The organism is Ruegeria sp. CI1, assembly GCF_056536925.1.
In genome coordinates, this window is sequence record NZ_JBQFQP010000019.1 from 1 (window position 1) to 56969 (window position 56969).

The 56969-nt window shown below is 55.0% G+C and carries 53 protein-coding genes and 2 pseudogenes (1 of these 55 running past the window's edge); 28 read left to right on the top strand and 27 right to left on the bottom strand.

Annotated features, from left to right (window positions below; genetic code table 11):
* On the top strand, window positions 1-1147 hold a 1147-nt coding region (locus ACR0LZ_RS18860), incomplete at its 5' end, for a COG4223 family protein (protein WP_480751589.1).
* Window positions 1148-1157: 10 nt separating this feature from the next.
* Window positions 1158-2657: a heme biosynthesis HemY N-terminal domain-containing protein gene (locus ACR0LZ_RS18865; RefSeq protein ID WP_480751591.1), complete on the top strand. Its 1500-nt coding sequence runs from the start codon at window positions 1158-1160 to the stop codon at window positions 2655-2657.
* 70 nt (window positions 2658-2727) lie between these two features.
* Here ACR0LZ_RS18865 and ACR0LZ_RS18870 read toward each other — a convergent pair whose 3' ends face one another.
* The 7 genes from ACR0LZ_RS18870 to ACR0LZ_RS18900 all read right to left on the bottom strand — a co-directional run bounded on the left by ACR0LZ_RS18870 (window position 2728) and on the right by ACR0LZ_RS18900 (window position 7511).
* Window positions 2728-3192 carry a PTS sugar transporter subunit IIA gene (locus tag ACR0LZ_RS18870; RefSeq protein ID WP_480751592.1) on the bottom strand — a complete coding sequence of 155 codons (465 nt, stop codon included), beginning with the start codon at window positions 3190-3192 and terminating at the stop codon, window positions 2728-2730.
* Between the two features lie 61 nt (window positions 3193-3253).
* Window positions 3254-3817 carry a ribosome hibernation-promoting factor, HPF/YfiA family gene (hpf, locus tag ACR0LZ_RS18875; protein WP_480751593.1) on the bottom strand — a complete coding sequence of 188 codons (564 nt, stop codon included), beginning with the start codon at window positions 3815-3817 and terminating at the stop codon, window positions 3254-3256.
* A gap of 252 nt (window positions 3818-4069) precedes the next feature.
* Window positions 4070-4828, bottom strand: a complete 759-nt coding sequence (gene lptB / locus ACR0LZ_RS18880) for an LPS export ABC transporter ATP-binding protein (RefSeq protein WP_480751594.1) — start codon at window positions 4826-4828, stop codon at window positions 4070-4072.
* Window positions 4828-5319: an LptA/OstA family protein gene (locus tag ACR0LZ_RS18885; RefSeq protein WP_480751595.1), complete on the bottom strand. Its 492-nt coding sequence runs from the start codon at window positions 5317-5319 to the stop codon at window positions 4828-4830. Before ACR0LZ_RS18885 ends, lptB begins: the two co-directional genes overlap by 1 nt.
* 3 nt (window positions 5320-5322) lie before the next feature.
* Window positions 5323-5922 (bottom strand): LPS export ABC transporter periplasmic protein LptC, encoded by a 600-nt coding sequence (locus ACR0LZ_RS18890; protein WP_480751596.1) that lies wholly within the window; start codon window positions 5920-5922, stop codon window positions 5323-5325.
* Between the two features lie 9 nt (window positions 5923-5931).
* Window positions 5932-6900, bottom strand: a complete 969-nt coding sequence (locus tag ACR0LZ_RS18895) for a KpsF/GutQ family sugar-phosphate isomerase (protein WP_480751598.1) — start codon at window positions 6898-6900, stop codon at window positions 5932-5934.
* Window positions 6897-7511, bottom strand: coding sequence for a ribonuclease D (locus ACR0LZ_RS18900; RefSeq protein WP_480751600.1), 615 nt, complete (start codon window positions 7509-7511; stop codon window positions 6897-6899). The genes ACR0LZ_RS18895 and ACR0LZ_RS18900 overlap by 4 nt, the downstream gene beginning before the upstream one ends.
* Before the next feature lie 199 nt (window positions 7512-7710).
* Here ACR0LZ_RS18900 and ACR0LZ_RS18905 point away from each other — a divergent pair, with 199 nt between their 5' ends.
* The 6 genes and pseudogenes from ACR0LZ_RS18905 to ACR0LZ_RS18930 form a co-directional block, all read left to right on the top strand.
* Entirely contained in the window at window positions 7711-9042 is a 1332-nt protein-coding gene (locus ACR0LZ_RS18905) for an MFS transporter (RefSeq protein ID WP_480751701.1), read from the top strand.
* Between the two features lie 54 nt (window positions 9043-9096).
* Window positions 9097-9525 carry an Lrp/AsnC family transcriptional regulator gene (locus tag ACR0LZ_RS18910; protein WP_480751601.1) on the top strand — a complete coding sequence of 143 codons (429 nt, stop codon included), beginning with the start codon at window positions 9097-9099 and terminating at the stop codon, window positions 9523-9525.
* 114 nt (window positions 9526-9639) lie between these two features.
* Window positions 9640-10746 (top strand): saccharopine dehydrogenase family protein, encoded by a 1107-nt coding sequence (locus ACR0LZ_RS18915; protein WP_480751603.1) that lies wholly within the window; start codon window positions 9640-9642, stop codon window positions 10744-10746.
* A gap of 18 nt (window positions 10747-10764) precedes the next feature.
* Complete coding sequence (gene amaB, locus ACR0LZ_RS18920; protein WP_480751604.1) at window positions 10765-12264, top strand: L-piperidine-6-carboxylate dehydrogenase; 1500 nt, start codon at window positions 10765-10767, stop codon at window positions 12262-12264.
* 132 nt (window positions 12265-12396) lie between these two features.
* Window positions 12397-13113, top strand: coding sequence for a transglycosylase SLT domain-containing protein (locus ACR0LZ_RS18925; RefSeq protein WP_480751605.1), 717 nt, complete (start codon window positions 12397-12399; stop codon window positions 13111-13113).
* A gap of 7 nt (window positions 13114-13120) precedes the next feature.
* A pseudogene (locus tag ACR0LZ_RS18930) lies at window positions 13121-14464 on the top strand (FHIPEP family type III secretion protein); the annotation flags it as partial.
* Here the strand turns inward: ACR0LZ_RS18930 and ACR0LZ_RS18935 are convergent.
* The 8 genes and pseudogenes from ACR0LZ_RS18935 to ACR0LZ_RS18970 all read right to left on the bottom strand — a co-directional run.
* Window positions 14434-14952, bottom strand: a pseudogene (locus ACR0LZ_RS18935) (flagellar basal body L-ring protein FlgH); the annotation flags it as partial. The pseudogenes ACR0LZ_RS18930 and ACR0LZ_RS18935 sit on opposite strands and share 31 nt — an antisense overlap.
* Window positions 14952-15368, bottom strand: a complete 417-nt coding sequence (flgA, locus tag ACR0LZ_RS18940; protein ID WP_480751607.1) for a flagellar basal body P-ring formation chaperone FlgA — start codon at window positions 15366-15368, stop codon at window positions 14952-14954. The pseudogene ACR0LZ_RS18935 and the gene flgA, both read right to left, overlap by 1 nt.
* Entirely contained in the window at window positions 15368-16153 is a 786-nt protein-coding gene (gene flgG, locus ACR0LZ_RS18945; RefSeq protein WP_480751609.1) for a flagellar basal-body rod protein FlgG, read from the bottom strand. Before flgG ends, flgA begins: the two co-directional genes overlap by 1 nt.
* A gap of 22 nt (window positions 16154-16175) precedes the next feature.
* Window positions 16176-16886 carry a flagellar hook-basal body complex protein gene (locus ACR0LZ_RS18950; RefSeq protein WP_480751611.1) on the bottom strand — a complete coding sequence of 237 codons (711 nt, stop codon included), beginning with the start codon at window positions 16884-16886 and terminating at the stop codon, window positions 16176-16178.
* Window positions 16886-17158, bottom strand: coding sequence for a flagellar biosynthetic protein FliQ (locus ACR0LZ_RS18955; protein ID WP_480751613.1), 273 nt, complete (start codon window positions 17156-17158; stop codon window positions 16886-16888). The genes ACR0LZ_RS18950 and ACR0LZ_RS18955 overlap by 1 nt, the downstream gene beginning before the upstream one ends.
* A 3-nt stretch (window positions 17159-17161) precedes the next feature.
* The gene (fliE, locus tag ACR0LZ_RS18960) at window positions 17162-17452 is read right to left on the bottom strand and encodes a flagellar hook-basal body complex protein FliE (RefSeq protein ID WP_480751615.1); all 291 of its coding nucleotides are present in this window, start codon (window positions 17450-17452) and stop codon (window positions 17162-17164) included.
* A gap of 12 nt (window positions 17453-17464) precedes the next feature.
* The gene (gene flgC, locus ACR0LZ_RS18965; protein ID WP_480751616.1) at window positions 17465-17851 is read right to left on the bottom strand and encodes a flagellar basal body rod protein FlgC; all 387 of its coding nucleotides are present in this window, start codon (window positions 17849-17851) and stop codon (window positions 17465-17467) included.
* Window positions 17852-17865: 14 nt separating this feature from the next.
* Window positions 17866-18255, bottom strand: coding sequence for a FlgB family protein (locus ACR0LZ_RS18970; RefSeq protein WP_480751618.1), 390 nt, complete (start codon window positions 18253-18255; stop codon window positions 17866-17868).
* Window positions 18256-18342: 87 nt separating this feature from the next.
* Between ACR0LZ_RS18970 and ACR0LZ_RS18975 the strand changes: the two genes are divergently transcribed.
* The 6 genes from ACR0LZ_RS18975 to ACR0LZ_RS19000 all read left to right on the top strand — a co-directional run bounded on the left by ACR0LZ_RS18975 (window position 18343) and on the right by ACR0LZ_RS19000 (window position 25594).
* Window positions 18343-19680, top strand: a complete 1338-nt coding sequence (locus ACR0LZ_RS18975) for a FliI/YscN family ATPase (RefSeq protein WP_480751619.1) — start codon at window positions 18343-18345, stop codon at window positions 19678-19680.
* A 95-nt stretch (window positions 19681-19775) separates the two neighbouring features.
* Window positions 19776-20612, top strand: coding sequence for a flagellar motor protein MotB (locus ACR0LZ_RS18980; protein ID WP_480751621.1), 837 nt, complete (start codon window positions 19776-19778; stop codon window positions 20610-20612).
* A 102-nt stretch (window positions 20613-20714) separates the two neighbouring features.
* Complete coding sequence (locus tag ACR0LZ_RS18985) at window positions 20715-22010, top strand: flagellar hook protein FlgE (protein ID WP_480751623.1); 1296 nt, start codon at window positions 20715-20717, stop codon at window positions 22008-22010.
* A gap of 27 nt (window positions 22011-22037) precedes the next feature.
* Window positions 22038-23489: a flagellar hook-associated protein FlgK gene (gene flgK, locus ACR0LZ_RS18990; protein WP_480751624.1), complete on the top strand. Its 1452-nt coding sequence runs from the start codon at window positions 22038-22040 to the stop codon at window positions 23487-23489.
* Window positions 23490-23492: 3 nt separating this feature from the next.
* Window positions 23493-24500 carry a flagellin gene (locus ACR0LZ_RS18995; RefSeq protein WP_480751626.1) on the top strand — a complete coding sequence of 336 codons (1008 nt, stop codon included), beginning with the start codon at window positions 23493-23495 and terminating at the stop codon, window positions 24498-24500.
* A complete protein-coding gene (locus ACR0LZ_RS19000; protein WP_480751628.1) occupies window positions 24497-25594 on the top strand; it encodes a flagellar basal body P-ring protein FlgI in 1098 nt (365 codons plus the stop codon). Before ACR0LZ_RS18995 ends, ACR0LZ_RS19000 begins: the two co-directional genes overlap by 4 nt.
* 90 nt (window positions 25595-25684) lie before the next feature.
* On the opposite strand, the gene ACR0LZ_RS19005 is transcribed toward ACR0LZ_RS19000, so the two are convergent.
* Entirely contained in the window at window positions 25685-26299 is a 615-nt protein-coding gene (locus tag ACR0LZ_RS19005; RefSeq protein ID WP_480751629.1) for a helix-turn-helix domain-containing protein, read from the bottom strand.
* 169 nt (window positions 26300-26468) lie between these two features.
* Between ACR0LZ_RS19005 and lpdA the strand changes: the two genes are divergently transcribed.
* The 8 genes from lpdA to ACR0LZ_RS19045 all read left to right on the top strand — a co-directional run bounded on the left by lpdA (window position 26469) and on the right by ACR0LZ_RS19045 (window position 36228).
* Window positions 26469-27851 carry a dihydrolipoyl dehydrogenase gene (gene lpdA, locus ACR0LZ_RS19010; RefSeq protein WP_480751631.1) on the top strand — a complete coding sequence of 461 codons (1383 nt, stop codon included), beginning with the start codon at window positions 26469-26471 and terminating at the stop codon, window positions 27849-27851.
* Window positions 27852-27862: 11 nt separating this feature from the next.
* Window positions 27863-28804 (top strand): lipoyl synthase, encoded by a 942-nt coding sequence (gene lipA, locus ACR0LZ_RS19015; protein WP_480751632.1) that lies wholly within the window; start codon window positions 27863-27865, stop codon window positions 28802-28804.
* Window positions 28805-28829: 25 nt separating this feature from the next.
* Window positions 28830-30203, top strand: a complete 1374-nt coding sequence (locus ACR0LZ_RS19020) for an alanine/glycine:cation symporter family protein (protein ID WP_480751634.1) — start codon at window positions 28830-28832, stop codon at window positions 30201-30203.
* Window positions 30204-30272: 69 nt separating this feature from the next.
* Window positions 30273-30686, top strand: coding sequence for a universal stress protein (locus ACR0LZ_RS19025; protein ID WP_480751636.1), 414 nt, complete (start codon window positions 30273-30275; stop codon window positions 30684-30686).
* Window positions 30687-30715: 29 nt separating this feature from the next.
* Window positions 30716-31813: a glycine cleavage system aminomethyltransferase GcvT gene (gene gcvT / locus ACR0LZ_RS19030; protein WP_480751637.1), complete on the top strand. Its 1098-nt coding sequence runs from the start codon at window positions 30716-30718 to the stop codon at window positions 31811-31813.
* Window positions 31814-31829: 16 nt separating this feature from the next.
* Entirely contained in the window at window positions 31830-32195 is a 366-nt protein-coding gene (gcvH, locus tag ACR0LZ_RS19035; RefSeq protein WP_480751638.1) for a glycine cleavage system protein GcvH, read from the top strand.
* Window positions 32196-32267: 72 nt separating this feature from the next.
* Window positions 32268-35126, top strand: a complete 2859-nt coding sequence (gene gcvP, locus ACR0LZ_RS19040; protein ID WP_480751640.1) for an aminomethyl-transferring glycine dehydrogenase — start codon at window positions 32268-32270, stop codon at window positions 35124-35126.
* Between the two features lie 172 nt (window positions 35127-35298).
* On the top strand, window positions 35299-36228 hold the full coding sequence (locus ACR0LZ_RS19045) for a GlxA family transcriptional regulator (protein ID WP_480751641.1): 930 nt from the start codon (window positions 35299-35301) through the stop codon (window positions 36226-36228).
* Here ACR0LZ_RS19045 and ACR0LZ_RS19050 read toward each other — a convergent pair.
* The 6 genes from ACR0LZ_RS19050 to ACR0LZ_RS19075 form a co-directional block, all read right to left on the bottom strand.
* Complete coding sequence (locus tag ACR0LZ_RS19050) at window positions 36222-37850, bottom strand: bifunctional aspartate transaminase/aspartate 4-decarboxylase (RefSeq protein ID WP_480751642.1); 1629 nt, start codon at window positions 37848-37850, stop codon at window positions 36222-36224. The two genes, ACR0LZ_RS19045 and ACR0LZ_RS19050, sit on opposite strands and share 7 nt — an antisense overlap.
* Before the next feature lie 13 nt (window positions 37851-37863).
* Window positions 37864-39555 carry an aspartate-alanine antiporter gene (aspT, locus tag ACR0LZ_RS19055; RefSeq protein WP_480751644.1) on the bottom strand — a complete coding sequence of 564 codons (1692 nt, stop codon included), beginning with the start codon at window positions 39553-39555 and terminating at the stop codon, window positions 37864-37866.
* A 27-nt stretch (window positions 39556-39582) separates the two neighbouring features.
* Window positions 39583-42729: an efflux RND transporter permease subunit gene (locus ACR0LZ_RS19060; protein ID WP_480751646.1), complete on the bottom strand. Its 3147-nt coding sequence runs from the start codon at window positions 42727-42729 to the stop codon at window positions 39583-39585.
* A 4-nt stretch (window positions 42730-42733) separates the two neighbouring features.
* The gene (locus ACR0LZ_RS19065; protein WP_480751647.1) at window positions 42734-43864 is read right to left on the bottom strand and encodes an efflux RND transporter periplasmic adaptor subunit; all 1131 of its coding nucleotides are present in this window, start codon (window positions 43862-43864) and stop codon (window positions 42734-42736) included.
* Between the two features lie 174 nt (window positions 43865-44038).
* The gene (locus ACR0LZ_RS19070; RefSeq protein ID WP_480751649.1) at window positions 44039-44308 is read right to left on the bottom strand and encodes a hypothetical protein; all 270 of its coding nucleotides are present in this window, start codon (window positions 44306-44308) and stop codon (window positions 44039-44041) included.
* 740 nt (window positions 44309-45048) lie between these two features.
* The gene (locus ACR0LZ_RS19075; protein WP_480751650.1) at window positions 45049-45924 is read right to left on the bottom strand and encodes a LysR family transcriptional regulator; all 876 of its coding nucleotides are present in this window, start codon (window positions 45922-45924) and stop codon (window positions 45049-45051) included.
* Between the two features lie 102 nt (window positions 45925-46026).
* Between ACR0LZ_RS19075 and ACR0LZ_RS19080 the strand changes: the two genes are divergently transcribed.
* The 6 genes from ACR0LZ_RS19080 (at window position 46027) to ACR0LZ_RS19105 (ending at window position 53700) form a co-directional block, all read left to right on the top strand.
* On the top strand, window positions 46027-47469 hold the full coding sequence (locus ACR0LZ_RS19080) for an aldehyde dehydrogenase family protein (RefSeq protein WP_480751652.1): 1443 nt from the start codon (window positions 46027-46029) through the stop codon (window positions 47467-47469).
* Window positions 47469-48443: a membrane dipeptidase gene (locus ACR0LZ_RS19085; protein WP_480751653.1), complete on the top strand. Its 975-nt coding sequence runs from the start codon at window positions 47469-47471 to the stop codon at window positions 48441-48443. Before ACR0LZ_RS19080 ends, ACR0LZ_RS19085 begins: the two co-directional genes overlap by 1 nt.
* Before the next feature lie 4 nt (window positions 48444-48447).
* Window positions 48448-50136: a hypothetical protein gene (locus tag ACR0LZ_RS19090; protein ID WP_480751655.1), complete on the top strand. Its 1689-nt coding sequence runs from the start codon at window positions 48448-48450 to the stop codon at window positions 50134-50136.
* Window positions 50133-50762: a DUF3726 domain-containing protein gene (locus ACR0LZ_RS19095; RefSeq protein ID WP_480751657.1), complete on the top strand. Its 630-nt coding sequence runs from the start codon at window positions 50133-50135 to the stop codon at window positions 50760-50762. The genes ACR0LZ_RS19090 and ACR0LZ_RS19095 overlap by 4 nt, the downstream gene beginning before the upstream one ends.
* Window positions 50763-50774: 12 nt before the next feature.
* A complete protein-coding gene (locus ACR0LZ_RS19100; RefSeq protein WP_480751658.1) occupies window positions 50775-51785 on the top strand; it encodes an Ldh family oxidoreductase in 1011 nt (336 codons plus the stop codon).
* Between the two features lie 88 nt (window positions 51786-51873).
* Window positions 51874-53700, top strand: a complete 1827-nt coding sequence (locus ACR0LZ_RS19105; RefSeq protein ID WP_480751660.1) for a BCCT family transporter — start codon at window positions 51874-51876, stop codon at window positions 53698-53700.
* 373 nt (window positions 53701-54073) lie between these two features.
* On the opposite strand, the gene ACR0LZ_RS19110 is transcribed toward ACR0LZ_RS19105, so the two are convergent.
* The 5 genes from ACR0LZ_RS19110 to ACR0LZ_RS19130 form a co-directional block, all read right to left on the bottom strand.
* Complete coding sequence (locus ACR0LZ_RS19110; RefSeq protein WP_480751662.1) at window positions 54074-55174, bottom strand: M56 family metallopeptidase; 1101 nt, start codon at window positions 55172-55174, stop codon at window positions 54074-54076.
* A complete protein-coding gene (locus ACR0LZ_RS19115) occupies window positions 55161-55556 on the bottom strand; it encodes a BlaI/MecI/CopY family transcriptional regulator (RefSeq protein WP_480751702.1) in 396 nt (131 codons plus the stop codon). Before ACR0LZ_RS19115 ends, ACR0LZ_RS19110 begins: the two co-directional genes overlap by 14 nt.
* A gap of 69 nt (window positions 55557-55625) precedes the next feature.
* Window positions 55626-56033, bottom strand: a complete 408-nt coding sequence (locus ACR0LZ_RS19120) for a DUF2160 domain-containing protein (protein WP_480751664.1) — start codon at window positions 56031-56033, stop codon at window positions 55626-55628.
* 8 nt (window positions 56034-56041) lie between these two features.
* Window positions 56042-56839, bottom strand: a complete 798-nt coding sequence (locus tag ACR0LZ_RS19125; RefSeq protein WP_480751665.1) for a carbohydrate ABC transporter permease — start codon at window positions 56837-56839, stop codon at window positions 56042-56044.
* Window positions 56836-56969, bottom strand: the 3' end of a protein-coding gene (locus ACR0LZ_RS19130) for a carbohydrate ABC transporter permease (RefSeq protein ID WP_480751667.1). 730 nt of this gene lie beyond the right edge of the window; the window shows 134 of its 864 coding nt (coding positions 731-864); its start codon lies beyond the right edge, outside the window; it ends in the stop codon at window positions 56836-56838. The genes ACR0LZ_RS19125 and ACR0LZ_RS19130 overlap by 4 nt, the downstream gene beginning before the upstream one ends.

Genomic DNA, 56969 nt, shown 5'->3' on the forward strand with positions numbered 1-56969 from the left:
AGCCGAAGCCGAAGCCGAAGCCGAAGCCGAAGCCGAAGCCGAAGCCGAAGCCGAAGCCGAAGCCGAAGCCGAAGCCGAAGCCGAAGCCGAAGCCGAAGCCGAAGCCGAAGCCGAAGCTAAGCCTTCGACTGTTTTTGCAGAAAGAACGCAATTTCCAGAGGAAAAAAGGCAAAATGGGTTCTGGCCTACGGCGCTTGGGGGCGCGGTTGCAGCAGCTATTGGTTTTTTTGTCGGCCAAACCGGATTGTTCAGCTCGACAGAGGGCGAAATCGATCAAACCATTTCGACAATTGAGGCGAAGGTCGAGCAACACGCCCAGTTGTTCGACTCGCTTGGAAAGCAGATGGACGGCAGCGAAGCGGCTGACCTGTCGACTCTTTCCGAACAGGTGTCCGGACTGTCTGGGCAAATAGCACCGGTGGTTTCGGAATTGGACGTCTTGAAAACTCAGATTGAATCTTTGAGTTCGGTACTTTCCCCGCTCGAATCCCGCATAGCTGATCTGGAAAAACGCCCAATACAAAATGGAGATACGCGAGAGGTTCCAGATGCGTATCTGACAGAATTGGATAAGCTACGCGACTCCCTTTCAGTACAGCGGGCCGAGATCGAAAAGATGGTGAATCAGGCCAAAGCACTGGAGGTGAAAGCTTCGGCTGAGGCATTGGCGGCGGCCAACCGCGCGGCTGCATCAGGTCTACGCAGTCAGCTGGATTCTGGTGCCGCGTTTGAGATTCAAGTTTCCCAACTCAAGAACGGTGGCGTAGAGGTTCCTCAATCCTTGGTTGGCCCTGCGGCCGAAGGTGTTGCAACAATGGCAAGCTTACGGAATGGCTTTCCGTCGGCGGCTCGCAATGCATTGGCGGACATCCGTGAAACCGAAAAAGGTTCCGGGATTCTTGCATTTCTCGAACGACAGACTGGCGCCAGGTCTGTCACTCCTCGGGATGGCACTGATCCGGATGCTATCTTGTCACGCGCAGAAGCCGACTTGACAGCTGGTGACCTGGGCAAGGCATTGGAAGAGATCGGCACTCTGCCAGAGGCCGCGCAACCTGCAATGGCGGCGTGGGTTGAACGCGCGCGAACCCGCCAAGACGCCGTATCCGCCGCAGATGCGCTTGTGCAAAGCGTGAATTCGAACTGAAAGGCCCGCCATGTTTTGGTCATTGCTTAAGATACTGGTTTTTGTCGCCATCATCGGCCTTCTGGCGATGGGTGCCGCCTTTCTTATGGAGGCTAGCGGCGGTGTTCAGATCACCGTTGCGGGCACCGAATATACGTTGGGGCCGCTGCAGTCCGCTATAGGGCTTGTGATTTTGGTCGCGGCCGTTTGGCTGTTCTTCAAGCTGCTAAGCCTGTTGATCGCTACGCTGAAGTTCCTCAACGGAGATGAAACCGCCTTGTCGCGCTATTTTGACCGGGGCCGGGAACGGCGCGGTTATCAGGCCCTGTCAGAGGGACTGATGGCTTTGGCTTCAGGGGAAGGGCGTATTGCGATGTCCAAGGCCACAAAAGCAGAAAAGCTGTTGAAAAAGCCGGAACTGACAAATCTGTTAGTAGCCCAAGCCGCCGAGATGACCGGGGATACCAAAAGAGCTTCGGAAACGTACAAGAAACTGGTGACAGAGCAATCGACCCGGTTTGTCGGTGTGCGCGGGATAATGAAGCAAAAGTTGGCTGAGGGCGATGATGATACCGCGCGCAGGCTTGCGGAAAAGGCGTTGGCCCTGAAACCGCGGCACGAGGAAACGCAGGATGTGCTGCTTAAGCTTCAGACCAAGGCGCAGGACTGGGCCGGGGCGCGGTCGACCCTGACGGCAAAGCTGAAATCAGGAACGTTGCCGCGCGACGTCTACAAGAGAAGGGATGCTGTGCTGGCGCTGTCCGAAGCCAAAGGGCTGCTGGACGAGACTGCCGCTATCGAGCAACAGGAACGCGCGATCGAGGCAAATCGCTTGTCCCCCGATCTGGTGCCTGCGGCCGCGATGGCGGCGCGCGCGCACATCGCCAAAGGCAAGCCACGCAACGCGGCCAAGATCCTGAAGAAGGCGTGGGAGGTCCGGCCGCACCCGGATCTGGCCCACGCGTTTGCCGAAATCGAACCCGACGAATCTCCGACTGAACGGGTCAAGCGGTTTTCGGCACTGACTCGCATTCACCCGGATAACCCTGAGACCCGCCTGATTCTGGCGGAGCTTAACATTGTGGCCGAGGATTTTCCCGAAGCTCGCCGTGCGCTGGGCGATGTTGTGGAAAAACAAGCGGATGCACGGGCCTATACCCTGATGGCTGCGATCGAACGGGGTGAGGGAGCGTCGGACGCGATTGTGCAGGGTTGGCTCGCAAAGGCATTGAATGCGCCGCGTGGTCCTCACTGGGTTTGCGAGAACTGTCACGACATTCACGTGGAATGGAGACCTGTCTGCAAGAACTGCAACAGTTTCGATACGCTAAGCTGGCAAACGCCCGACACCCCTGAGATTGCCTCGGCGACAGGTGTACACATGCTGCCACTGATCATCGGAGCCCTGGAAGACCAGAGCGAAAAAGACGTCCATGAAGAGGAACTCGAGGAAAACACGGGCGAACAGGCCACTCCGCCCCGGATCATCGATGCTGATGTTGAATTGATGGATACCAACGGCAAAACATGAGGTGTTGTCATTTGTGAACAGCCCCGGTTTTGCAAGAGTTCTTTTTTTGGGGTGTCTCGTGTTCGCGGCTTTAGGCTGCCTGAACCGAATGAGGTTCGGTAAGGATGGTATAGAGCTTGACCGGATCAGGATTTGACCGGAGTTTCGTGCAAACCGAAGCGTCTCTGAGCGTACGCGAGACCAGCGCCAACGCTTTTAGGTGTTCAACACCGGCCTCTTCCGGCGCAAAGAGTGAAAAGGCAAGGTCGACCGGTTGTCTGTCGACTGCGCCAAAATCAATCGGCTTTTCAAGCATGACGAATACGCCTGCGACCTTTTCCAGGCCTTCCAGCCGAGCATGGGGTAGAGCAACACCATGCCCGACTCCGGTCGGCCCCAGGCTTTCCCTTTCGAGCAGAGATTCGACGACAGTCTGAGCGTCCAGCCCAAGTGCCAAAGCCGCTACGTCTCCTATTTCCTGAAACAGGCGCTTTTTGCTGGAAGCGGCTGACAGAACCCGGACCGCTTTGGGTGAAAGGATGCTCGAAAGCTCCATCGATTTTGCTCCATGGATGTGCCACCGGATATCCGATGGCACATCTCTGTTGTCTTGCCTATTACGGATCGATCCAGCCGATATTGCCGTCATCACGGCGATACACGACGTTCAGTCCGTCCTTGTTTTCGTTCCGGAACACCAAAACCGGGGCCCCCGCGAGTTCCATCTGCATTACAGCCTCGCCTACACTCAACGACGGGATCTTGGTTTCCATTTCCGCCACAATTATCGGCTGAAGCGACTCCGGTTCTTCAGAATTGCCCGAGTCGTTCGACGCGAGGATATAGGATGATGCTCCAAAAAGTTCAACCGGCTCGGCGCGGTCGCGGTGGTGATCCTTTAAGCGGCGCTTGTAGCGGCGTAGCTGCGTTTCCATTTTATCGCAGCATCCTTCGAATGCCGCATAGATTTCGGTGGCGTGCGCCTTGGCCTGCGCCGTCAGCCCAGTTGATAGGTGTACAGTTGTCTCGCACACATATTCATGCGCTGAACGGGAAAAGACGACGTTGGCGTCTGTCGGTCTTTGGGCATACTTGCCCACGACTTCGCCCAGTTCGGTCTGCACGTGGGTCTGCAATGCCTCACCGATGTCGATCTGTTTACCGCTGATTTGATAACGCATGTGATCTCCTTCACAATTCGCACCCGTTCTGACGCCACACAAGTCGGCGTGCCTGTTTTTATCGGGTGTGGGGTAAAGACATTTCCAAGGATAGTCTACCATCATACCCTTCAGCGAAGGGACATCGAGATCCAGACTGGAACCGAAGAATTGTCATGAGTCAATTGAGGCAAGAGACGCGCGGAGAGTCAATCAAAACAGACGTGTTCTTTCAAGAAATCCGCCATGCGCCCAGCGACGAACAGTCGCCGGTCAGGAAATCCGGAAGTTTTCACCCAGATAGACCCGGCGAACATTCTCGTTTTCGACCACTTCGGTGGGTGTGCCGGACATCAGAACTTGACCGTCATGCAGGATATAGGCGCGATCCACGATTTCCAGCGTTTCTCGCACGTTGTGGTCGGTTATCAAAACGCCAATTCCCCGCTTTTTCAGGTCCGAAACAAGGTGGCGGATGTCGCCGACGCTGATCGGATCCACGCCAGCAAAGGGCTCGTCAAGGAGCAAGTACTTGGGGTCTGCGGCCAGGCAGCGCGCAATCTCGACGCGGCGACGTTCACCGCCTGAAAGCGCCAAGGCGGGGGCACGTCGCAAATGCTCTATCGAGAAATCCGAAAGCAATTCCTCAAGACGCTCCTTGCGCTTATGGCTGTGCTTGACGGTGATATCCAGAACCGCGGCTATGTTGTCCTCGACACTCATGCCACGAAAGATCGACATTTCCTGAGGAAGATACCCTATCCCCATCCGGGCCCGCCGGTACATTGGCAGCGTCGTCGCATTCTGACCGTCGATGGTCACTGTACCCCCTTCGGGAAAAACCAGGCCTGCCACAGCATAGAACGTTGTAGTCTTACCTGATCCGTTCGGGCCAAGCAGGGCAACAACTTCGGACCGATCAAGCGTCATCGAGACGTTTCGGATAACTGTCTTCTTGCGATAAGATTTCCGTAGCTTGTCGATCTTCAGCCCGGAAGAACCTTCGGCAACTGTAAGGTTTGGACGATTCATCAATTGTTGCCTGTGTTCAGGATGGTTTTGACCCGGCCAACCATCTGAGCTGTTCCGGTTTTGAGGTTCACTGTCATCTTGCTGGATGTCAGCGCGTTTTCACCCTGTGTCAACAGCACGTCGCCACTCATCACGATGACTCCGGTATCGATGGAATAGTCAGCGCGCTGCGCCTGTGCTGCATCCGGACCGCTTACCAGAACCACATCACCTATAGCTTCAAGCCGCTCAATACCTGACTTTTCCTGATTGTATATCACAAGGACTTGCTGTGCGGACAGCCGCATCTCACCTTGCCTGATAAAGACATTACCCTTGAATTCCGCCGATCCGTCTTCCTGATTCACATCCAAGGTGTCTGAAGTGACTTCAACTGGCAGCGACGGGTCAGCCTTGACCGACCCGAATGCGACATTGGCCCCTTGCGCGAATACGGGAACTGCCCCAAAGATCAGAGCAAAACAAAGGGTCAGTGCACGAAAAACATTCACGGGTTATCTTTCCGGTTTTTGAGGGTCATATATCAGTTGGACCCCGTCTGTAAAAAGAATATGGAGGGGCGCTTCCTTTTTTTCAGCCCCGAAATTCATGGCGCCGGCGGTGAATTCCCCGATTGGTCCAGCGCCGGCGATTTCTGCCGGAGAGTTTCCACGGATCTCGTCCAATGATGTGTTCAGCTGTTCCGTAGAGACTCTAAGACCATCTGAAGTTGTGATAATTACGTTTCCGGAAAACGTGGCGCTGCCCTGATCTGGACGCAAAGTACCGAGTTCAGCGGTCAAAGTCAGTTCGTTTCCATTCACCAGCCGATATCGCGCGCGCAGATTTTGGGCTTCGGCAGGCTTGTCGTCAGAGCTAGGTCGAGCAGCGCTTGCCGACACAAGAATTTCTTCTCCCTTTTCAGTCACACCCGAAAAAAACGGGCGCGTGACCTGCTGACCGCTTAACCGTTCATCCATCTCGCGCCCGGAAAATGGGGTCGAAACATTGGTGTCGATACTGCGCGACAGCAGGAAAACGGTAGAAAGCAAAGCAATTGCCGCAAGCGGCAGCAGTACCTTGAAGAACTGCACCTTGCGGGAATAGCTGTCCACTTCTTTCTCCTATCCCAAACCCACGCGAAGACAGTCGTGAATATGAAGAAGACCCAGCGGTTTGGTCGGCCCCTCTTCCTCAACAACGAAGAGCGAGGTAATTTTGTGTTGATTCATAACTGCAACCGCCTCTTCGGCCATGGCTTGGGGCGCTATCGTCGTTGGGTTGGCAGTCATGACGTTTTGAGCGGTTTGGCTCAGCAATCCGTCCATGTGTCGGCGAAGATCGCCGTCGGTGATGATGCCAACCAGGTCCCCGCTGGTGTTTTGAACACCGGCCACGCCAAAAGCTTTCTGGCTGATCTCGATCAGCGCTTCGCTCATTGGGGTGTCCAGGGAAACCAATGGCAGGGCGCCTCCTGAGTGCATCAGGTCACAAACCTTGCTGAGACGGGCACCCAGCTTGCCGCCCGGATGGAAATCGCGGAAATTTTCCGGCTGGAAGTTTCGGTATTTCATAAGCGCGATGGCCAGCGCATCGCCCATGGCTAACGTCAGTGTAGTCGAGATCGAAGGCACCATGCCAAAACCGCAGGCCTCGCCCATCGACGGGATCAGCAGGTGCACATCGGCTTGTTTCATCAACGTGCTTTCGGGCTTGCTGGACAAACCGATCAATGGGATTCGGAATCGGCGTGTAAAGGCTAGCAAGTTGGCCAGTTCCGGTGCCTCGCCCGAGTTCGAGATTGCCAGAACGACATCGCCCTCGGACAGCATGCCTAGGTCGCCGTGGCTGGCTTCTGCCGGGTGCACAAAATAGGCGGGCGTTCCGGTGCTTGCGAGCGTCGCGGCGATCTTGTGGCCGATATGACCGGATTTTCCAATGCCGCTGACAATGATACGGCCGCGGGCATTGAGGATCAGTTCGACCGCCTCGACGAATTGGTCGTCAAAGCTGTCGGCCAGCACCTCTAGCGCCTTGGCTTCGTCGGTGACCACTTGTCGGGCAGTGCTCAGAAATGCGTCAGGGTTGGTCATGAGTGAGCAAATATATCCGTTTCGGGCCAACCCGCGAGATCCAGCTTGGCGCGCATGGGCAGAAAATCGAAACAGGCTTTGGCAATCTCAGATCGACCTTCGCGATGCAGGCGCTGGTTAAGTTCTTCACGCAAGCGGTGCAGGTACAGTACGTCGGAGGCTGCATATTCCAGTTGCGCGTCGGTCAGCGTTTCCGCGCCCCAATCGCTCATCTGCTGCTGTTTCGAAATATCTACGCCGATCAGTTCTTGGCATAAGTTTTTGAGGCCGTGGCGGTCAGTGTAGGTCCGGACTAGGCGGCTGGCAATCTTGGTGCAATAGACAGGTGCCGCCAACGTGCCAAAAGCGTGGTACATAGCGGCGATGTCGAAGCGGCCGAAGTGGAACAGTTTGAGAACATCGGGATCTTCCAGCATGGCGCAAAGGTTGGGTGCTTCGGTCTGACCCTTTTCAATCTGAACAATGTGGCTGTCGCCATCTCCACCGGACATCTGGATCACGCACAGCCGGTCGCGGTGTGGATTCAACCCCATGGTTTCGCAGTCGATGGCCACGATTGGGCCCAAATTCACACCATCTGGAAGATCGTTTTTGTAAAGGTGATTAGCCACGCGAAAGTCCTTTGTGCCGTACTGGACCCGAGATAGGCGGTTTGTCGAGCAAACTCAACTGGGGCAGCGCGGGAGTCTTCATGCGGAACAATCGACGCGACCAGAGAAGACACGCCAAAATCCCACCCGCGAATTGTGTTTTCGGAGCCATAATCTGGGACTAGGAATGGTGCAGAGGTTTTCTCGTCTGGAGGCAGGTGTGCTGAATATCCTGAAAAATCGAGTGTATCGTCACCTGTTTGCTGCTCAGATCGTGGCGCTGACCGGAACCGGTCTGGCCACCGTGGCGTTGGGATTGCTGGCGTATGACCTTGCCGGAAAAGCAGCTGGCCTGGTTCTGGGAACGGCGTTGACCATCAAAATGATTGCCTATGTCGTGGTTGCCCCGATTGCCGCGGCATTTGCTGAACGAGTCGATCGCCGACGCATGCTTGTGGCATTGGATCTGGTGCGCGCCGCCGTCGCGATCTGCCTGCCTTTCGTCACCGAAATCTGGCAGGTTTATGTCCTCATATTCGCTCTGCAATCCGCTTCGGCTGGATTCACACCGGCGTTTCAAGCCACTATTCCCGATGTGTTGACGGATGAGCGCGATTATACGCGCGCCCTGTCGTTGTCGCGGTTGGCGGTTGACATGGAAAGTCTGGTTAGCCCGATGCTAGCCGCCGTATTGCTGACGCTAGTGAGCTTCGACAATCTGTTCTGGGGGACAGGGATCGGCTTTGCCTCATCCGCCTTGCTGGTTGTATCGGTGGTTCTGCCGATGCCGATGCCGATGCCGAAGCCGACGGCGCGCCGCGGTATATTTGACCGGACCACGCGAGGTGTTCGGATTTATCTGAAAACCCCTAGGCTGCGGGGGTTGCTGGCTTTGAATTGGGTGGCTGCGTCGTTGAGTTCGATGGTAATCGTGAATACGGTTGTGATTGTCAGATCTGGCTTAGGAATGCCGGAAAATGCAGTCGCCCTTGCACTGGCGGGGTTTGGCGGCGGGTCTATGGTCGCAGCTCTGATTTTGCCCCGCGTTCTGGATCGCTTAGAGGACCGCGGCGTCATGCTGACGGGCGCAACCATTGCAACAGGGGCCATGGGAGTAACGTCTGTTTGGTCCATGCTATCTCCGCTAAGCCTGCCTGTTCTTTCCTTGCTTTGGGCATTTGTAGGGTTTGGGTATTCGGTGACCCTCACGCCATCAGGTCGTTTGCTCACACGCTCTGCTCATGCGGTGGACCGCCCCGCCGTCTTTGCGGCACAGTTTACTCTTTCTCATGCCTGTTGGCTGATCTTTTATCCGCTGTCAGGCTGGTTGATGACCGTTTATGGATTGAGCGTTGTCACTACGTTTTTGACTTTGGCATCTGTGGTTGGCGTGACAATGGCTTTTTCTCTTTGGCCACGCAACGGCATGGCGCCGATTCCGCATAACCATCCCGAGTTGCCACCGGATCATCCTCATCTGGCGAGCGGGACCCCGCACAGTCATGCTGTGATAATCGATGAATTTCATCCAAGATATCCTAAACAGCCTTGAGGCCAGGGATAGAGATTGTCTAACTCTGAACGACAAGACGCCGTGGGAGCCTGAATGGATCAGCTGGACCGCCGAATAATTTCTGCCCTGCAGTACAACGCGAGGGAATCGACTACCAAGATTGCGGCCAAACTGGGTGTTGCCCGAACGACCGTCCACGAGCGCATCTCTCGAATGGAAAAGAGGGGTGAGATCGCAGGATATTCCGTGGTTCTGCGCGAACCGCAGGACGAAAGCACGGTTCAGGTCGTGGTTCTGTTGGAGGTTCAGCAAAAAGAGACGTCCAGGATCATCAAACGGCTGGAGGCTTATCCTGAGGTTAAGTTGTGCCTGTCGATCAATGGTGAATTCGATCTGCTTCTGTCGGCCGAGGCTCCCAGGATCGAGGATCTGGATGTTCTGGTGGACGAGCTTGCGGAAATTCCGGGTGTCCTTCGCACCAATACAAGCGTCGTATTCGGACGGCGAATTGACCGAGGCTGACATATCGTCAGAATCTACGTCATAACGACGAAATCACGAGTCGTTTCGTCAATCCGCACTCTACAGATCGGACAGCGAATAGGTCACACTTTCTGACAAAGAAGGAGATGTGCCATGCGCTGGAATATTTGCGTAGTCGGGGCCGGAAAGATCGGCCAGATGATCGCGACGTTACTCAAAACCTCGCCCAACTACACCGTCACCGTGGCTGATCACGATCTGGTTGCCTTGTCGGTGCTGAAAAAGATGGGCGTCGCCACAAAACAGATTGATGCCAGGGACGAGGTGGGTTTGGCCGAAGGCCTCAAGGGCTTTAACGCCGTCATCTCGGCAGCGCCATTTTTCCTGACGCAAGTGATTGCCAAGGCCGCAAAAAAGGCGGGCGCGCATTATTTCGATTTGACCGAAGATGTAGCGGCCACCAACGCCGTGCGGGAACTGGCCGTGGACAGTAAAACCGCGTTCATGCCGCAATGCGGATTGGCGCCCGGATTTGTTGGAATCGCCGGGGCGGCCCTGGCAGCTGAGTTCGATAGCATCGACACTCTGCATATGCGCGTCGGAGCCTTGCCTCTCTATCCGACCAATGCGCTCAAATACAATCTGACCTGGTCTACCGATGGGCTGATCAACGAGTACTGCAATCCCTGTGATGCCATTGTGAACGGAATGCGGGTCAAGACTGCGCCGCTGGAAGACTATGAACTGCTTGGTCTTGATGGTGTCGAATACGAGTGCTTCAACACGTCCGGAGGGCTTGGAACCTTGCCGGAAACGCTTGACGGTAAGGCGCGCTCCGTTTCCTATCGTTCGATCCGGTATCCGGGGCATCGTGACATCCTCAAATTGCTTCTAAACGATCTGGGGCTGGAGCGCCGGCGGGATCTGATGAAAGAAATTTTTGAGTCCGCTCTCCCACGTACCGATCAGGATGTGGTCCTGGTCTATTGTACCGCCAAGGGCACGATAGACGGACAGCTGCGCGAAAAGTCCTACATCAACAAGTCCTACTCGCGGATGATCGATGGCCAAATCTGGAGCGCAATTCAAGTCACCACCGCCTCGGGTGTGTTGGGAGTGGTTGACCTGATGCGCACCGGTGAGTTGCTCGGTCAGGGCTTTGTCCGGCAAGAACAAGTGCTCCTTTCCGACTTCATGAATACCGAATTTGGCCGCCTCTATCGGGCGGGGGACGCAACGCAACAGAACAAGGCAGCCTGAGAAATGAAAGACATTGTCATGACCGCAGAAACCATTCTTTCGAAACTGGGGCTAAGCACCGTTGAGCTCACCGGAGGAACGCTGAAAGTGACGTCTCCGATCGACGGCAGCCTTCTGGCTGAAGTGCACGAGATGCCGGCGGCGGAGATGGGTGCCGTGATCGGCAGGGCAAAAGCTGCGTTCAAAACGTGGCGAACCGTACCTGCGCCTCGCCGGGGTGAGTTGATTCGACTTTTGGGAGAAGAGCTGCGCGCCGCCAAGGAAGACCTGGGTGCGCTGGTCAGTTGGGAAGCAGGCAAGATCACGTCCGAAGGTCTGGGTGAAGTACAGGAGATGATCGACATCTGCGATTTTGCGGTAGGATTGTCGCGCCAATTGTATGGGCTGACAATTGCCAGCGAACGCCCTGGTCACCGGATGATGGAAACCTGGCATCCGGCGGGTCCCGTTGGTGTGATTTCGGCATTTAACTTTCCCGTCGCGGTCTGGTCGTGGAACGCGGCGTTGGCGATCGTATGTGGCAATCCGGTGATCTGGAAGCCGTCCGAGAAAACGCCGCTGACCGCGTTGGCCTGCCAGAAGATTTTCGAGCGAGCGGTGGCTCGGTTCGGGGACGCCCCAGACGGATTGCTGCAAACTCTGATCGGTGGGGTCGAACTTGGAAAAATACTGGTCGAATCGGAAGACGTGCCAATCATTTCGGCGACCGGTTCTACTCGCATGGGTCGTGCTGTGGCGCCCATCGTGGCGGCCCGATTTGGCAAGTGTATTCTGGAATTGGGCGGCAACAACGCCATGATTGTCGGCCCATCGGCGGATCTAGAGATGGCGGTACGTGCGATCGTGTTCTCGGCCGTCGGGACCGCCGGGCAACGTTGCACCAGCTTACGCCGCCTGATCGTGCATGATTCGATCAAAGAAGACTTGGTGGTTCGGTTGAAAAAAGCCTATGCTGGCTTGCCCATCGGCAATCCGTTGAACGAAGGTACTCTGGTCGGCCCACTTGTCGATGAGGCCTCAGCCAAGGCGATGGCCACGGCACTTGACGCGGCCAAGGCAGAAGGGGGTACCGTGTTCGGTGGATCCCGCGTGACCAAAGGTGTTCCCGCAGGCGGCGTCTATGTGGAACCGGCGATTGTCGAGATGCCGGGTCAGACCGAAACAGTCAAAACAGAGACCTTTGCGCCGATCCTTTATGTGCTGGGGTATGAAGATTTCGCAGAGGCGCTAGAGATCCAGAACGGCGTGCCCCAGGGCTTGTCATCTTGCGTATTCACTCTGAACATGCGCGAGGCGGAGCAATTTCTGTCGGCGGCGGGCTCTGATTGCGGTATCGCCAACGTCAATATAGGTCCTTCCGGTGCCGAGATCGGTGGCGCTTTCGGTGGCGAGAAAGAAACCGGCGGCGGTCGTGAAAGTGGCTCGGATGCTTGGAAATCCTACATGCGTCGACAGACCAACACGGTGAACTATTCCGCGGAGTTGCCGCTGGCACAGGGCGTTAAATTCGACATCTGATCATCGCCTAACTCGAAACGATCCGCCCCGACAAGCCGTCGGTGCGGATTTTCTTTTTGTTCGTGATAACTGTCTGTCAACAGATAGTTGACTAACCTTCCGGGGATCTTGAGAGTTCTTGGAATCGGCAGAATGCCATATGAAATCGCTTTACGTCCGCTTACGACTTTGTTGTTTGCCTCGGTTGGGATAATCTTCGGGGCGGCGTTCGGAAAGGCGGCAACCGATGAACGATTCACCGCAATCTGCGATTTGGCGGCGCAGCGAGCCGCGATGACAGAAGGTGTCCCGCTTGATGTGCTTCGTGCCATCACGCGGGTGGAAACCGGAAGAACGCGAAATGGCCGGCGGACGCCTTGGCCTTGGACTGTGAACCTTGAAGGTAGAGGGTTCTGGTTCGATACCGAAGCTGAAGCCAAAGCGTACGTTACCAAGGCGGTCAAAACCGGTGCGCGCAGTTTCGATGTCGGTTGTTTTCAGATCAATTATCGCTGGCACGGGCACGCGTTTCGATCAGCTGAAGCCATGTTCGATCCGCAGGAAAACGCCAGATATGCAGCTCGTTTCTTGAAGGACTTGCGTGCAGAGCTTGGTTCGTGGCGCGCGGCGGCCGGGGCATATCACTCGAGAACCGAATCGCTGGCTGCGGCCTATTCCAATCGCTTTGAAGCGACCCTGGCCGCCTTGGACGCCACCCCTGAGCCGGAGCCAACAAAAGTAGATGCCGACCCATTCACCCGCATGGCCATCCCGTTGTTCGTGATCCCCGGTTCGGGTGGTGGCGCGACCGCAATGGGGTCGTTGGTGCCGGTGTCAGACAGGCAAAAGGCCTTTATCCGAATTAACTAGGTTGCAAATGCAAAAACTCGACCCCCGTTCCCTTTTTTCCCCAACTGTATTGCTGGCGCTAGCGCTCATGGCTGTTATCGTCATGATGATCTTGCCAATGCCGGCTTGGGTGTTGGACTTGGGTCTGGCCGCTTCTTTCGCGCTGGCAATCCTGATTTTCACGCTCACACTGTTCATCGAGCGGCCGTTAGATTTTTCGTCCTTTCCGACCATTCTTCTTGCTTCGCTGATGTTGCGTCTGTCGCTGAATGTATCCTCGACCAAATTGATCATCGGGCAAGGGCATACGGGGCCAAATGCTGCTGGTGACGTCATCGAGGGCTTTGCCCAATTCATCATGAGTGGCAGCATCTTTTTGGGTCTCGTCGTGTTTGGAGTTCTGTTGATCGTCAACTTTATGGTGATCACCAAAGGCGCCGCACGTATGGCTGAAGTTGGTGCCCGGTTTGCATTGGACGGGATGCCAGGAAAGCAGCTTGCCATCGACAGCGACATGTCAGCCGGTGCAATCGATCACAATCAGGCCAAGGAACGGCGCGAGACTGAACAACAGGAAACCACATTCTTCGGATCGCTCGACGGGGCATCAAAGTTCGTCAAGGGAGACGCTATTGCGGGCCTTCTGATAACACTCCTCAACCTCGTCATGGGATTGATAATGGGCGTCGCGGTACATGGTATGCCACTGTCCGCAGCTCTTGAAACCTATGCAATTTTGACAGTGGGCGATGGTCTCGTCTCGCAGATCCCGGCAGTGATCATTTCAATTGCATCCGCTCTGTTGTTGGCGCGTGGCGGTGCACAAGGGGCTACGGACAACGCCATCTTCTCGCAACTTGGCCGCCACCCCCCGGCACTGGCCACGGTTGGTGTTCTGATGGCCTTGTTCGCCCTGGTTCCGGGTCTACCTTTCGTGCCTTTCATGCTAGGGGCCGGGGTTCTAGGGTTTTTCGCCTTTTCGATTCAAAAAAAACGTCGGGCGGAAGCTGAGGACGCCAATCAAGTTGCCTCTTCGCAGCAGCAGCCCATGGCTCAAGCAATCGGCGATGTTCTGGAACTTGATGACGTACATCTTGAATTTGCACCCGATCTCGTTGCGATGGTTCTGGATCCTGGAACGGGGTTGGATGCCCGGATCGCCAATATGCGCATCCATGTCGCTACGGTTTTTGGTCTGATTCTGCCCGAAATCCGTCTAACCGATCAGAGCGAACTGCCGACCGGCACCTACGTCATTCGTGTACATGGGGTGGAACAGGCCCGTGGTGTTCTGAACCCGGATCTCGTTTTGGCGCTGGTGCAAGAGGGATCGGAGGTGTTGCCGGATGGCAAGGACGTAACCGAACCGGTAGCCGCCACTCGCAAAGTCAGTTTCTCTTTCCGTTTGATCGACCCCTTTCCCTTGGTCGAACTTTCGGAGTCGACTGACACCGCCTCGTCGAAGGAAAAGCCGTCTGGTAACTTGTCTGTCGCTCTTTGCGGCAATCCTAAAAGCTGTGGAACAGCCAAGCTTTCGGACCCGGTTCGAGACCGGTTCGTGTCGTTGGAAATCTCGGCTTTTTCGTCGATTTCAATGACCACTGTAAGAATGTCTCCCTTTTTCATGGCACGCTGATCGCCAAGCAAAGAGCTTTGCCCCCCACTCCAAAGCGAAGACCGGTCGACCGACCTTTGGGGGTGACTATGTGTCGGTAGACCTGGCCACAACATCGCCACATGTTCAGGAGTTTCATTTGAGGACGTGAAGCTGGGTGGTTTGCCAAGGTGGTCCAATCGACCACAGGCCGAGACAGCCAGAGCGGAAAACAGAATGATTGTGCAAGAAGGGTGGATGCCCATTATTTTACCTCAATTCTTCCGTCTGGTCGAACCAGACCGCTTAGCGTTGTTCGGGATGATAAATTCATGACGCGGATGACTTCGCCTGCGGCCCCGCGACCAAGCGCCCGACCGTCAGCACTGATGGAAAGAGCTCCGCGATCGAAAACGATAGTTACCAGATCGTTGCGGTCAACGATGGCTGGCGGGCCGATATCGGCAATACGGATAGGACGGCCGGGATATAGGGCCACCCGCGCCTCTTTGCCGATCGCTTCGGAGGGGCTGGTGATCATTCCATCGACTTCACCAGGCCGTGTCGCGAGATCTTCCATCTGGATGATCTGTTTGGCCCGGATCGTTCGTGTGGGAGCCACGGTGTCGGCCAAACCGATTTTGGCAAGGGAGAGCGCCAATAAAAGAATGAGGTTTCGCATCAGCGCACCTGGGTGGTCGCGCCCATCATCTGGTCGACTGCAGAGATTACCTTGGCATTCATCTCATATCCACGTTGCGCTTCGATCAGTTCTGTGACCTCTCGCACAGCGTCAACGGAACTATCCTCGAGATACCCCTGCCGCAACGTGCCTAGCCCATCCTCACCGGGCACGCCGATGACAGGTGCACCTGAGGCTTCGGTTTCTCGAAACAGGTTGCTTCCGAGCGCTTCAAGTCCTTTGGCGTTTGAGAAACTGGCAAGCGTGAACTCTCCCAGTAGCTGAGCTTCGGTAGAGTCGTCGAAATAGGCATAGACTTGTCCGGAAGGATTGATGGAAATCGAACGGGCGTCGCTTGGAATTGTGATATCTGACGATATCGCGAACCCGTCGGATGTGACAATCAAACCTTCGGCAGATCGTTTCAAACTGCCATCCCGCGTAAATGCTGATTGGCCGTTTGGCAGTGTCACCTCAAGATAGCCGTTTCCGTCGATGGCAATGTCCAGATCGCTGCCTGTCGCGGACAGTGTTCCTTGAGCCAGTTCAACCGTCACCGCGGCAGGCTTTACGCCGAGGCCAAGCTGGATGCCTGTCGGCAGAACCGTGCCATCCGCTGCATTCACGGTGCCGGCCCGTGCCATCTGCTGATAGTGAAGATCAGAAAACTCGGCCCGCCGCGCATTGTAGCCTGTGGTGTTCATATTGGCGAGGTTGTTAGAGATTGTCTCAACCCGCATTTGTTGTGCGGTCATGCCGGTGGCCGCGATTTTCAAGGCGCGCATAGAATTTTTCTCCTTGTAGGGTTCAACGCATCAGGGTTTTGATTGCGCCGCGAACGCGTTCGTCTTCGGTTTCGAGAAAACTCTGCCCTAGTTCATAGGCGCGCTGGACTTCTATCAGGCGGGTTATCTGCTCTATAGCATTGACGTTTGAACCTTCGAGAAATCCGTGGAGGATTCTTGACTCGTTAACGAGCTCCACTTCCCCTTCAACTTTGAATGTCACGCTCCCTTCGCGCGACATGGTGGCCGGACTCGTCGCCCGGTAAACTCCGATTTGTGCCAGAGGCTGTCCGTTGACACTGAGAGTTCCGTCATTTCCCACGCTGATCGAGGCTGCATCAGGAGGTATGAAAATCGGCGCGCCGTTGATATCTAAAACTCGACCACCGTTGATCGAAACAAGATCGCCCTCGGCGTTCGGAGAAAAACCTCCGGCGCGGGTCAGGCGTGTGCCCGATTGCGTCTCCACCATAAAGAATCCCTCGCCGTCGATTGCAAAGTCAAATTGCCCATCGGTTCTGGTCAGGACGCCCGGATTTGTTGCTGTGCTATGAGCCTGTGCACGAGCCATTGATGTTGACGGATAGCGACCGCCACTATGAACGTACTCCGAAAACACGAGACCCTGCTGCCGGTACCCGGTAGTGTTCGCATTTGCGATGTTGTTTGCAACAATGCGGGTTTCATTCATCAAACCGGATTGCCGGGACAGGATGACATACGATGTGTCCATCAATAACCTCCCGAGATAAGGGGAACTAGGGTAGCTTGAAAAAACGACACGAGCGTTTGGGTCATGAACCCCATCGAGACCCAGAACACTGCCACAATAGCGATAAGCTTCGGGACAAAAGTCAGCGTCATTTCCTGAATGGAGGTCAACGCCTGAAACAGGCCAACAGTGAGGCCAGTAACCAGTGCGACTGCAAGAATGGGCACGGAAGTGATGACCGCTATCCAAAGTGCCTGACGCACGATGTCGAAAAACAACCCTTCGCTTAGCATGGATTAAACCGGCATGCGCAGAATTTCCTGATAGGCTTCGACAACCTTGTTGCGAACCGTTACTGCGGTTTCGACTGCCAGTTCAGTTTGCGCCAGCGCCTGAACTAGCGAATGCGGATCAACCTGTCCCACCATGGAGGATTGGACCAGCTCTTCACTATGTTTCAAAGCGGAGGCGAAATCCAAACCCGCCTTGTGCAGGTTTTGGGCGGCACTGTCTTGAGTCAAGTCGGGTCGTGTTGCTGGGCGGGCCGAGGCGTAGTTTTGTGCTGCTGTAGAGGTGAGGATATCCATTCTGGCTGTCCTTTATTTTCGTAACAAATCCATCAGGCTAGCCGACATCTGTCGGGCCTGGTCGAATAACTTGAGGTTGGCCTCATAGCTGCGTTGAGCTTCGCGGGCGTCGGCGACTTCAATCATCAGATCGACATTCGAACCCTCATAGTGGCCGGTTTCATCCGCCATAGGGTGGCCGGGATCGAAAACGCGACTGAGGTCGCGGCGATCAAGGCGAACGCGACCTGCTTGAACGAGGCTGCCTGCATCCGAATTTACTGTCTCAAACGGAATGGTCTTGCGGCGATATCCGGGTGTGTCGGCGTTCGAGATGTTCTCTGAAACGTGTCGCAACCGAGTTGCCTGTGCGCGCAATGCGCTGGCCGAAGTGGCGAGGGATTTTGAAAACTCACTCATTGTCCACCCCAGCCTCACGATTTTCCGAGGCTGATGCGCAACACGTTGAGAGAAGACCGATAAATGGCCAGAGCCCGGTCGTGTTGCCGCTTGATATCTACGGCCTTTAACATCTCTTCTTCGATCGAAACGTTGTTGCCGTTCAGTTCCTCTGGTCCGTTGGCCAGAGTCTCCGGCCAGGTGTAGTTGTCGGAGTCTTGACCATTCAAATGGAGCGCTCGACTCGCCCGCATCTCGACGCCTGAGGACGACTGTTCGAACACCTTTTCGAATGCTTGAATATCGCGGGCCTGGTATCCGGGCGTATCAGCATTCGCCATATTACGAGCAATGACAGATTGCCGTTGCCCGGCATGCGTTGCCATTGCGTACGCTGTCTTAAAGACGTTCAGATCAGTGAACATCGGGGTTTCTCCCTCGATCAATTTCAATCAAGGCTTAACCCCGATTCCTTTAGAAACCGTTGTCGAGCACCAGAGGAGCAAATTTCGATGCATGCACCTGAACCAAGGATGTTGGACGCAGAGTTCAAGGAACTGAGCTATGTACGTCACGTGGGGCGGGTAATCAGTGTTGCACGCGGTGTCATCGACATTAAGAATATTGCGAACTCGGCAAGCGTTGGTGATCGGCTCTGTGTACAGCGCAAATCCGGGCCGCCCTTGACGGGGGAAGTCCTTTATGTCGGGCGTGATACGTGTCACATGTTGCCGGATGCCGCGCCTGAGGGGGTTAGCCTTGGCGATCGAGTTTCGCTGAAACCCGCCAAGTCATTTGCGCCGGGCCAGCACTGGATTGGCCGCGTTATTGACGCTTATGGAAAGCCATTGGACGGCAGGCCACTTTTGCGCGGCATTCAGGCTCGAAACTTGATACCGGCGCCGCCACCAGCTGTTGAGCGTAAGGCGTTGGGCGTACGCATGGCGACCGGCTTGGCGGTTCTGAATACGATTTTGCCGATAGTGCGTGGCCAACGGATCGGTTTGTTCGCGGGGTCTGGTGTTGGAAAATCCACGTTGCTGGCCACTCTGGCCAAATTCATGCAGGTCGATGTAGTGGTAGTCGCGCTGATTGGAGAACGCGGCCGCGAAGTCAATGAATTCGTAGAAAAGGCGCTCGGGGTTCAAGGTATGGCTCGCACCGTTGTCGTTGCGGCTACGTCAGATCAACCGGCTTTGGCGCGCAGGCGTTGTGCTTGGGCGGCTATGTCGGTTGCCGAATTTTTCAGAGATCAGGGGCTGAGTGTTCTGTTCCTTGCCGATTCGGTGACCCGGTTCGCCGAAGCACACCGTGAGGTCGCAACAGCAAGCGGAGAAGTTCCCGCGCTGAGGGGTTATCCCCCATCGGTAACTTCATTAATTGCGGGGTTATGCGAACGTGCAGGGCCGGGGACATCTGAGCAAGGGGATATCACCGCCGTTTTCAGCGTGCTTGTTGCGGGATCGGATATGGATGAACCCATTGCTGATATCCTACGGGGCACTCTAGATGGCCATGTTGTGCTCAGTCGCGATATCGCGGAACGCGGACGCTTCCCAGCCATTGACGTCTCTCGTTCAATCTCCCGCAGCCTGCCCGAGGCAGCCAGCCCTGAAGAGAACGAAATCATTGCCGAAGTACGCAAACTGCTTGGTCGTTACGAGCAATCCGAAGTCTTGGTCAAGGCGGGCCTTTATAACGAAGGTTCCGACCTTCAACTGGATCAAGCCATTCGAGTTCATGGCGAGCTTGATGCTTTTTTTGCCAAGGCCGACGCCAACGATCCCAATGATAGCTTCGAGCGGCTTTCGCTGATTTTGAGGCGCTCCAGATCCGGCCAGGCAAGGTAGATCCGTCCAAACAGTTTACTGACATTTTTAAATATTATGATGGCATTAATGTTCGCGCTGCTATCCCTTCCGTTGGGTGATACAAGGTGGTGGAGATGGGTGCGCGATCAAATACGGCGCCAATCATCATCAAGAAGAAGCGCAGCGTAGGTGGCGAAGGTCACCACGGAGGCGCGTGGAAAGTCGCATACGCGGATTTCGTGACGGCTATGATGGCCTTCTTCATGTTGATGTGGCTGTTGAATGCAACAACTGAAAAACAACGAAAAGGTCTGGCGGACTATTTTTCGCCAACCATCCAGGTAAACCCCATATCGGGCGGAGGTGATGGCGCTTTTGGTGGCGAAAGCATGTTTTCAGAGAAGACCCTTGTCATGGATGGGTCGGGCGCAACACGCCGCAATCCGGCGGACGCAATGCGCGCGCGCGGTTCGAGCGGCGTGAACCGGATGGGCGCCGACCCGAAGAACACCGAAGATTTCACCACGCTTCAAGCCAGGTTGATGGGAAGAAGCGGTGAAAGCCTTTTATCCAAGAAACAGTTGGAACATATCGTGACGAAAGTCACTGACGAGGGGCTGGTCGTCGAGTTGTTCGCCACGGAAAGCGCTCCGTTGTTTGATGGAGATACGGATGAGCCGACCCAGTTGATGCGAGATCTGATCCGAGCGGTGGCAAGATCGTCTGACGTAGTAACCAATGAGATTGCCGTTGGCAGCCACGTTCGGGCCTATCCTGTGACCCTCGCTAACAATCCGACTTGGGATTTGTCCTCGACGCGCGCCAGTCAGACACGACTAATTCTGGGACGGTTCGGCGTTAAACCTGAGCGCATTCAGAGAGTCATCGGGCATGCTGACAGAAAACCGGTGGAAGAAAACCCGATGGCTGCACGCAACAATAGGATCGAAATCATATTCCTACGACACTGATAGCTCGGGATAGCACGCATTTTTCCTATTAGCGCGTTGTTAAGTTCCCGTGCGCTAAACGTTGCATCACAGTCCAACAAACGGAAGCAGAAAGGCGCCCTGATGACCATTTCCTCTTCACTGAATGCTGGTGTCGCGGCGCTGAAAGCCAACGCCAATAAGCTGGCCACCATTTCCGACAACATTGCGAATTCTTCGACCTTTGGATACAAAAGGGTCGAAACAGATTTCCACTCCATGGTTACTTCGAGTTCCGGTGGCGCTTATTCTGCTGGTGGTGTTCGCACGACGAGCCAACGGTTGATCGATCAGCGAGGTTCACTGGTCACAACCAACAATTCCACGGACTTGGCAGTGCGTGGGCGCGGTATGTTGCCCGTCGCACCAAGTTCGCAGATTTCGTCGGACGCGACTGAAATGTTGCTGGCAACAACGGGTTCGTTCCGAACTAATGAGGAAGGGTATCTGGTCACGGAATCGGGGCTTGTATTGTTGGGCTGGCCCGCTGCCCCAGATGGGTCGATTCCGAACCTTCCACGGGACACCCCTGCTGGCTTGCGACCCGTGCAATTGAGTGTAAACCAGCTTTCAGGCTCTCCGACGACGCAGATGACACTTAGAATGAATTTGCCCGCAACTGGAACCGAGGCGGGCTCTTCAGGCGACACGCAGCCGCTGTCAGTGGAGTATTACGATAACCTTGGTAAATCGGAAAACGTCAACATCGAGCTGATTCCAACCATTCCCGCATCGGGTGTCAGCAACGAGTGGACTATGTTCCTGCGCGATTCTGGGTCGGGTGGGGCGTTGATCGGAGAATACACGCTGACGTTCGATGATAGTCGCACGACTGGTGGGACGCTTGCCAGTGTTACCACAGTGTCGGGCGGTGCGTACGACCCGTCGACAGGCAGTGTTTTGGTAAATGTTGCCGGCGGGCCGATGGAGATCAACATCGGACAGTTGGGAGATTCGAATGGGATCACCCAACTGTCCGATACGTTCGCACCTGTTTCGATTACTCGTGACGGATCCGCCGTAGGCACGATGACCAGCGTGGAGGTAGATGAAAACGGATTTGTCTATGCCTTCTATGACACTGGCGTCAGCCGCCGCGTCTTTCAGATCCCGCTCGTTGACGTTCCAAATCCAAACGGGTTGAACGCATTAGACAGTCAGACCTATTCTCCGTCTCGCGAGAGCGGCACGTACTTTCTTTGGAATGCAGGTGAAGGCCCCACTGGAGACCTCATTTCCTTTGCGCGTGAAGAATCGACCACCGATGTGGCGACTGAGCTGACCGCCATGATCCAGACGCAACGAGCCTATTCATCCAGCGCCAAAGTCATTCAAACGGTCGACGAAATGTTGCAGGAGACGACGAATATCAAGCGTTGAAGCCCGTGAGCATGAAGGAACTTAGAAATGAATCTTTCCACGGCATTTCAGAGCGCGCTTAGTGGCCTAACCGCCGCCAGTCGCGGGGCTGCAGTTGTCTCGGACAATATTTCGAACGCCCTGACTCCTGGGTACTCTCGACAATCAGTAGAGCTGGAGAGCAGTTCAATATCTGGTAATGGGGTTAAGATTGTTGGCATTACGCGGCACAGCGATCCAGTCTTGACGGCAAATCGAAGAATGGCTGACGCCAGCCATGCCAGTTCATCCATTCTTGGTGGATTCTTCAGCTCCTTCGAGAAGCTTGTTGGAACGGTGGATGATTCTTACTCTATTGCGAACCGGCTAGCGAATCTGGAAAGCAGCCTTATCGCGGCGGCCAGTGATCCCGGTTCCGCGACCCGTCTTGATCAGGTTGTGATAAACGCTCGTAATCTGAGCGATGGCATAAATCGCGCTGCTGCCGGAATACAGGCTCTTCGATCGGATGCAGACCGGCGTATAGGGCAACAGGTTGACAGATTAAATTCGGCGCTCAAGGGGATCGAAGCGCTCAACGCGCGAATCCCCGCAATACTGAACTCCGGAGGACGCATTTCGGGTCTTCTCGATCAGCGGCAGACATTAGTTGACACGGTCAACGAAATAATTCCTGTCAGGGTCATCAATAGGGAAAACGAGCAGGTTTCTCTCTATTCGAATGGGGGGGCAATTCTTTTGGAAGGTCGTGCAGCTGAGTTTTCCTTTTCAGTTACAGGGGCGACTCTTTCACATATGACAATCGACAATGATTTGCTGTCAGGATTAGAGATCAATGGCACTCAAGCTCGGATATCGGGGGAAAACTCCTCGATTCCCGGTGGCAGTCTTGCGGCATTGTTCGAAATTCGTGACGATATCGCCATCGAGGCGCAGGCGGATCTGGATATTTTGGCTCGCGACCTGATTGAGCGGTTCGAGGCACCAGGGCTGGATTCGACACTTGGCGTAACCGATCCGGGGCTGTTCACCGACAATGGCAGCAGGTTCGACGCCTCAATTGAAACCGGTTTAGCAGGACGTATTCAATTGAACCCCGTCGTCGACCCCGTCATTGGCGGCCACAGCTGGAAGCTGCGAGATGGCCTCTATGCGGCAGTACCAGGAGAACAAGGTGATGCCAGGCTTTTGCACAGATTTTCGGATGCACTGAGCAGCACTCGGGTCCTTCCGTCTTCCCGGTTCGGCACTGGCGAAATGTCCGCCGCCGAGATCAGCACAGCCTTGTTGTCCAAAACCGGACAGAGCGTCCAAACAACTGGCGCTCGAGCTGCATATTTTGCGGCCTCGAAACTCGAGATGCAACGCATTGAGAGTGAGCAGGGCGTGGACACCGATGCGGAACTGCAGAATCTGATGAGGATCGAGCAATCCTATTCGGCCAATGCGAGGATGATCCAGGTTTTGGATGAATTAATGGAAACTCTTTTGAGGTTGTAAGGCATGGTTATGAACACGATTGGTGATCTTGCCCGAGGGTTGTCGCTGCAATCCCGCAGCACCGTGATAAAGCAGCAGATTGAAACGCTCTCCTACGAGTTGTCATCGGGCCGGGTATCGGATCTGTCCGCAAAGCTAAGGGGTGACTATTCGCAGATCGTGGACCTCGACCGCATGCTGGAGCGACTTGATGGCTTTCGAGTTGTCACATCTGAAGCTGGACTGCTTGCCGCCGGAATGCAGGGAAGCCTGACGGTCATCAATGATAGTGTATCTAGGTTATCTGCGTCACTCCTTTCTTTTGGTTCTTCCAATCAAGCTGTCACTTACGAACAGGCAAGTGTTCAGGCGCGGAATGATCTGGAAACTGTGATATCGACACTTAATACGCAGGCCGGTGGGCGTTCTCTTTTTTCGGGAATGGCGACGGACACGGTACCGCTTGAAGCGACCGAAACACTTCTGTCAGCGCTGCGCGCCGAAGTCTCCGGATCGGCGACTGCTCATGAAGTCCAGCAGGCCGCGAGCGATTGGTTTGATGACCCTGCCGGTTTTCGGGCCGTTATGTATCGTGGATCTGAAAACAGCTTGGCACCGATGCGCGTATCGGAAACCGATCAGATAAGTCTTTCCTCAACGGCGGATGACAAGGTGTTTCGGGATGTACTACGCGCGATGGCTTTAGCCGCATTGGCGTCCGACTCAGCTTTGGGGTTGCCGAAGGGTCAGCAAGCCGAGCTTCTCAAGTCCATGGGAGAAGACTTGACCAACACGAATGATGCCGTCCTGAACACGCGAGCAGAGATCGGAACAGCCGAGGCACGCGTGGAACAAGCTGTGATCAGAAACTCCGTTACTCAAACCAGCTTAGAATACACGAAGGGCAATTTGATTGGTGCGGATCCATATGAAACTGCAACACGACTTCGAGAAGCACAGTTTCAGCTTGAGGCTTTGTATTCGGTCACGGTTCGAAATTCCAATCTTTCACTGGTTAATTTTCTGAGATGAGGCTTCTTCTATTTCTTATAGTTTTGCTGATGCCAGATCTTTCTGGGGCGAATTCGATCCGGCTCAAGGATCTGGTTGATTTCGATGGAGTTCGAGGAAACGATTTGATCGGATACGGACTGGTGGTTGGACTGAATGGCACAGGTGACGGGTTGCGGAACTCGCCCTTTACCGAAGAAATCATGTCGACCATTCTCGAGCGTCTGGGTGTCAATGTAACCGGTGAGCAATTTCGCCCGAAAAACGTGGCGGCAGTTTTGGTAACAGCAAGCCTGCCCCCATTTTCGCGGGTCGGCAGCCAGATCGACGTGACAGTTTCAGCTATTGGAGATTCCAAAAGTCTGTTGGGTGGCACATTAATCATGACGCCGCTGAATGCCGCAGATGGTCAGATATATGCAGTCGCCCAGGGTACTGTTCTAGCTGGTGGGGCGGCTGTAGAAGGAGAGGCGGCCTCCATTGTTCAGGGTGTGCCCACTTCTGGTGTTATTCCCGCTGGCGCGCGGGTCGAGCGAGAGATTGAGTTTGATCTGAACACTCTGACGCAGCTTCGATTGGCGTTACGCGAACCTGATTTTACCACCGCGGGACGGATTGAGGTAGCTATCAACCGCGAATTCAACAACAGAGTTGCGATCATGCGCGATTCCGGCACAGTGCAACTTGATATTTCCGCAACGCGGACTTTATCCACAGCCCATGCCATAGGTCGGATAGAAAACATCCTTGTGGAACCGGAGCGTAAGGCACGTGTCGTGGTCGATCAGAGGTCCGGAACAATCGTCTTGGGTGATGACGTTCGGATTTCGCGTGTCGCGGTGTCTCAGGGAAATCTGACACTTCGCGTCGAGGAATCGCCGATTGTCGTGCAACCAAACCCTTTTGCGGACGGCCAAACCGTAATCGTGCCGCGTACGACGGCCGACATCGAAGAGGATGAAGGTACGCGGCTAGCTGAAGTTCCTGACACTACTTCGCTAACGGATGTGATTACAGGATTAAATGCATTGGGTGTCTCGCCGCGGGACATGATTGATATCTTGAAAACCATTAAGGCAGCGGGCGCGTTGCATGCGGAATTCGTGGTTCGCTGAAGTTGCCGACATTCGCGTGGCTCAATAGGCGAAAACGGCGACCGTCGTCTCCTGCTGTGGCCCCAATGACCCAAAAGTGACATCTTGCGGTCAATCTGCCAGCGAAACCCATAAAACACGGGCATCCTCTTTGCTGGTCGACACGCAGCCGTGTCCCATGCCGCTGTCATAGTAAACGGAATCCCCGGCTTTCATTTGAAGAGGGCGATAGTGTTCAGTGTAGAGCGTCACCTCGCCGCTGAGAACGAACATAAACTCCTCACCGCGATGGCGCACCCAGTTGTCGAATTCCGTCACGTCTCGGGCTTTGATCGTACTGATATAGGGCAGCATTCGTTTGCTGGTCAGCTCCGTGCACAGCAACTCGTGGTCGTAGGTTCGGGTTTCCTGATGCTCCCCGCCTCTAGAACGAGTGAAATCGCGCCGGCCCGAGATATCGCTTTGGGCGGATTGAACAAAGAGCTGAGGTGTTTCTAACTCCAGTGTCTGCATCAGCCGTCGGATGATTTCAAAACTCGGGCGTGTTTGGTTGTTTTCGATCTTCGACAGAGTAGATCGCCCGATCGCAGCCGCCTTAGCCGCCTCTTCCAGAGTCAGCCCTTTTTCTTTTCGGGCATCGCGAATCATTTTCCCAAGTGTTTCGCCATCTGGCGCTTCAATTGCTTCGGTTACGATGCCGGTTTCTTCGGTTTGAACGGGTTCCATTGTCAAAATCCCCTTTTCTCACCATCACTTTAGCTTTGATGTATTCGCCAGTCAAAATTTCCTGACGAAATCAAATGTTGATTTCAGGAAAAAAGTTTCCTATAGGAGACATGCCGTCGCATACAGTGATGAAATCCCTAATTCAGACCTTGTTTTCGGAGGGAAAACAGTGAGCACTTACGATCTAGTGGTCATCGGCGGCGGACCCGGCGGGTATGTGGCAGCAATTCGTGCCGCGCAGTTGGGAATGAAGGTCGCCTGCGTTGAAGGTCGGGGCGCATTGGGCGGCACATGCCTCAACGTTGGATGCATTCCCTCCAAAGCGTTGCTGACCTCTTCGGCCAAATATGCCGAACTCTCGCATATCTCCTCCCACGGTATTGCGGTCGAGGAGGTCAGTATTGATTTGCGGGTGCTTATGGGCCGCAAAGATAAGATTGTTGACGATCTAACCAAGGGAATTGCTTTTCTGTTCAAGAAGAACGGAGTCGACCTGATTGAGGGGTGGGCCTCGATTCCAGCGCCGGGAAAGGTATCCGTCGGAGGAAACATCTTCCACGCAGATAGAATTCTGATAGCAACCGGATCAGAGCCGACGCCGTTGCCGGGGATCGAAATCGACGAGCAGGATATTCTCAGTTCGACCGGTGCGTTAGCGCTCGAAGAAGTTCCAGATCACCTGGTCGTTGTCGGAGCGGGTGTCATTGGGTTGGAGTTGGGGCAGGTCTGGGCGCGTCTGGGTGCCAAAGTCACTGTTGTTGAATACCTGGATCGGGTTTTGCCAGGTGTCGACAGTGAAATTGCAAAGTTGGCACAAAGAGCGTTAAGCAAGCGCGGCCTTAAGTTTCAACTGGGTCGTGCTTTGAAGTCGGTTAAGAAGACTGACGAATGTTTGACTTTGACCCTAGAGAGGGTTGGTAAGGACAAGCAGGAAGAGCTGGTAGCGGACAAGGTTCTGATTGCGGTTGGCCGCCGTCCCGTAACGCGCGGATTGGGGCTGGAAGAGCTAGGCGTTGCAACAAACGCGCGTGGCTACATTGAGGTCAACAGTTCCTTTGAAGCCTCGGTTCCTGGACTTTATGCCATTGGCGATTGTGTGCCTGGACCGATGCTGGCCCATAAGGCGGAAGAAGACGGCGTTGCTTGCGTTGAAATGATGGCGCGGCAGGAAGCGCACGTGGACTACAATACGGTTCCCGGAGTGGTTTATACCGATCCCGAAGTCGCATCCGTTGGCCAGACCGAAGAAGCACTGAAAGAAGCTGGTACAGAATACAGTGTTGGCAAATTCGTATTCATGGCCAATTCTCGCGCGCGTTCAACGGGTGAAACGGACGGCGCAGTCAAGATCTTGGCCGGACCGGATGGTAGAATTCTGGGTGCCCATATCTGTGGTGCGCACGGAGGCGACCTGATTGCCGAGCTCGTTTTAGCGATGACTAAGGGCGTGACGGTGGCCGAAGTGGCAGCAACCTGCCACGCTCATCCGGCGATGGGTGAGGCAGTTAAGGAAGCATGCCTTGACGCCATGGGCCGCGCCATCCACGCGTGAGGACCTGATCGATGAATGTTCCCCGTTTGCGCCATCCCGAGAAAGCCAGAAAGGTTGACAGCGCGATTCCGCGCAAACCGGAGTGGATTCGCAAGAAAAAGATCGAAGGCAGCGAGTACTATAAAACCCGCCGCCTGATGCGGGATCATGAACTGGCAACAGTTTGCGAAGAGGCTGCTTGCCCCAATATCGGCGAATGCTGGTCCAAACGGCACGCAACTATGATGATTATGGGCGAGGTCTGCACACGCGGATGTTCGTTCTGCAACGTATCTACTGGCCGTCCCGACGCGCTGGACGCCTTCGAACCCGGTCGCGTTGCGGCGGCGGTCAAGAAGCTGGGCCTGCGCCACGTCGTCATCACCTCGGTCGATCGCGACGATCTGGCCGATGGTGGGGCCGAGCATATTGCCCAGACCATTCGGGCGGTACGCCACCAGAACCCGGGCACCACAGTCGAAGTTCTGACCCCCGATTTTCTGGGCAAGGGCGACGCCGCCAAAGCAGTCTTTGACGCCGCTCCCGACGTGTTCAACCACAATCTGGAAACCGTGCCGCACCTATATCCGACCGTCCGTCCCGGCGCGCGGTATTACACGTCGCTGCGGTTGCTGGATGACGCCAAGCGTGCCAAACCCGAAATATTCACTAAATCCGGCCTGATGGTGGGCTTGGGAGAAACGCTCGCGGATGTGCGTCAGGTCATGGATGACCTGCGGGTTGCGCAGGTCGATTTCCTGACCATTGGTCAATATCTGCAACCAACTCCGAAACACCATCCAATTGACCGGTTCTGGACACCGGACGAGTTCGCCCAACTGGAACAGATTGCCCGGTCCAAGGGCTTTTTGCACGTGTCAGCAACTCCACTGACCCGGTCGTCGTTCCATGCGGACGAAGATTTCGCTGCTCTCCGGCAGGCCCGTCAGCGGGCCATCGCCAAAGGGGCATAAACCAAACGCAAATGGGAGGGAAACCATGGAAGCGTTAAATTCAATCGTAGGGGCCATCAATGGCGTCGTGTGGGGGCCGCTGATGCTGGTTCTCATCCTTGGCGTCGGCTTCTTCTTGCAGGTCGGTCTGAAGTTCATGCCGATCCTGCGCATTGGCACGGGCTTCAGCCTGCTGTTCAAAGGCCGTGAAGGGCAGGGCGAAGGCCAGATCAGCCCCTTCAACGCGCTGATGACGTCGCTGTCGGCAACCATCGGTACCGGTAACATCGCCGGTGTGGCCACTGCTGTCTTCCTGGGCGGTCCGGGCGCCTTGTTCTGGATGTGGATGACCGCCCTGGTGGGCATGGCCACCAAATATGCCGAGGCTGTCTGCGCGGTGAAATACCGCGAGAAAGACGAACTGGGCAACTATGTTGGCGGCCCGATGTACTACATCAAAAACGGTCTTGGCGCGAAATGGGCCTGGCTGGGCGTTGCATTTGCCCTGTTCGGCGCGATTGCTGCCTTCGGCATCGGCAACGGCGTGCAGGCAAACGGTGTGGCTCAGGTTCTGGAATCGAACTTTGGCCTGAACACCTCGGTCACGGGTGTTGTTCTGATGGTTCTGACCGCAGCTGTTATCCTGGGCGGCATCACCCGCATCGGCGCGGTTGCCGGTAAACTGGTTCCGTTCATGGCAATTGCCTACATCGCTGCCGGCCTGCTGGTTCTGCTGATCAACATCGGCAACATCGGTTCCGCCCTGTCGCTGGTCTTTACCTACGCCTTCACCCCGTCGGCCGCCGAAGGCGGATTTGCCGGTGCGGCTGTGTGGATGGCAATTCGCTTTGGCGTGGCACGTGGTGTGTTCTCGAACGAAGCCGGTCTGGGTTCGGCACCGATTGCACACGCGGCAGCCGAGACCAAAGGCCCGGTCAATCAGGGTCTGATTGCGATGCTGGGTACGTTCATCGACACGATCATCGTGTGCTCGATTACCGGTCTGGCGATCATCTCGTCTGGTGCGTGGACATCGGGTGAATCCGGTGCGGCGCTGACCTCGCTAGCGTTTGAGTCCACATTGCCGGGTATCGGTGGTTCGATCATCGCCATCGCTCTGTCGATCTTTGCCTTCACCACCATCCTTGGCTGGTCTTTCTACGGCGAGAAATGCGTTGAGTTCCTGCTGGGCGTGAAATCCCTGCTTCCCTACCGCATCCTTTGGATCATTGCGATCTACTTCGGCGCAACTGCGGATCTGGGCTTCATCTGGCTGCTGGCCGATACGCTGAACGCCATGATGGCCATTCCGAACCTGATCGCCCTGGCCCTGCTGAGCCCGATCGTCTTCAAGTTGACGAAGGAGTTCTTTGCCAGCGGCGGCAAATCGGAAGAACCCGGCGGAACACCTGCCGAATAACTGTCGGCAGGGGGCCGTGGTGGCCCCCTGCCTCCTTAAAGCGAATTCCTACTATCGAGGAGATGACCGATGGCCACAAAGATACTGCTGCCGATTGATCACACCGATGAACGGTCGTGGAAAAAGGCACTGCCGCTAGCCCTGGAACAGGCGAAATTTTATGGTGCCGAACTGCATGCTGTTTCGGTCGTTCCCGAGATTATCAAGTTGCCTAACCTTCCGGAAAATTATGGTCACGGCGCTAAAGAGCACGTGAGAAAAGCTGTGCAGGCCGTACTGGCTAGTGGTAGCGCTGTCGACGTGACAGTTCATATTGAGGAAGGCAGCGTGTATCGTGAAATCCTCAAGCTTGCCCACAAGGGTGCGTTTGATCTTATCGTGATGGCTTCGGCAGAGGGTGATTTTCCAAACTTCGAGATCGGGCCAAACCTTGCCCGCGTTGTTCGAAACGCTCATTGTTCGGTCATGGTCGTTCGCGGCTGAACCGGATCAGATATTGAAAGGCTTTTGTTATGACCGACGCGCCCAAACGCACCCCGCTTTACGATCTGCACGTGGAACTAGGCGGCAAGATGGTCGACTTTGCCGGCTGGGAAATGCCGGTCCAATATCCCATGGGAATTATGGGTGAGCACAAGCAATGCCGAGAAAAGGCAGCAGTTTTTGACGTTTCTCACATGGGTCAAGTGATCCTTAGGGGCGAAAATGTGGGCGAAAAGCTCGAAACATTGTGCCCTCAGGCTTTTGCGACACTGAAAGAAGGCAAGGCACGTTACGGTTTTTTTACCACCCAGGATGGCGGCATCATGGACGACTTGATCGTGTCGAACGCAGGTGATCACTACTTTGTCGTTGTGAACGCCGCGTTGCGCCACCAAGATATCCCGCATATGGCGGCAAATCTGGAAGGTGTAGAAGTAACCGAACTATTCGACCGTGCGCTAGTCGCAGTGCAAGGTCCGAAGGCCGAAGATGTGGTGGGTGCACTCTGCTCCGCTGCCCGTGACCTGAAGTTCATGGAGACAACGCTCGGAGAGATCAACGGCGTCGAATGCCGCATTTCTCGTTTGGGGTACACCGGTGAAGATGGCTATGAAATCTCGATCCCCGAAGACAAGGCCATCGAAATCACCAAAGCTTTTCTTGCACATGAAGATTGCGAACCGGCTGGCCTTGGAGCACGAGATAGCCTTCGACTAGAAGCCGGGCTTTGTCTTTACGGCAACGATATCGACCAATCGACCTCGCCGATTGAAGCGTCGCTGAGCTGGGCAATCCAGAAACGTCGCAAGGAAGAGGGTGGCTTTCCGGGAGCTGCGCGCATTCAAAAGGAACTGGCCGAAGGCGCCACGCGCAAGCTGGTCGGGATCAAACCGGAAGGGCGAGCGCCAGCACGCCAGGGCGTGGAAATCCAATGTGCCGAGGGCAACCCCATCGGACAGATCACCTCGGGCGGATTTGGCCCAACTGTGGGCGGCCCGGTCGCAATGGGTTATGTCTCGGCGGGTCATGGTGAACCAGGTGAGAAAGTGAACCTCATCATTCGTGGCAAAGCGCAAACTGCGGAAATCGTGGCATTGCCTTTCGTCACACAGAACTACAAGCGTTAAGCCAGGAGAGAAAGCAATGGCAACCTATTACTCGGAAGAGCATGAATGGATCACGGTCGAGGGCGACGTCGCCACTCTGGGCATTACACAACACGCCGCGGATCAATTGGGAGAAGTAGTTTTCGTTGAACAGCGTGACGTTGGAGAAGAGTTCGAGAAGGGCGGCGAAATCGGCGTAATCGAGTCCGTCAAAGCCGCATCGGAGCTCTACGCTCCGGTAGATGGTGAAATCGTAGAGGTAAATGAAGTATTTGCCGACAATCCCGGCGCGCTCAACGAAAGCCCCGAAGCCGACGCGTGGATCTACAAGATCAAGGTAACAGATGCTTCACAGCTCGAAGACCTGATGGATATTGACGCATATAAAGCGTTGATCGGTTGATCGCCGCGACATTTCCAAGATTTCCCGGCGGCTGGATCTGCCGGGTTCAAGTTTCGCAACAGGAGTGCTGAAATGGCCTTCAAACTGACCGATTACGAAGCATATGACTTTGCCAATCGCCGTCATATCGGACCATCCCCACGTGAGATGGCCGACATGCTCAAGGTGATTGGCTTCAAGACGCTGGATCAACTGATCGACGCCACGGTGCCCCCGGCAATTCGCATGAAAGAGCCGCTGGATTGGGGTCCGGCAATGACCGAGCGCGATGCACTGTTTCACATGCGCGAAGTAGCGTCCAAGAATAAGGTTCTGACGTCTTTGATCGGGCAAGGCTACTATGGCACCACGACACCGGCGCCGATCCTGCGAAATATTCTGGAAAACCCGGCGTGGTATACGTCCTACTCGCCCTATCAGGCAGAAATCTCGCAAGGTCGTCTTGAGGCGTTGCTGAACTACCAAACCATGGTCAGCGACTTGACTGGGTTGGATATCGCGAATGCATCCCTGCTGGACGAGGCGACCGCCGCAGCCGAGGCTATGACGATGGCCAAGCGAGGTGGGCGATCCAAGGCCAACAATGCGGCGTTCTTTGTTGACAAGAATTGCCACCCGCAGACCATCGCGGTAATCAAGACTCGCGCGCAACCGTTGGGCATCGACGTCCAGGTGGCTGATCCAGATGATCTGGATCCGGGTGCCGTATTTGGAGCGATCTTCCAGTATCCCGGTACCTATGGTCACGTGCGTGATTTCACGAAGGAAATCGCTGCCCTGCATGAGCACAAGGCGATTGCCATTGTTGCCGCAGACATCTTGGCTTTGGCCCTTCTGAAGTCGCCCGGCGAAATGGGGGCGGATATTGCAGTGGGATCGACCCAGCGTTTTGGCGTTCCGATGGGTTATGGCGGGCCGCACGCGGCTTACATGGCGACGTCCGACGCTCTCAAGCGTTCGATGCCAGGTCGTATCATTGGCGTTTCGGTCGATGCTCGCGGCAACAAGGCCTACCGTCTTGCACTTCAGGCCCGCGAGCAGCATATTCGCCGCGAAAAAGCAAACTCCAACGTATGCACCGCTCAAGCCCTGCTTGCCGTCATCGCTTCGATGTATGCGGTCTATCATGGCCCGGATGGCATCAAGGCGATTGCCCAATCGGTGCACCGCAAGACGTCGCGTTTGGCCGCCGGGTTGGAAGAGCATGGCTTTCAAGTCGAACCGGAGGTATTCTTCGACACCATCACTGTCGAGGTTGGTCACCTGCAGAAGGTTGTTATGGAGTCTGCAGTTGCCCGTGGCATCAACTTGCGCAAGGTCGGCGAAACCAAGGTCGGCATATCGCTTGACGAGCAAACGCGCCCGGAAACCATCGAAGCCGTCTGGGGTGCATTCGGCATCGACAAGAAAGACGATAGCCAAAAGAACCGCATGTACCGCTTGCCCGACTATGCGCTGCGGGAAAGCGAGTACCTGACCCACCCGATCTTCCACCTAAACCGTGCCGAAGCGGAGATCACGCGTTATATGCGCCGTCTCGCTGACCGCGACTTGGCATTGGACCGTGCAATGATCCCGCTTGGATCGTGCACGATGAAGCTGAACGCGACCATCGAGATGATCCCGGTGACCTGGCCGGAATTTGGAAACCTGCACCCGTTCTGCCCAGAGGATCAGGCACAGGGCTATCACGAGATGATAGCGGATCTGAACGACAAACTGTGTCAGATCACCGGCTACGACGCCATCTCCATGCAGCCCAACTCGGGCGCGCAGGGGGAGTATGCCGGTTTGCTGACCATCCGGAACTACCACGCGGCCAAGGGACAAGGGCATCGCAACATCTGCCTGATCCCTACCTCGGCGCATGGCACTAACCCGGCGACCGCCAATATGGTCGGCTATCAAGTGGTACCGGTGAAGTCAGATGATCACGGCAACATCGACATTGCCGATTTCAAGGCAAAAGCCGAGAAACACTCCGATCATTTGGCTGCTTGCATGATCACCTATCCTTCGACGCACGGTGTGTTTGAAGAGACAGTGCAGGCGGTTTGCCAGATCGTTCACGATCATGGGGGTCAGGTCTATATCGACGGCGCGAACATGAACGCGATGGTCGGTCTGGCCCAGCCGGGTAAGATCGGCGGGGATGTAAGCCACTTGAACTTACACAAAACTTTTTGCATCCCGCACGGCGGAGGAGGCCCCGGCATGGGACCGATTGGCGTTCGGTCGCATCTGGAACCCTATCTGCCGGGACATCCTGAGTTGAACCAGGCCATTGGTCCTGTCTCGGCCGCGCCGTTCGGGTCACCGTCGATCCTGCCGGTCAGCTGGGCGTACCTGTTGCTGATGGGCGGCGAGGGTCTAACGCAAGCGACCAAGGTGGCAATCCTGAACGCTAACTACATCGCTGCCAGGCTCAAGGACGCATACAAGGTTCTCTACACTTCAGAATCGGGGCGTGTGGCGCATGAATGCATCCTCGACACACGACCGCTTGCAGAAGATGGAAACGTGACTGTGGACGACATCGCCAAGAGACTTATCGACAGCGGTTTCCACGCGCCGACAATGTCCTGGCCGGTTGCCGGAACTCTGATGGTGGAGCCGACCGAATCCGAGCCGATGGCAGAACTGGATCGTTTCTGTGATGCAATGCTGTCAATTCGACAAGAAGCGCAGGACATTATTGACGGAAAAATAGATCCCGAAAACAACCCACTAAAAAACGCGCCGCATACGGTGCGAGATCTGGTAGGCGAATGGGATCGTCCGTACACGCGGGAACAGGCATGCTTCCCAGCCGGCAGTTTTGTCGTCGACAAGTACTGGTCGCCGGTGAACAGGGTCGACAATGTCTTTGGTGACCGCCATCTGGTGTGCACCTGCCCGCCGATGTCGGATTATGAAGAAGACGCAGCTTAATCTGCTGCGCAGGCGTCCCGTCTAAGTTGCTAGGCGGGACGCATCAATAACCTGCAATGAACCGGCAAACCCGCCGCGCAACTTCCGCTAAATGGAGGGCAATGTGTTCTATTGTGCATCAAATCCACAAACTTCGGCTCCGGTACGCGGACTCGTGGTGTCGAGTTCTCGAATGACTGCAATTGACGTTATTGTGCCAACTAGCGCGACAGAGGCTTCTGCTCAGATTGTCGTTGACCTTTTTGGAGCTGCGAACGAACTGGTAAAAGGCGCGCCATACGAGATTTCCGTGAGAAAGCTTTCGGCACAACCTGCGGAGGATGCCCGTTACTGGGCCAATCGCACAGTTATTTTTCTCGGGGATATTCATGATCGCTGGCATCTGACTTCGGACGAACGAAATCGAATACATCAGATTCTACGACTCGCAAACAGGTCAGTTTTGATTGGCGGTGCGATCTTTTTGTTATGCGACACCGGATTGCAGGAACGATATTCCGTTGCCATTCACCCCAATTTCGCCGCGGCTGCGGCTGAAGAGCAATTGGTGGAGCGTGTTCCCGGTGCACATTCTGCAACGTCCGGGTCTGTCTGTACTGCCGTTAGCAGTTTTGCTGCCCTGCGGCTGCTACTCGAGTTTGTCGGCGAGGACCACGGCCAATTCACCGCCAGCGCCTTGAGTGACTATCTGGGCTTGAGCGCTGACCCGCGCCAGCAACAAAGCAAGGTCTCGTTGTCGTTGGTGCAACGTGCGCAGGGGGATCGATTGATCGCAGGTTGTCTGGACATTATGCGTCAGCATTTGGAAGAGCCACTGAAGATAGGCGAGTTAGCGGAACAATTGGGCGTCTCCACTCGAAAACTGCAGCGGCGTTTTCTGGATCTGACAGGTTCGGGGCCGCTTACGGCCTATCGCGCCTTGCGAATCGAACGTGCCCGGCAATTGTTGGAGCACACAAGCCTCCCGCTTACAGAAATCGTTGTCGCCACCGGCTTTGGGACATGTTCCAATCTGGCACGCTGGTTTCGCCGGGAATATGGTGAAACACCTCAATCTGTGCGCCGGCGATCATTTCGGGGCAGGCGCGCTTCAAATCACTGATTGGTGTTACCGTGCAACGGTTGATTTTGCGCGGCTCGATATGCCTGAACATAACCGCGAGCGACAGCTCTGACAGCACGACCGATTTTCGCATAAGCCTCGTCCGGAAGATTGGCAAACGATACGCGCGCTGACCAGTTTGGTGCATCAAATCCACCGCCATTCAGTAATACGATAGCGTGATCTTCGGCCAGCTTGAACGCGATATCCAGCGGGTGAACATTCTGCTTGATCCACTGAACTACGTCTTCGCCGACGTACTGACGTAACCAGTACTCGAAGTCGATGATGCCGTAGTAGGCGTCATAGTTATTGCCGAAGGATACATCTATACCGAGCGACTCAGTCAGTAAGTTGAAGCGCCTATGGACGATTTCCATGCAGGCGGCCTGATAAGTCTTTTTGGTATCGACCAGTTCGCAAAGAGAAAACAGGCACATCATCACCTGCTGAGGTAATGACAACCCGGCCGTATGGTTAAGCGCCACATCTCGGCTGTCCGCCACAATACGGTCAATGAAGCGGATTTCTCTCGGATTGAGGCTGAGCGTTCTATAACGTTTGTCCAGTTTTAGTTTCGTTTCTTCCGGCAGCGCAGCCAGTTTTTCGTCCAGGATGTTGTCCTGAGCGACAGCAATCAGGCCCAAGCGCCAGCCGGTACAGCCGAAGTATTTGGAATAGGAGTAAACGCCGATTGTATTGCGGGGCAGGTGCGCGAGAACTGATTGAAAGTCATGAACAAACGTACCGTAAACATCATCTGTCAGGACGATCAGGTCCGGTCGGGTGTTGGTTACCAGATCATCCAGTTTGGCAAGAGTTTTCGAATTCATTGCAACCGAAGATGGGTTGCCTGGGTTGACCAGAAAGAAGGCCTTGATTTTTGGGTCTTTCAGCTTGTCGAGTTCGGCGTCGGAATACTGGAAGCCGTCTTCTTCGCGGGCGGATACGTGAATAGTCACAAGGTTATAGTCTTCAAGCTCCGGCATTTCGAGATAGGGTGTGAAAATCGGTGTTCCCAGAGCAATCGTGTCGCCCGGGTTCAACAGCCGGTTGTTCTTGAGCGCCTTAAAAATATAGCACATTGCAGCCGTGCCGCCTTCGACCGCAAACAAGTCGAACTTTTCGTCTGGGCGGTGGCCGGCGCACATAGACCACATCAGGTATTCATGTGCGACGACGGCGTTATGATGCAATATCCGGTCGGGAACTGGATAGTTGTCACCGATGATCGAATCCGTCAATTCGTGAACAAATGAATCCGGATCGAATCCAAAGGCAGATATTGCATGCGCAACCACCTCTGCCAGTGTGTTCGCGCCCGGCATGCTTGCATTCTCTACCAGCCATTCGCGCAGGCGGTCTGCGCATCCCTGCTGAGCAGGCATGCCGCCAATCCCTGCAGGATCATCGATCACCCGCTTCGCTTCGGTAATTGCGAATTGACCCAAAAGAAAAAAAGCCTCGCGCGGGTGCGTGGCGATCCAGTTAGGATTACCTCGACCCGCGTTCAGGAAAGCATGGCTAGAACGGCGCGAATCCTCGCTGGCCAGTTTTATTAACTCATCCTTGATTTCGAACGGGCTGAGAGCTTCAAAATCGTGCAGATTCAATTGGTCCATTGTTAAATACCTTTTAGAAACGCGCCATCGCGATGACGACGATCATACCGAAAATGGTCAAGAGCGTGTTGCCGATGGCGTAGGGCATACCATAACCCAGTGCAGGGATCCGGCTTTGGGCAGCTTCCTGAATCATGCCCAATGCAGCGGTCGTGGTTCGAACACCAGCACAGGCTCCGAACAGGATCGCCGGATGAAACCTGAAGACATAGTAACCGATATAGACGGAAAAAATCATCGGTACTGATGTAGCAACCACGCCCCAAAGCAAAAGTGCGATGCCTGCCTGACGCAGGCCATCGGCAAAGCCGGGTCCTGCCGAAATTCCCACAACGGCGATGAAAACATTCAGCCCCATGGTGTTCATCAGCCAAAGTGCAGGCGATGGAATGCGCCCGAATGTCGGATGAATAGTGCGCAGCCATCCAAGCAGCAATCCCGCCAACAACGCTCCGCCAGTTGTCGACAGGCTGATGGGCAAACCGTCAAAGACGTAGGTTAGGGTCCCGACCAGACCGCCAAGGAAAATCCCCCATCCTACAAAGGCGAGATCCGTTGTTTCCACAGGTCTGTCCGCGTATCCAAGCGCCTTAACCGCAGCCTCCACGTGCCGCTTACTGCCGGTTATTGTCAGGATGTCCCCTCGATGTAACTCTGTCTTGGGCAGAATTGGCAATTCGACCATGTTCCGCGTAATCTTGGTTAGGTAGACACCCCGAGCCAACGAGGATTTTCTGAGTTCTTCAAGCTTCTTACCGCTAGCGCGTCGGTTTGTTACCAGAACATCCAGCTTTTCGATCTCGAAGCGCAGCAACTCAGGTACATCTGCTTCCTGCATCGTGTTTTCCAGGTGTTTGACCAATTCAGCGCGGTGACCCGAAAAAACCACAATGTCCCCGGCCTTGAGTTCGGAAGCGGAATCTGCCTCGATAACTTTTCCATCCCTGCGCAAGCGTTCCACAAATATGCGGGTATCGGGCAGCAAGTCGTCCAAGGGCCTGCCTACAAGCGGGCTGCCTTCGGGCATCACGAACGCACGGGCCTCAATCGCGTGATAGGCGAAATGGTCACCCATGTCTTCGCTATCTTCCTGCGCACCGCCCCCCATCTGCTGCTCGTATTCCTTGCAGGCGGCGACAAGGTCGATCTTGAGCAGGCGAGGCCCCAACTTGGCAAGGATCAACGCGGAACCAATGGTTCCATAGATATAGGTCACAGCGTAAGCGATAGGAATCTGGTTGTTGTATTTGGACACATCCTCGCTCGGTAATCCCATTTGAGTGAGTTGTTCGGACGCAACACCAATAGCGGCCGAGATTGTCTGGCTACCTGCGTAGAACCCGGCGGCATAACCGATATCCAGTCCTGCGATTAGTGCTGCCAGAAGTGGAACCAGCAGGCATACGATCAACACGCTTAGGGCAAAAAGGATCTGTCTGAATCCATCGGATTTGAAACCGCGCATGAATTGCGGTCCGACACCATATCCAACCGCAAAAATGAATAGAATGAAGAAGGTCGATTTCAACTCAGGGGCCAAGTCGATGCGTGCCTGACCAATCACAACGGCTGCTAAGAGTGTGGCCGTTACGGTGCCGAGGCTGAAGCCCTTGATGCTTTTTGGACCAATCAGGAACCCGATCCCGATTGACAGAAAAACCGACAACTCAGGATGATCCCGAAGCGTATCCAGAAGCCATTGCATCTTGTTTTCCTCCAAAATTGGAGGCGGTCAGCTTTCCGCCTCCTGTCCTGCTGTCGGCCGGTCCGGCTTGCCATGCACTTTTTCCCGGAACCATTGCGCGATTACGTAGAGAGAGGGGATAATGAAAATTCCGACGAGCGATGCAGCGATCATACCGCCGAAAACCGGCGTCCCGACGCCCCGTCGGGCTAATTCGGAGGCGCCTTCGGCGACGACCAACGGATAGAGGCCCGCAATAAAGGCGAAGCTGGTCATCATGACTGCTCGGAAACGCGCCCTTGCGCCGTCAATGGCAGCCTCGACGATACTCATGCCGTGCTCATAACGCTCCATAGCAAACTCGACGATCAAGATCGCGTTCTTTGCCGCCAAAGCGATCAGAACGACCAGACCGATCTGTGCATATAGGTTGTTTTCCAGCTCAAGCAGCAACAGCGCTCCCATCGCCCCACACATGGCGAAGGTCACCGACAACAGCACTGCTAGTGGGATTGTCCAGCTTTCATAGAGCGCGACGAGGAACAGATAGGCAAACAATACGGCCAGGCCCAAAACAATCTGGGTTTTGCCCGCCGCCTCGATCTGTTGTTGTGCGGTGCCGGTCCATTGATAACTATAACCCTGCGGAAGCGTCTGATTTGCCAGCTGATCCATGGCGGCAATCGCCTCGCCCATCGAATGCCCGGGTGTCGGCCCCCCGGCTATCGTAACCGAGCGGAAGTTGTTATAGCGTACCAAAAATTGTGGCCCCAGGACCAAGTCAGATGTCGCCACAGCTCGGATCGGCACCATATCGCCGTCCTTGTTACGAACGTGGATGCGAGCAATGTCATCTACATGATCACGGAATTGCTGTTCTGCTTGCAGATTGACCTGCCAAGTGCGCCCAAACAGGTTCATGTCATTCACATGATAGCCACCCAGAGTGACCTGCATTGCACGAAATACGGCATCCACGTCCACTCCGAGAGTCTGAAGTTTTTTCCGGTCAAGGTCGAGATGCAGCTGCGGAGTTTGAGCCGAGAATGTTGTATAGACACCGGTCAGGCGCGGGTTTTCGTTGGCGGCGGTGATTAGTCCTTTGGTTGTCGCGCCAAGGTCCAGAACATCGCTGCCTTGTAGATCAAGCAACTGGAACTCGAACCCTGCGCCTGTTCCAAGACCGATGATCGGGGGCAGGTTGAACGGTACAGCAATCCCATCCTCCAGCCCTGCGAACCGGGCACGTACATATCTCAATGATGAACGAACAGATAGCGAAGGGTCGGTTCGTTCTTCGAATGGTTTCATGATGGCAATCGCAAAGCCGCCATTGGATTTGTTCAGCCCGTCGACAAAACTGTATCCTGTTACGGTCATCACGTCCTGTACGCCGGGTGCGCTTTTGAGGATGCTATAAACCTGGTTCATCACCTCGTTCGTGCGATTGACTGAGGCACCTTCAGGCAGAACAACTTCGGTGAAATACGCGCCTTGGTCTTCAACTGGCAGAAAACCGGACGGAGTGATTTTGAACAAAGCCCCGGTACCAAAGATCGCCAAACCGAGAAACAGGATCGCAAGTCCTGCGCGTCGGGCCAGGCGCGTCACGACGAAAGCATACCCATCCCTCGCGTTGTCGATGCGACGGGACAGCCACGCCAACGGACCGCGGCCGGACCCGGAATGGCGTTTCAGCAGCAACGTGCACAAGGCCGGGCTAAGTGTCAGGGCGTTTAGAGCCGAGATCAGCATTGAGAACGAGACCGCGACAGCGAATTGCTGAAACATCGACCCCGTGATGCCCGGAACGAAGGCAACGGGAACAAATACCGAAAGTAATACAAACGTAATGGCGAGGATCGGCGCGGTGATCTGGTTCATCGCTTCACCGGTTGCTTCGGACACCGAAAGATCGGGGCGTTCGGCCATCACCTTTTCAACGTTTTCGATCACGACAATCGCGTCGTCTACAACGATTCCGATCGCCAATACCAGTGCCAGCAAAGACACGGTGTTCAGGCTGAACCCCAGCGCCAGCATGAAGCTAAGCGCACCAATCAGGGATACTGGTACCGCGATCAATGGGATCAGTGCCATTCGGAAACTGCCAAGGAACAGGAACACGACGATGACCACAAGCACAAAGGCTTCGAGAAGTGTTTTGATCACTTCTTCGATGCTGGCTTTGACGAAACTCACCGAACTATACGGTGCGCTCCACTTCACACCTTCGGGAAAGGCATTTGACAAGCTTTTCAGCGCCGCCTCGACCGCTTCAGAGGTGTTCAACGCGTTTGCTCCCGGCGCGAGATAGACGCCGATCATCGCTGTCGGACCCCCATCGAAATGGGCTACCGAATCCTGCGATTGCGCGCCTAGTTGCACGCGCGCGATGTCACCAATCAGGATAAACGATCCATCCGTTTGGGAGCGTACGACTATTTCTTCAAACTCTTCGGCAGACGTTAAACGGCCCTGCGTTTGGATATTGAGCTGAAATACCGGATCATCGGTCATCGGTTGTGCGCCTACACGCCCTACGGCGGCCTGCGTATTCTGCGCCTGTACCGCATTGATCACATCATCGACAGTCAATTGCAGACTCGTCATCTTGTCGACGTCCAGCCAAATGCGCATAGAATAGTTCTGCGCACCAAAGATCACCGCGTCGCCGACCCCGGTTGAACGCTTGATGCTGTCCAGAACGTTGATTGTAGCGAAGTTCGACAAAAATAGAGCATCGTGCTCTGGGTTGTCCGACGTAATCGCGATCACTTCCAGAAGCGCGGTCGATTTTTTCTTGGTGCTGACCCCGGCCCGTGTAACCTCTTCGGGCAAGGACGACAAGGCCAGGCTCACGCGGTTCTGCACGTTGACCGCATTGATGTCGGGGTCGGTGCCCGGCTCAAACGTCACCTGTAGGCTATAGCTTCCATCCGAGCCACTGGTGGACTTCATGTAAAGCATGTCGCTAACGCCCACGACCTGCTCTTCGATGATTTGCGCGACCGTGGCTTCAACCACGTCGGCCCCTGCGCCGGGATAGACCGTCGACACCTGCACTTGTGGCGGCACGATGTCGGGCAACTGTTCAACCGGCAACTGCGTGAGGGAAATCAGACCGGCCAGCGTAATGATAACGGAAATGACGAGGGCGAAGCGCGGCCTGTGAATAAAAAGCTGCGAGATCATCGTCTCAATCCTTGCCGTTGCCCACATCTTCGGATTGAACGACTTCAACCTCGAGACCCGGACGGGCACGTTGAAGCCCCACAGTGATTACCTGATCGCCTGCTTTCAAGCCCTTGGAAATCACCGCGCTGGTACCGGTGACGCGGTCGAGTTCTACGTTTTGCCGAACTACTTTGTTGTCGCTTCCGACCGTCAGAACAAAATACCCGGATTGGTCCTTTTGCAGCGCCGTAGCGGGAATTACGAGTGATTTTTCTTGGGAATGATCCACAACAGTCACAAGCACCAATTGGTTGTCGATCAACTGCCCGTCGGGATTCGGAAACTCCGCCCGGATCATAACGGTATCTGTGCCGGTTTGGACCTGTGTGTCGACGACTTTGATTTTACCGGTTTCCTTGAAAACGTCCCCACTTGCCAACGTGACTTTCACCGTCAAAGGTCGCGTATTGTTTTCTTGGGCGCGTTGTTTTCTGAAATCGATCAGCGCGGCTTCAGAGACAGGAAACTCGACATAAATAGGATCAATACTGGACAGCGACACCAACGTTCCACTTTCGGGTGCAACATAGGCGCCAACCGAAATGTCCGTCAGGCCGACGCGGCCGTCAAATGGAGCTGTGATCTTGGTGTAAGAAAAGTTGAGTTGTGCCGCCTGCAAGCTGCCCTTTAGTTGTAGTAGCTGTCCATCCACCTTGCCTTGGTCCGCTTGGGCCTTTTGTACGATGTTTTCGGCCACGTCTCCTTTGTCGAGCAGTTTTTGCTGCCGGTCCAGTTCAATATCAGCCAGCGTTTTCTCCGCCTCGGCTGATTTTATCTGACCTTGAATTTGCGTGATCTGGGCCTGGTATTCGTCCGGTTCAATTTGAACCAGAACCTCTCCTTTGGCGACCCTGCTGCCATCCTTAAAGTCTATCGATTGAATGAATCCAGGTACCCGTGAGATGAGGTTGACATGGTTAATGGCCTGCACACGACCGGTAAACGACTTTGTGCTGGCGACCGCTTCCAATACGGCCTGGGTTACCGTCACTTTCGGCGTAACTTCAGTCTGCGTCTGCGTTTGTGCCAAAGCGATCGTGGCTGCAGCGGCAGAGTAGAGGAGACCTGTGAATGTTCGTCGGATCAGTCGCATCGCCACCATCTTTTACCAAAAAGGATCAGAAAATCAGTGAATTGCTGAACGATATACAACGAAGACATTTTGTCTAGGAAAAGCTGAGCTGGTTTCAGGCAGACTGGCGCACCTAGCGGCTGATGCTGGCTCTTCGCGTTGTCGGCATTCCAACACCTTCAGGATGTCGCTGCCTTATCGCCCAGTTTCCAGGAAGAGTATGAACCGAGCTTCAACGTGGATGAAGTAATCTTCAAGCTCCATTGCTTTAAAGACAAGAGGGTCTTGTTTGCCATTCGTTTCCGCAAATTTTCTGGCTGCTATAGCGAGATCTTCCATCTTGCCACACAGTCCAATAAGTTGCCTGAGTGCTGCGATGTTCGACGCGCCAGACAAAAGCACACTATCCAGGTTTTCAGCAATATCTTGCTTGGCTCCTGACAGGGTTCGCATGATTTGTGCCAACTCGGGGCTCGTTGCTCCGTCAGCACCCCGAGTCGTTGTCGAAACGACTTTCAATTTGTCCAACAAGTTACTGTTTGGCATCAAGCGCTTACTTAGATCTAAAAAGAACCGGCGCCCTAGGCGCCGGAAGTCCGTCAGGGAGAACCTGAATGCAAACCTGCGTCCATATTGCGTGTTTGTCTGTGAACTTGATCACTCATCATTCTTAATTGTCTAACTGATCAGGTTTGAACGGCCGTGAATGGCATGAAGATATGCTTATCGGCATTCAGACGGTAAACCGATGCGTCGAAGCAACGCTCAGACCCGCATGAGTTTTTGGAATCGAAAACGAGCGCGCAAACGCCAGAAGCGGCTTACGCGCGTCAATTTCTGCAAGCTTCGTTGTGCGGAATTTGCTTGAAAGTTCGAAAACGTTTTATCTGGCCCCGGTATAGATTGGGCCGTCATCTTCCATTTGAAAAAGCGATCTTGCAGACGCGATCGCGCTTTTGATGCTGTCGCGAAAGTACTCAGCGCGCTTGCATTGAGCATCAGCAAGAATTTCGCGAATTTCGGCTTCGGACGGGCTTTTGTAGTCAAATTCACTCATGGGTGTGCCTGTTTCTGTCGTTCGGCCTGTTGGCCGCATGCTCGTGTGCATAGATCTTTTGCTGCGTGGTGATAATGGATATTCCGGGAAATCCGGTATGAAGTTAACGCATGGCTGTTGGGCTGAGTTGGCAAGTGATGGATGGGCACTAGACCAATTGCTGCGACAGAACAAAGGTGCAGCATTCATCGGTCAGTTCCTTAAAACGCGTTCTCTCTCTCTGATAAAGGTAGACATGGCGTTTTTCGGCCAGGTCCGAAATGGGCCGAAAAGCGATGGTTTCTGGAACAAATCGCGCGACTGTTTCCGGAAGCACGGTTACCCATTTCCCTGTTCGAACCATGGTGATCAGTGAATGGGTGTTCTGAATGGTGACGTCCGCCGTTTCAACGACATCTAAAAATCGTGGTGTTTGGATAAGTTCGCACAAAGCGTTTCGAATGAATCCGGCGGCGATGACATCGTAGATTGTGGGCACTTCGGCCCGAGTAATCAGTGGGTGGTTCGACGCGCAGACAAGCCCGAAGCGGTCCTGGAATAGCGGTGTGGCCCGAACCCCGTTGAGTGGGTGATTGCCTGAGGCGATGCCAATATCTGCCTTGCCCTCAGTCAACGCATCCAGAACTTGTTGAGTATCGGTGTCCCGCAGCTCGATTTTGAGGCCGGGGAACAGATGGGTCATATGATCAAGAACCGAAGGGAACAGCAGCGCGGCCACTGAGGGCACCGAAACTATGCGGATCAATCCGTGAACGGCGCCCGCAGCGGCCTCGATATTCTGCACCGCCTGATCGAATTGACGCACTTGTTTCAAAGCCAAATCAAAAACCTGCTCTCCCAATGGCGACAATTGGTTCTTTCTTTCACCTTCGAACAGGCGCTTGCCGAGGTGATCCTCCAACTGTTTCAGTGTCATCGAGACAGCGGATTGGGTTCTACCCAAACGATCCGCCGCCTCGACCAAATTTCCGGTTTGCGCGACCGTGCAGAAACAGCGCAGCATTTCGATTTTGAGTGACATCATTCAATTTTTCTGAAGTTTGTTAAAGTTAATTGAGTTTGACTGATATCCGGTCGTAAGTCCACACTGTTCCAAATCTGACTTTTTGAGAATTTGAGGCATGACGTGACCAAACTGAACCTGATTGCCGGCGAATGGCTGGCGGGCGAAAGCGAAATTGAAAACCGCAATCCTTCGGATTTAGGCGACCTGGTTGGCATGTTCACACAGGCCAGCGCCGATCAGCTTGAGGCGACGCTGGATCAAGCGCGCGTCGCGCAGGCCGAATGGGCTGCCTGCGGTCTGGAGCGCAAACAGGCCGTCCTGAACGCCATCGGCAACGAGTTGATGGCCCGAGCCGAAGAGCTGGGTACATTGCTGAGCCGCGAAGAAGGCAAGCCGCTGGCTGAAGGCAAGGGCGAGGTTTACCGCGCCGGTCAGTTCTTCATTTATTACGCCGCGGAATGTCTGCGCCAGATCGGTGAGAACGCCGATTCCGTGCGCCCCGATATCGAGGTGGACGTGCGCCGCGAAGCTATTGGCGTTGTCGCGGTCATCAGCCCGTGGAACTTCCCAACTGCAACGGCCTCGTGGAAGATTGCCCCGGCGCTGTGCTATGGCAACGCGGTTGTGTGGAAGCCCGCCAACATTACCCCCGCCTCGGCTGTGGCCCTGGCTGAAATCATCGAACGGCAGGATATCCCGAAAGGTCTGTTCAGCCTTGTGATGGGCTCGGGCCGTTCGGTCGGGCAACGTCTGGTGGAAAGCCACAAGGTCAATGCGATTTCCTTCACCGGGTCGGTGCCCGTGGGCAAAGGCATCGCCGCCGCAGCAATCCAGAACCTGACCAAAGTGCAGATGGAAATGGGGTCCAAAAACGCGCTGGCCGTGATGGACGACGCCGATCTGGATCTGGCCGTGACACTGGCGCTGGGTGGCGCGTTTGGCGGCACCGGTCAGAAATGCACCGCCTCGTCGCGGCTGGTGGTTCACGCGGGTATCCATGATGCCTTTGTCGAAAAGCTCGTCGCAGGCGCACAGGCGATGAAGGTTGGCCACGCGCTGGAAGAGGGCACTCAGATGGGTCCCGTTGTCAGCCAGCAGCAGTTGAACGAAAACCTGACCTATGTCGATCTGGGCAAGTCCGAAGGGGCCGAGCTGGCCTGTGGTGGGCAGCGTCTGGAAATGCCGCATGACGGCTTCTACATGTCGCCGGGCGTGTTCCTGAACACCACCAACGACATGCGCATAAACCGCGAGGAAATGTTCGCGCCGCTGACCAGCGTCATCAAGGTTGGCAGCTATGACGAGGCGCTGAGCGTGGTCAATGACACCAATTTCGGCCTGACTTCGGGCATCGTGACCAAATCGCTGGCCCGCGCCACCCATTTCCGCCGCAACGCGCGTACCGGTGTGGTAACAGTGAACCTGCCCACCGCAGGCACCGACTATCACGTGCCCTTCGGCGGACGCGGCGACAGTTCGTACGGGCCGCGGGAACAGGGCAAGGCGGCGGCGGAGTTCTACACCACCGTCAAGACCGCCTATATCAGCGCAGGCCCGGTCTGATGCTGATCGACGGGCTGCAATATGCCAACTGGTCGGAGAAGATTTTCCGCCAACTGCGTGAAGGGGGCGTGGACGCGATCCACGTCACCATCTCGTATCACGAGAATTTCCGCGAAACGATTCTGAATTTCGAGAAATGGAATCGTTGGTTCGAGCAATATCCGGACCTGATCATGAAAGGCCGCTGGGCCAGCGACATCGACATCGCGCGCGAAACGGGCCGGACCGCCGTGTTTTTCGGATTTCAGAACCCGTCGCCCATCGAAGACGATATCGGGCTGGTCGAAATCCTGCACGATCTGGGCGCTCGGTTCATGCAACTGACCTATAACAACCAATCCCTGCTGGCGACGGGTTGTTATGAGGCCGAAGACACCGGCATCACCCGAATGGGCAAGCAGGTGATCAAAGAGATGAACCGCGTGGGCCTTGTGGTGGACATGAGCCATTCGGCGGACCGGTCCACAATCGAGGCGGCTGAACTCTCAGACCGGCCCATCGCAATCACACATGCCAATCCGCACGAATGGTCCCCGGCCCTGCGCAACAAGCGCGACACGGTGATCCGCGCTGTAACCGAAAACGGTGGGATGTTTGGATTTTCTGTTTACCCGCATCACCTAAGGAACAAATCCGGCTGCACGTTAGAGAGTTTTTGCGAGATGATCGCCAGTGCCGCGGACAAGTACGGGGTGGAACACCTTGGGATCGGAACCGATCTTTGTCAGGATCAGCCTGACAGCGTGGTCGAGTGGATGCGTGTTGGTCGCTGGACCAAGGATATCGACTATGGCGAGGGTTCGGCCAGCAACCCCGGTTTCCCTCCAATGCCAACCTGGTTCCGGGACAATCGAGATTTCGGAACTATTGAACAAGGGTTACGCGCGACCGGTTTGAGCGAAGACGAAGTGGCCGGAATCATGGGCGGGAACTGGTATCGGTTCTTTGCCGACAACTTCGTCCCAAAAGGGTAACCAAATGGAAACACCGGCGAAGACACATATCAGCAGACGAGACCCCGCGATCGTCATGCGGCTTTCGCGACTTGGGTCACTACATCAATGCCGGCTGAGCTTCATGCGGCAGCTGACTCGTCGCATGGCAGCAGAAAACTGGTCATTTTCGCGACCAGTGTTCGACATTGATGCCAATGGTGTCGGGTGCGCTGTTTATACTGCGCAAGGGCCGGAAAGGGCGTATTCACTTGTCGCCTTTGCTCACGATCTGCCGCCAGAGATGCGTTCGGACCGGGTTATCGCAACAGCCTGGGATGCCACGTTCACGCTTTTTGACGGCATCCCCAGCGCCGAGGACATTGACCGATTGTCTCGCAATATTCCCTTGCAGGAAGCGGGGCGGGTTACAGAAAGCGAACTGTCGGTTTCGCGCGCCAACCGGTCAGTTCGGTTGTGGGAGCATTTCGTAACTGCGCTGGCATCCGGGAGGCAGCCCGATCCTGAAAAGACTTATGCCGTCGGATATCTGATGCGTACGACTGCGGTTTATGGCTCGGGAAAACTGGGCGCTGCTGATCGCGAAAAGATCGCCAACCGACCGGAAATGCAGGCTCCGTTTCAGGCTGAAATGCTCTCAGTATATCTGACGCGCGTCTTTGTTCGGGATCTTGTCCAGCATATGGCGCGTTTGAGAGGAGGCGATCAGGCAGCCGATCTTGATCCGGCCATCGCCCAATGGTTGGGGATTGGTAACTCCACGGGATTGGGTATGGCACCCTATTTGATTAACCATCCGGTCCTGTTCAACAATTGGATTTTGGCACGTGAAGAGGCGATCGTCCGCGTCCGTACGGTAGAAACGGCAACTGCGGAAGAGGCCTCGGCCTTTCGAGAAATCTTCGAACGAAGTAAATTGTTGATTTCCTGGTGGCGTTCAGAGCATCCAATCCAGATCGAAAAGCTGTCCGCATTGTCTGGCGATCTTGCGGCGATAACTGACTATCTTTCTCAGGACGGCCTGATCAAGCAGTACCCGTGGGATCGGATCGTCAAGTGGTCGGAAGGCGTTCTCAGTCAAGAAGGGCAAGAGCTGATCGCGTCGCTGATCTTGGAGCCTTATGGGCAGCTAGTCGACGGCCTAGCTGATTGTATGGCCGATAGCAATCCAGACGCCTTCCGGATCGATGGGTCAATGACGGTAGAGCGGCTGCGCGCACTGTTGGAAGAACAGTTCAACTGGGCGCTGGCCGTGAATTGGGAGGTGCCTGAGAACCGTGCCCGCGCATGGTATGTGTCCGAGGAAAAGCTGGAACCGAGGCTTGGCGAAAGATTCGAGGAACCGATTGAGGAGTATGAGCAACCTCTGGCCCCCGCCCGGGATGCTGCGGCTGCTTTCAAGGCGTTGATAGAATGGGACGGCAAAAAGCCGGTGGCAGAATTTCTGTTAGAGCACCCCGAACACCGCCATACCGTCCGTCGTATTCAAATCCGTCAGATCGCGCCTTACGGCGAGATTCAGGACAACACCATTGGCGCCGATCTGTTGCCCATCGACATGCTTCGGGCAAAGCTATCCTTCTTTGGAGCTACACATTTCGACCCGCGCTCTGATCGCTGGGTGCGGATCAGCATGTACGCGGGAGCGCCCTATCCCGAAGACCTGAGTACTGAAAACGCCGACCTGTGGGTTTATCCGGAGGCGCAGAAATGAGTTTCGCCTTGAACGAAATCGAAGCCACCGCCAAACGCGCCACTCGCGGTGCTGGGTATACTTGGGGGCAAGCCGAAGAAGCATCGAAAGCGACCCGTTGGCTCTGTGAAAAAGGATCTGATGGCGCTGGCGTATTGGCTCGGCTGTTGGAACAGGATCTGGCGTCGGATCCAATCTTGCACAGCCCTCGGCAGATAGAAGCTTCATGGCAGGGTAGTGAGGATCTTTGTCCATTGGTAGCCGGGCCGTTTTTGTCCGATTGTGCGCATCTGCTGAAATCTGGTTCGATCAAGATGCGAGACGTTGCGCTCCCTGAACTGCTGTTGCCATTTGCCGCTGCTGCTGCGCGCACTTTGGGTTGCTCGCTGATAGTTGACTGCGACGGTCTTCAAGTGGTGACGGACGGTGTGAATTTGGCCTCACCAGATGCCATCCCTGTTCGGGCTCGGTCAGTCACAGTTTCAAAAGGTGATGCACCGGTCCCTTACCGACAACAATGCACACGCGTGGAACCGGATCCGGAGGACTGGGCAACTTTGACCGGTTTCGCTCATCGCACTTTTGCTCCCGCATCCGATGAATCCCGCCTGCTGGGCGCAGGGGCCGGGCTATCCGACAACGACTGAAGAGGTATTAAGATGATAAAAACCAGGGCTCTTACTATCGCCGAAATCGAGGAATTATCATTTCGCGCCCTCGTGGGTGCCGGAACGTCGGAAGAGAACGCGCGTCCGCTCGCTATTGCAACGGCCGCGACCGAAGCGGATGGCGTTGCCAGCCACGGGCTTGCCTATATACCGATCTATTGTGAACACGTGCAGTGCGGAAAAGTAGACGGTCAGGCAAAACCTGTCTTGGCGCGACCAAGGTCGGGTGTGATTACAGTCGATGCAGCGACAGGTTTTGCCCACCCCGCAATTGATCTTGGTTTCGAAGCACTGATCCCGGCCGCCCGAGAGCAGGGGATTGCGGCTCTGGCGATCAGGAACAGCTATAACTGTGGGGTTTTGGGTTATCACACCTATCGGTTGGCGCAGGCGGGTCTTGTTGGTCTTGGGTTCACCAATGCACCGGCTTCAATCGCCCCGTCAGGTGGCGCAAAACCAGTTGTTGGTACAAACCCGTTTTCCATTGCCGCGCCCGGCACCGACGGTCAACCCGCTTTGCTTATCGATCAGAGCGCAAGCACCATTGCCAAAAGCGAAGTCATGAAACATGCCCGTGAAGGCAAGGCGATTCCGGTTGGCTGGGCGCTGGATCCCCAAGGAAACCCAACCACCGATCCCAATATCGGCCTCAAGGGCTCGATGGCCCCTTCGGGCGGCTACAAGGGTGTGGGAGTCGCGTTGCTGACCGAAATCATGGCGGCGGCGCTGACCGGGGCTACATTGGGAATACACGCTTCACCCTTCTCTGGAACTGCGGGCGGACCACCCAAAACCGGCCAGTTCTTTATTGCCATTGACGCAAACATAACCTCCGGTGACGCTTTTGCGGCAGGTATTGCCGGTCTTGTGGAAGCGATAAGGTATCAAGACGGAGCACATTTGCCCGGAGATGGCCGACGCGCAAAGCGCGTGGCTGCGCGAAAAGAGGGTGTGGCGGTAAGTATGGCAACCCTGGAAAAAATTGAGGCCCTGATGACCTAGGCCGCGCGGCATGCTCCTTGGATGGACGCCGCCCAAAGGAACGATCCTACAATAAAACTATCAAATACGTGCGAACAGGGAGGAGCACATGTCATCCAAACCACCTTTCACCGACTTGCAGATAAAAAGGGCCGCAAGCGGTTTTTATGAAGGGCACAGCGTCGAAATCGCTTTGCTGAGTAAGGCTATCATGGTCGGCCTTGTAATCTGGGCACTCGTCTGGCCCGCGAACGCCAACGGCGTTCTGGGCAGCCTGAACTGGCGTTTGCTTGAAGATTTCAATGCATTCTACATTGTCATCGTCGGCTTCTTCTCTTTCTTCCTGCTTGTGGTTGCACTGCTGCCTCAAACGGGTCGACGGATCATGGGGCCTGTGGGCGAGAAACCAGAATTCTCCAATTTCTCATGGTTCTCGATGATGTTCGGCGCCGGTCTGGGCGTCGGCCTCATGGTTTTCGCCACCGCTGAACCGATGGGACTTTGGGGATCGAACCCGGTTGTTCTGGCGGGTCAGGTAGAAGCCAATACCGAAGCCGCAATCCAATCTGGTTTCCGGTATACGTTCCTGCACTATGGCTTCCACGCTTGGGCAATTTATGTGGCGACTGGTCTATCGCTGGCCTACTACGCCTATACCCGGAACATGCCACTGACCATCCGTTCCGCGCTGACACCACTGTTCGGCAAGATGTTGAATGGCATCCTTGGACATGTCGTTGACGTTCTTGGTGTCGTTGCCACCATTTTGGGTGTGTCGGTTACCATCGGATTTGGTGTTTCGCAGTTCATCGACGGTATGTATGCCATTACCGGAATGGAATGGATGATGGACATGACCGGTGAAGCGCCGGCTCCTGGCACCGTTGGTTTGATTTCCGGACTGTTGGTCATCATGGGGCTGTCGATCATCTCGGCTGTTTCTGGCGTGGGTCGGGGCGTGAAATATCTGTCGAACCTCAACCTAGTCCTGTCGATTTTGCTGCTGCTGACCTTTGTCGTATTCGGTTCGTTCCTGTTTGCGATGACGACTTATGCAACTGCTTTTGTCGATTATCTGATGCATTACGTTTCGCTCAGTTTCGGTGCGTTTGGTCCGCAATCTTCTGCAGATTTTGCGGCAGCACTTCCGGCAGAGGCGGCACCATACGCTGACGCGCTGCGTGGCGGAGCAACCAACGCTTGGGGCTCGTTCGACGGCTTCAAATCCGGCCTTGAAGGCGACGCCGCTGCATTGCCCGAAGAGGTTCTGGCTGCTACCTACGCCGCCGGTGAGCCAGGTCGTCAATTCGGCTGGCAAGCGGGTTGGACTACGTTCTACTGGGCCTGGTGGATTGCGTTCTCGCCGTTTGTTGGTTTGTTCCTTGCGCGCATCTCCAAGGGTCGCTCCGTGCGTGAATTCATCGTGGGCTGCGTGTTCGCACCAGCGATGGTCTGCTTTGCGTGGATGACCGTTCTGGGCGGCACTGCAATCGATATGGAAGTTACGGGTGTCGCCGAAGGCGCAATCATCGGTGCGTCAAACACCGCGAAACTGTTCGTGACACTGGAACAGATCATTTCGGGCGGCTTGTTGTCCGGTGTTACCGTGATGTGCGTGGTGTTGATTATGACCTTCCTCGTCACTTCGGCTGACTCGGGCATTCTGGTTATGAACACCATCATGTCTGGTGGCGACCAGAACATTGGCAACAAGCACAAGATCGTATGGGGTGTCATCCTGACCCTGGTGATCGGCACATTGCTGATAGCTGGCAAAACCAATGGTGGCGCGGACCCCATGGAAGCACTTAAGAGCGCAATGATCATCGGCGCATTGCCGTTCACGATGGTCATGGGGTTGATGTGCGTCGCTCTCGCCAAGGCACTGTTCCGCGATAGCCAACGAGACCGTATTGCAACGGCAGCAGCCGAGTAATCAACAATTGCGGACAGCCACATCGTGGCTGTCCGCACCTTAAGGCAGCGCAACCTTTTAATTTGATTTGTCTCACCCGAAGTTCTTAGGCTTGGTTTTGCAAATTTCGAGGTCGCCGTCTCAACTTCGTTCTTCACAGTGATCAACGATTGTCGCGGGTATCCAGCGCGGCGGACCTAGTGTCTGGTTACTAAAGCACGGGATTCAAACTTGTTGCCGGTTTTTGATACCGAACTCCTGTACATGTATGACGGGGTACCGTTTGGATGCTCAGGTCAATTTGAACATCCGATTGCCTCACCAAGTCACGCACTCGTTCATCAGACATTCCACCCGCATGAAGATCAGTGGTTTTGATCTTCTGATTGTGTTCTCAGTTGCTATTGGCGCGAATGGCTTCAAGCCGCTCTAAGTTTACTATGGTCGAGAGCATAAGGCGGTCGTGACTCCAATCTTCGGAGGGCTTTAGGGACGCGGTGCCGATCGCCAGAATTATGGCAAAAAGGAATGTCATGGACAAAACCGCGTTGTGACCGCTTGAAACAGAGCTAGGTACATGATGAAGTGCTAGAACCCGTTGGCGTAACGCGTTTTTTGCTTTGCTGCCATTTACCAAGGCCACATTCATTACCTTAGGTCCATCTTGAGATATGCTGCGCGAGCAGATGTTCAGCAGACAACGGGAATAGTCCCTCGCATCCAGATCGCGCCGGACGATCACTGATTGATCGCATGCCAGTTCACGCAGTCTTTCGAACTGATGTTTGAATACCAAGAAAGCTGGGTTCCAAAAAAAGACGGGACGCAGGATTTCAAAGGCAAGTTCCCACTCCACATCGCCTTCGCGCAAATGCTGGAACTCGTGCGCAAGCGCGAATTTCAACTCCTTTGGATTTGAAAGCAAATCGCTCGGCAGTACGACGTGGCGACGTAGTATGCCGCGAACGGCGTATGGAATTGTGACGCGATCCGAAACGCGCACGTCAACGCGTGCGGTCCGACGCCACAAGAAACTATCCCGGATTGTTTGGTGGATACAAGTCGCCGAACGAACTGCACGGGCTGCCATGAGCATTGCCCCTAGCGCCAAGGTTGTCAGAAACAGTGACGCAGCGACAAAACCGCCCGAAGCCAAGCCTTCGATCCAACGATTGCGAGTGTTTAACAATGCTTCGAAATCTGTTGCCGGTATTGCAATTTCACCGCGTAGATAGGCTGCTACAGCCAGATCGCTTACGGCCAAAGAACCGCCAGACCAAAAGTTGCCCGCTATCATTTCCGTAGCGATTGCCAGAAACGGGCTGAGTAGCACACAGATGAACAACGCTTTGAGGATTCCAAGCTGCGCCGGATACGCAAATCGTAGGGGTTTGAGTTTGAACACCAGCTTGGCAAAGCCCCAAATCATGGACGCAAGAAAAAGAGTGATATTCAAGTCGATATAGACGTCGAGAACCGGTCTAACCGCTGTCATTTTGCAGTCTCCTCTCCACCAATGCCCGAATTTCCTCGAGATCGGTCTCTGTCAGGCCTGCATCGTCGACCAGCCGCGCAACAAGCGTCGCGGGTGTGTTGTCGAACAGTGTCCTTGACAAGTTCTGAAGTGACCGAGCCTGATATCTGTCTTTATCCAAAAGCGGTTTGTAAATGAGGGACTTCCCTTCTTTGCGGCTGGCCACAAAACCCTTCTCATCCAGAATCCGCAGGATTGTCGCACCGGAAGTGTATGCGAGATCACGCTCCGGTGGCAGCCGGTCCAACACATCTCGAACAGAGCCTTCGCCCAGACCCCAGAGTTCATTCATAAACTCCAGTTCGACTTCGGTCAGAAGGTTGCCGCTTTTTCTTTTTCTCATGGATCGGTGTTCATTCGCCAATTTTTGCTCGTCCTTTCAGAAAAGCACCGTTTCCTTCGGTAACAAAGTTTAAACTTTCCAAAACACGAAGATACCCCAGCAAATCGCAATGAAAAGCGGGATCCAGATAGGCTGTCCAAACAGGCCAAGCCAAGCCAGGAATATATAGGACGACCCCAATAGAGAAATGAATAACCGATCCCCAAGCGTTGTGGTTAGTCCCAGCACACCGCGCCGTTCAACACCGTCGGGATAGCGGGTGACTTCAAGGATACCAATCAAGGCGATCGCGCTGAAAATACCAATGAAGACGGCGAGTGTTGCTGGGGTCCAAGCCATCCAGAAGTCCGGCCAGAGCGGGTCTGTCCAGGCGAACCCTTTTTCTTCCTGTTGCCCGACATTCCCCCATCCGGTCTTGGCTTGCGCACGAGCAAAATCGGGTGCGAGAAAGAAGAGAGAAACGGCAAGTTTTTTCATTGTGTCCCTCATACTCGTCCCAACGCGAAACCGCGCGCGATGTAGTTTCGGACGAACCAGATGACGATTGCGCCTGGAATGATCGTCAAAGTTCCGGCTGCAGCCAAAAGACCAAGTTCGTATCCAGCGCTTGAGGCCGTGCGTGTCATGACGGCCGCAATGGGTTTGGCCTCAACCGCGGTCAGGGTTTTCGCCAGCAGCATTTCGACCCAGGAAAACATGAAACAGAAGAACGCGGCGACACCGACGCCCGCCTTGATGTTGGGCAGAAATATCTTCAGGAAGAAATGTGGAAAGGTATATCCGTCGACATAAGCCGTTTCGTCCAGCTCCTTCGGGATGCCGCGCATGAAACCTTCGAGGATCCAGACCGCCAGCGGGACGTTGAAGAGTGTATGTGCCAGAGCCACGGCCAAATGCGTGTCGAACAGGCGCAGGGACGAATACAGCTGAAAGAACGGCAAAGCAAAGACCGCAGCCGGTGCCATACGGTTGGTTAGCAGCCAAAAAAACAACTGCTTGTCGCCCAGGAACCTGTAGCGCGAAAAGGCATAGGCCGCTGGCAGGGCGACGCTTACCGAAAGGATCGTATTCAGCGAGACATAAAGGATGGAATTGATATAGCCCCAATACCACGTCGGATCTGTGAAGATCGTCTTGTAGTTGTCCAGCGTGAACGTTTGCGGGAAGAGCGAAAACCCCGACAGGATTTCGTTTGTTGTCTTGAAACTCATCGCCACCAGCCAATAGATCGGCAACATCAGGAAGGCGATATAGAGTATCGGAACAATGGACCGCTTTCTCATTGGGCATCATCCTTTGTCATCAGAGTGTAGAAGATCCAGCTGACAAGCAACGTGATTGCGAAATAAATCAGGCTCATCGCCGCCGCAGGACCAAGATCGAACTGTCCCAGAGCAATCTTCACAAGGTCGA

What these genes read in the sequence shown, in the direction of transcription:
- ACR0LZ_RS19075 (WP_480751650.1), bottom strand. Translation starts at nt 45,924, where the DNA reads ATGATGTCACTCAAAATCGAAATGCTGCGCTGTTTCTGCACGGTCGCG.
- ACR0LZ_RS18915 (WP_480751603.1), top strand. Translation starts at nt 9,640, where the DNA reads ATGCGCTGGAATATTTGCGTAGTCGGGGCCGGAAAGATCGGCCAGATG.
- ACR0LZ_RS18925 (WP_480751605.1), top strand. Translation starts at nt 12,397, where the DNA reads ATGCCATATGAAATCGCTTTACGTCCGCTTACGACTTTGTTGTTTGCC.
- ACR0LZ_RS19020 (WP_480751634.1), top strand. Translation starts at nt 28,830, where the DNA reads ATGGAAGCGTTAAATTCAATCGTAGGGGCCATCAATGGCGTCGTGTGG.
- ACR0LZ_RS18955 (WP_480751613.1), bottom strand. Translation starts at nt 17,158, where the DNA reads ATGCTAAGCGAAGGGTTGTTTTTCGACATCGTGCGTCAGGCACTTTGG.
- ACR0LZ_RS19120 (WP_480751664.1), bottom strand. Translation starts at nt 56,033, where the DNA reads ATGAAAAAACTTGCCGTTTCTCTCTTCTTTCTCGCACCCGATTTTGCT.
- flgG (WP_480751609.1), bottom strand. Translation starts at nt 16,153, where the DNA reads ATGCGCGCCTTGAAAATCGCGGCCACCGGCATGACCGCACAACAAATG.
- ACR0LZ_RS18985 (WP_480751623.1), top strand. Translation starts at nt 20,715, where the DNA reads ATGACCATTTCCTCTTCACTGAATGCTGGTGTCGCGGCGCTGAAAGCC.
- ACR0LZ_RS19115 (WP_480751702.1), bottom strand. Translation starts at nt 55,556, where the DNA reads ATGAGAAAAAGAAAAAGCGGCAACCTTCTGACCGAAGTCGAACTGGAG.
- aspT (WP_480751644.1), bottom strand. Translation starts at nt 39,555, where the DNA reads ATGCAATGGCTTCTGGATACGCTTCGGGATCATCCTGAGTTGTCGGTT.
- ACR0LZ_RS19090 (WP_480751655.1), top strand. Translation starts at nt 48,448, where the DNA reads ATGGAAACACCGGCGAAGACACATATCAGCAGACGAGACCCCGCGATC.
- lipA (WP_480751632.1), top strand. Translation starts at nt 27,863, where the DNA reads ATGAATGTTCCCCGTTTGCGCCATCCCGAGAAAGCCAGAAAGGTTGAC.
- ACR0LZ_RS19060 (WP_480751646.1), bottom strand. Translation starts at nt 42,729, where the DNA reads ATGATCTCGCAGCTTTTTATTCACAGGCCGCGCTTCGCCCTCGTCATT.
- ACR0LZ_RS19005 (WP_480751629.1), bottom strand. Translation starts at nt 26,299, where the DNA reads ATGGAACCCGTTCAAACCGAAGAAACCGGCATCGTAACCGAAGCAATT.
- hpf (WP_480751593.1), bottom strand. Translation starts at nt 3,817, where the DNA reads ATGCGTTATCAAATCAGCGGTAAACAGATCGACATCGGTGAGGCATTG.
- gcvH (WP_480751638.1), top strand. Translation starts at nt 31,830, where the DNA reads ATGGCAACCTATTACTCGGAAGAGCATGAATGGATCACGGTCGAGGGC.
- ACR0LZ_RS19025 (WP_480751636.1), top strand. Translation starts at nt 30,273, where the DNA reads ATGGCCACAAAGATACTGCTGCCGATTGATCACACCGATGAACGGTCG.
- ACR0LZ_RS18975 (WP_480751619.1), top strand. Translation starts at nt 18,343, where the DNA reads ATGCATGCACCTGAACCAAGGATGTTGGACGCAGAGTTCAAGGAACTG.
- ACR0LZ_RS18895 (WP_480751598.1), bottom strand. Translation starts at nt 6,900, where the DNA reads ATGACCAACCCTGACGCATTTCTGAGCACTGCCCGACAAGTGGTCACC.
- fliE (WP_480751615.1), bottom strand. Translation starts at nt 17,452, where the DNA reads ATGGATATCCTCACCTCTACAGCAGCACAAAACTACGCCTCGGCCCGC.
- flgC (WP_480751616.1), bottom strand. Translation starts at nt 17,851, where the DNA reads ATGAGTGAGTTTTCAAAATCCCTCGCCACTTCGGCCAGCGCATTGCGC.
- ACR0LZ_RS18870 (WP_480751592.1), bottom strand. Translation starts at nt 3,192, where the DNA reads ATGGAGCTTTCGAGCATCCTTTCACCCAAAGCGGTCCGGGTTCTGTCA.
- ACR0LZ_RS19045 (WP_480751641.1), top strand. Translation starts at nt 35,299, where the DNA reads ATGACTGCAATTGACGTTATTGTGCCAACTAGCGCGACAGAGGCTTCT.
- ACR0LZ_RS18970 (WP_480751618.1), bottom strand. Translation starts at nt 18,255, where the DNA reads ATGTTCACTGATCTGAACGTCTTTAAGACAGCGTACGCAATGGCAACG.
- ACR0LZ_RS19000 (WP_480751628.1), top strand. Translation starts at nt 24,497, where the DNA reads ATGAGGCTTCTTCTATTTCTTATAGTTTTGCTGATGCCAGATCTTTCT.
- ACR0LZ_RS18865 (WP_480751591.1), top strand. Translation starts at nt 1,158, where the DNA reads ATGTTTTGGTCATTGCTTAAGATACTGGTTTTTGTCGCCATCATCGGC.
- ACR0LZ_RS19085 (WP_480751653.1), top strand. Translation starts at nt 47,469, where the DNA reads ATGCTGATCGACGGGCTGCAATATGCCAACTGGTCGGAGAAGATTTTC.
- ACR0LZ_RS19125 (WP_480751665.1), bottom strand. Translation starts at nt 56,839, where the DNA reads ATGAGAAAGCGGTCCATTGTTCCGATACTCTATATCGCCTTCCTGATG.
- ACR0LZ_RS19105 (WP_480751660.1), top strand. Translation starts at nt 51,874, where the DNA reads ATGTCATCCAAACCACCTTTCACCGACTTGCAGATAAAAAGGGCCGCA.
- ACR0LZ_RS18910 (WP_480751601.1), top strand. Translation starts at nt 9,097, where the DNA reads ATGGATCAGCTGGACCGCCGAATAATTTCTGCCCTGCAGTACAACGCG.
- flgK (WP_480751624.1), top strand. Translation starts at nt 22,038, where the DNA reads ATGAATCTTTCCACGGCATTTCAGAGCGCGCTTAGTGGCCTAACCGCC.
- ACR0LZ_RS19050 (WP_480751642.1), bottom strand. Translation starts at nt 37,850, where the DNA reads ATGGACCAATTGAATCTGCACGATTTTGAAGCTCTCAGCCCGTTCGAA.
- ACR0LZ_RS19065 (WP_480751647.1), bottom strand. Translation starts at nt 43,864, where the DNA reads ATGCGACTGATCCGACGAACATTCACAGGTCTCCTCTACTCTGCCGCT.
- lptB (WP_480751594.1), bottom strand. Translation starts at nt 4,828, where the DNA reads ATGAATCGTCCAAACCTTACAGTTGCCGAAGGTTCTTCCGGGCTGAAG.
- gcvP (WP_480751640.1), top strand. Translation starts at nt 32,268, where the DNA reads ATGGCCTTCAAACTGACCGATTACGAAGCATATGACTTTGCCAATCGC.
- ACR0LZ_RS18980 (WP_480751621.1), top strand. Translation starts at nt 19,776, where the DNA reads ATGGGTGCGCGATCAAATACGGCGCCAATCATCATCAAGAAGAAGCGC.
- gcvT (WP_480751637.1), top strand. Translation starts at nt 30,716, where the DNA reads ATGACCGACGCGCCCAAACGCACCCCGCTTTACGATCTGCACGTGGAA.
- ACR0LZ_RS19100 (WP_480751658.1), top strand. Translation starts at nt 50,775, where the DNA reads ATGATAAAAACCAGGGCTCTTACTATCGCCGAAATCGAGGAATTATCA.
- ACR0LZ_RS18950 (WP_480751611.1), bottom strand. Translation starts at nt 16,886, where the DNA reads ATGGACACATCGTATGTCATCCTGTCCCGGCAATCCGGTTTGATGAAT.
- ACR0LZ_RS19095 (WP_480751657.1), top strand. Translation starts at nt 50,133, where the DNA reads ATGAGTTTCGCCTTGAACGAAATCGAAGCCACCGCCAAACGCGCCACT.
- ACR0LZ_RS19110 (WP_480751662.1), bottom strand. Translation starts at nt 55,174, where the DNA reads ATGACAGCGGTTAGACCGGTTCTCGACGTCTATATCGACTTGAATATC.
- flgA (WP_480751607.1), bottom strand. Translation starts at nt 15,368, where the DNA reads ATGCGAAACCTCATTCTTTTATTGGCGCTCTCCCTTGCCAAAATCGGT.
- amaB (WP_480751604.1), top strand. Translation starts at nt 10,765, where the DNA reads ATGACCGCAGAAACCATTCTTTCGAAACTGGGGCTAAGCACCGTTGAG.
- ACR0LZ_RS18995 (WP_480751626.1), top strand. Translation starts at nt 23,493, where the DNA reads ATGGTTATGAACACGATTGGTGATCTTGCCCGAGGGTTGTCGCTGCAA.